Source organism: Streptomyces sp. S063 (genome assembly GCF_002832675.1).
Lineage (GTDB): Bacteria > Actinomycetota > Actinomycetes > Streptomycetales > Streptomycetaceae > Streptomyces > Streptomyces sindenensis.
On sequence record NZ_CP021707.1, the window covers coordinates 3,922,104 to 3,978,097 of the forward strand.

Annotated in this window: 52 protein-coding genes and 2 pseudogenes (2 of these 54 cut by a window edge); 18 read left to right on the forward strand and 36 right to left on the reverse strand. The window is 72.4% G+C overall.

What is annotated here, in order from left to right:
* Positions 1-1,296 carry the 3' portion of a ParB/Srx family N-terminal domain-containing protein gene (locus tag CCZ36_RS18010; protein WP_128818111.1) on the forward strand. The gene continues 57 nt to the left of window position 1, outside the view, so the window shows 1,296 of its 1,353 coding nt (coding positions 58-1,353); its start codon lies off the left edge, out of view; its stop codon occupies positions 1,294-1,296.
* A gap of 5 nt (positions 1,297-1,301) precedes the next feature.
* On the opposite strand, the gene CCZ36_RS18015 is transcribed toward CCZ36_RS18010, so the two are convergent.
* The 4 genes from CCZ36_RS18015 to CCZ36_RS18030 all read right to left on the reverse strand — a co-directional run bounded on the left by CCZ36_RS18015 (position 1,302) and on the right by CCZ36_RS18030 (position 4,467).
* Complete coding sequence (locus CCZ36_RS18015; protein ID WP_128818112.1) at positions 1,302-1,931, reverse strand: hypothetical protein; 630 nt, start codon at positions 1,929-1,931, stop codon at positions 1,302-1,304.
* Complete coding sequence (locus tag CCZ36_RS18020) at positions 1,928-3,196, reverse strand: MAB_1171c family putative transporter (protein ID WP_069737672.1); 1,269 nt, start codon at positions 3,194-3,196, stop codon at positions 1,928-1,930. The genes CCZ36_RS18015 and CCZ36_RS18020 overlap by 4 nt, the downstream gene beginning before the upstream one ends.
* A gap of 77 nt (positions 3,197-3,273) precedes the next feature.
* The gene (locus CCZ36_RS18025) at positions 3,274-3,861 is read right to left on the reverse strand and encodes a toxin (protein ID WP_069737671.1); all 588 of its coding nucleotides are present in this window, start codon (positions 3,859-3,861) and stop codon (positions 3,274-3,276) included.
* Positions 3,862-3,900: 39 nt separating this feature from the next.
* A complete protein-coding gene (locus CCZ36_RS18030; RefSeq protein WP_237302687.1) occupies positions 3,901-4,467 on the reverse strand; it encodes a hypothetical protein in 567 nt (188 codons plus the stop codon).
* 441 nt (positions 4,468-4,908) lie between these two features.
* On the opposite strand from CCZ36_RS18030, the gene CCZ36_RS18035 reads away from it, so the two are divergent.
* The 3 genes from CCZ36_RS18035 to CCZ36_RS18045 all read left to right on the forward strand — a co-directional run bounded on the left by CCZ36_RS18035 (position 4,909) and on the right by CCZ36_RS18045 (position 7,499).
* Entirely contained in the window at positions 4,909-5,232 is a 324-nt protein-coding gene (locus CCZ36_RS18035; RefSeq protein WP_069737670.1) for a MerR family transcriptional regulator, read from the forward strand.
* Positions 5,233-5,524: 292 nt separating this feature from the next.
* On the forward strand, positions 5,525-5,728 hold the full coding sequence (locus tag CCZ36_RS18040) for a cold-shock protein (RefSeq protein ID WP_006126182.1): 204 nt from the start codon (positions 5,525-5,527) through the stop codon (positions 5,726-5,728).
* Between the two features lie 190 nt (positions 5,729-5,918).
* Positions 5,919-7,499, forward strand: a complete 1,581-nt coding sequence (locus CCZ36_RS18045) for a DEAD/DEAH box helicase (protein WP_069737669.1) — start codon at positions 5,919-5,921, stop codon at positions 7,497-7,499.
* 54 nt (positions 7,500-7,553) lie between these two features.
* Here the strand turns inward: CCZ36_RS18045 and CCZ36_RS18050 are convergent, their stop codons facing one another.
* Positions 7,554-8,642 carry an acyltransferase family protein gene (locus CCZ36_RS18050; RefSeq protein ID WP_128818113.1) on the reverse strand — a complete coding sequence of 363 codons (1,089 nt, stop codon included), beginning with the start codon at positions 8,640-8,642 and terminating at the stop codon, positions 7,554-7,556.
* A 177-nt stretch (positions 8,643-8,819) separates the two neighbouring features.
* Between CCZ36_RS18050 and CCZ36_RS18055 the strand changes: the two genes are divergently transcribed.
* A complete protein-coding gene (locus tag CCZ36_RS18055) occupies positions 8,820-10,049 on the forward strand; it encodes a cation:proton antiporter (protein ID WP_128818114.1) in 1,230 nt (409 codons plus the stop codon).
* Between the two features lie 107 nt (positions 10,050-10,156).
* On the opposite strand, the gene CCZ36_RS18060 is transcribed toward CCZ36_RS18055, so the two are convergent.
* The gene (locus CCZ36_RS18060; protein ID WP_069737666.1) at positions 10,157-10,612 is read right to left on the reverse strand and encodes a universal stress protein; all 456 of its coding nucleotides are present in this window, start codon (positions 10,610-10,612) and stop codon (positions 10,157-10,159) included.
* Position 10,613: 1 nt separating this feature from the next.
* Positions 10,614-12,116, reverse strand: coding sequence for an APC family permease (locus CCZ36_RS18065; protein ID WP_069737665.1), 1,503 nt, complete (start codon positions 12,114-12,116; stop codon positions 10,614-10,616).
* 181 nt (positions 12,117-12,297) lie between these two features.
* On the opposite strand from CCZ36_RS18065, the gene CCZ36_RS18070 reads away from it, so the two are divergent.
* Complete coding sequence (locus CCZ36_RS18070) at positions 12,298-13,068, forward strand: peptidoglycan recognition protein family protein (RefSeq protein WP_069737723.1); 771 nt, start codon at positions 12,298-12,300, stop codon at positions 13,066-13,068.
* A gap of 18 nt (positions 13,069-13,086) precedes the next feature.
* Here the strand turns inward: CCZ36_RS18070 and CCZ36_RS18075 are convergent, their stop codons facing one another.
* The 13 genes and pseudogenes from CCZ36_RS18075 to CCZ36_RS18140 all read right to left on the reverse strand — a co-directional run bounded on the left by CCZ36_RS18075 (position 13,087) and on the right by CCZ36_RS18140 (position 25,415).
* A complete protein-coding gene (locus CCZ36_RS18075) occupies positions 13,087-13,452 on the reverse strand; it encodes a PH domain-containing protein (RefSeq protein WP_069740743.1) in 366 nt (121 codons plus the stop codon).
* A 67-nt stretch (positions 13,453-13,519) separates the two neighbouring features.
* Entirely contained in the window at positions 13,520-15,472 is a 1,953-nt protein-coding gene (locus tag CCZ36_RS18080; RefSeq protein ID WP_128818115.1) for an ABC transporter permease, read from the reverse strand.
* Positions 15,473-15,607: 135 nt separating this feature from the next.
* A complete protein-coding gene (gene modA / locus CCZ36_RS18085) occupies positions 15,608-16,429 on the reverse strand; it encodes a molybdate ABC transporter substrate-binding protein (protein WP_128818116.1) in 822 nt (273 codons plus the stop codon).
* 84 nt (positions 16,430-16,513) lie between these two features.
* Positions 16,514-16,909 (reverse strand): TOBE domain-containing protein, encoded by a 396-nt coding sequence (locus tag CCZ36_RS18090; RefSeq protein ID WP_069737661.1) that lies wholly within the window; start codon positions 16,907-16,909, stop codon positions 16,514-16,516.
* 196 nt (positions 16,910-17,105) lie between these two features.
* Positions 17,106-17,732 (reverse strand): annotated as a pseudogene (locus CCZ36_RS18095) (VOC family protein); the annotation flags it as partial.
* A gap of 331 nt (positions 17,733-18,063) precedes the next feature.
* The gene (locus CCZ36_RS18105; protein ID WP_069737660.1) at positions 18,064-19,038 is read right to left on the reverse strand and encodes a TerC family protein; all 975 of its coding nucleotides are present in this window, start codon (positions 19,036-19,038) and stop codon (positions 18,064-18,066) included.
* A gap of 24 nt (positions 19,039-19,062) precedes the next feature.
* A complete protein-coding gene (locus tag CCZ36_RS18110; protein WP_069737659.1) occupies positions 19,063-19,878 on the reverse strand; it encodes an enoyl-CoA hydratase/isomerase family protein in 816 nt (271 codons plus the stop codon).
* A complete protein-coding gene (locus CCZ36_RS18115) occupies positions 19,875-21,002 on the reverse strand; it encodes a cytochrome P450 (RefSeq protein ID WP_069737658.1) in 1,128 nt (375 codons plus the stop codon). The genes CCZ36_RS18110 and CCZ36_RS18115 overlap by 4 nt, the downstream gene beginning before the upstream one ends.
* A 269-nt stretch (positions 21,003-21,271) precedes the next feature.
* The gene (locus tag CCZ36_RS18120; protein WP_079149576.1) at positions 21,272-22,681 is read right to left on the reverse strand and encodes a cytochrome P450; all 1,410 of its coding nucleotides are present in this window, start codon (positions 22,679-22,681) and stop codon (positions 21,272-21,274) included.
* A 104-nt stretch (positions 22,682-22,785) separates the two neighbouring features.
* Positions 22,786-23,376 (reverse strand): GTP-binding protein, encoded by a 591-nt coding sequence (locus CCZ36_RS18125; RefSeq protein ID WP_010071483.1) that lies wholly within the window; start codon positions 23,374-23,376, stop codon positions 22,786-22,788.
* Entirely contained in the window at positions 23,351-23,725 is a 375-nt protein-coding gene (locus CCZ36_RS18130; RefSeq protein WP_030707069.1) for a DUF742 domain-containing protein, read from the reverse strand. Before CCZ36_RS18130 ends, CCZ36_RS18125 begins: the two co-directional genes overlap by 26 nt.
* Entirely contained in the window at positions 23,722-24,126 is a 405-nt protein-coding gene (locus tag CCZ36_RS18135) for a roadblock/LC7 domain-containing protein (protein WP_010063113.1), read from the reverse strand. The genes CCZ36_RS18130 and CCZ36_RS18135 overlap by 4 nt, the downstream gene beginning before the upstream one ends.
* Complete coding sequence (locus CCZ36_RS18140) at positions 24,123-25,415, reverse strand: ATP-binding protein (protein WP_069737657.1); 1,293 nt, start codon at positions 25,413-25,415, stop codon at positions 24,123-24,125. Before CCZ36_RS18140 ends, CCZ36_RS18135 begins: the two co-directional genes overlap by 4 nt.
* Positions 25,416-25,856: 441 nt before the next feature.
* Between CCZ36_RS18140 and CCZ36_RS18145 the strand changes: the two genes are divergently transcribed.
* From CCZ36_RS18145 to CCZ36_RS18160, 4 genes are all read left to right on the forward strand, one after another.
* Complete coding sequence (locus tag CCZ36_RS18145) at positions 25,857-26,507, forward strand: response regulator (protein WP_069737656.1); 651 nt, start codon at positions 25,857-25,859, stop codon at positions 26,505-26,507.
* A 68-nt stretch (positions 26,508-26,575) separates the two neighbouring features.
* Positions 26,576-27,712 (forward strand): sensor histidine kinase, encoded by a 1,137-nt coding sequence (locus CCZ36_RS18150; RefSeq protein WP_237302689.1) that lies wholly within the window; start codon positions 26,576-26,578, stop codon positions 27,710-27,712.
* A gap of 262 nt (positions 27,713-27,974) precedes the next feature.
* Positions 27,975-28,658 carry a helix-turn-helix transcriptional regulator gene (locus CCZ36_RS18155; RefSeq protein ID WP_107474809.1) on the forward strand — a complete coding sequence of 228 codons (684 nt, stop codon included), beginning with the start codon at positions 27,975-27,977 and terminating at the stop codon, positions 28,656-28,658.
* Positions 28,659-28,701: 43 nt separating this feature from the next.
* Positions 28,702-28,887, forward strand: coding sequence for a hypothetical protein (locus CCZ36_RS18160; protein WP_234427873.1), 186 nt, complete (start codon positions 28,702-28,704; stop codon positions 28,885-28,887).
* A gap of 102 nt (positions 28,888-28,989) precedes the next feature.
* On the opposite strand, the gene CCZ36_RS18165 is transcribed toward CCZ36_RS18160, so the two are convergent.
* Genes CCZ36_RS18165 through CCZ36_RS18180 form a run of 4 tightly spaced genes read right to left on the reverse strand, consistent with a single transcriptional unit; the run spans position 28,990 to position 33,302 of the window.
* Positions 28,990-29,874, reverse strand: coding sequence for an ABC transporter permease (locus CCZ36_RS18165; protein WP_107474808.1), 885 nt, complete (start codon positions 29,872-29,874; stop codon positions 28,990-28,992).
* The gene (locus tag CCZ36_RS18170) at positions 29,871-30,647 is read right to left on the reverse strand and encodes an ABC transporter ATP-binding protein (protein WP_079149573.1); all 777 of its coding nucleotides are present in this window, start codon (positions 30,645-30,647) and stop codon (positions 29,871-29,873) included. Before CCZ36_RS18170 ends, CCZ36_RS18165 begins: the two co-directional genes overlap by 4 nt.
* Positions 30,648-30,666: 19 nt before the next feature.
* On the reverse strand, positions 30,667-32,820 hold the full coding sequence (locus CCZ36_RS18175) for a peptidase domain-containing ABC transporter (RefSeq protein WP_128818117.1): 2,154 nt from the start codon (positions 32,818-32,820) through the stop codon (positions 30,667-30,669).
* Positions 32,821-32,831: 11 nt separating this feature from the next.
* Positions 32,832-33,302: a lanthionine synthetase LanC family protein gene (locus CCZ36_RS18180; protein ID WP_128818118.1), complete on the reverse strand. Its 471-nt coding sequence runs from the start codon at positions 33,300-33,302 to the stop codon at positions 32,832-32,834.
* Between the two features lie 113 nt (positions 33,303-33,415).
* Here CCZ36_RS18180 and CCZ36_RS18185 point away from each other — a divergent pair, with 113 nt between their 5' ends.
* Positions 33,416-34,024, forward strand: coding sequence for a hypothetical protein (locus CCZ36_RS18185; RefSeq protein ID WP_128818119.1), 609 nt, complete (start codon positions 33,416-33,418; stop codon positions 34,022-34,024).
* Between the two features lie 273 nt (positions 34,025-34,297).
* On the opposite strand, the pseudogene CCZ36_RS36965 reads toward CCZ36_RS18185, so the two are convergent.
* From CCZ36_RS36965 to CCZ36_RS18210, 5 genes and pseudogenes are all read right to left on the reverse strand, one after another.
* Positions 34,298-35,545, reverse strand: a pseudogene (locus CCZ36_RS36965) (type 2 lanthipeptide synthetase LanM); the annotation flags it as partial.
* 248 nt (positions 35,546-35,793) lie between these two features.
* Positions 35,794-35,994: a class II lanthipeptide, LchA2/BrtA2 family gene (locus tag CCZ36_RS18195; RefSeq protein WP_065486453.1), complete on the reverse strand. Its 201-nt coding sequence runs from the start codon at positions 35,992-35,994 to the stop codon at positions 35,794-35,796.
* A 98-nt stretch (positions 35,995-36,092) separates the two neighbouring features.
* Positions 36,093-39,149, reverse strand: a complete 3,057-nt coding sequence (locus CCZ36_RS18200) for a type 2 lanthipeptide synthetase LanM family protein (protein WP_164873521.1) — start codon at positions 39,147-39,149, stop codon at positions 36,093-36,095.
* A gap of 97 nt (positions 39,150-39,246) precedes the next feature.
* Positions 39,247-39,432, reverse strand: coding sequence for a plantaricin C family lantibiotic (locus tag CCZ36_RS18205; protein ID WP_030075698.1), 186 nt, complete (start codon positions 39,430-39,432; stop codon positions 39,247-39,249).
* Positions 39,433-39,630: 198 nt separating this feature from the next.
* Positions 39,631-40,713, reverse strand: a complete 1,083-nt coding sequence (locus tag CCZ36_RS18210; protein ID WP_069737651.1) for a LacI family DNA-binding transcriptional regulator — start codon at positions 40,711-40,713, stop codon at positions 39,631-39,633.
* Positions 40,714-40,872: 159 nt separating this feature from the next.
* Here CCZ36_RS18210 and CCZ36_RS18215 point away from each other — a divergent pair, with 159 nt between their 5' ends.
* From CCZ36_RS18215 to CCZ36_RS18235, 5 genes are all read left to right on the forward strand, one after another.
* A complete protein-coding gene (locus tag CCZ36_RS18215) occupies positions 40,873-41,817 on the forward strand; it encodes a carbon-nitrogen hydrolase (RefSeq protein WP_128818120.1) in 945 nt (314 codons plus the stop codon).
* A gap of 207 nt (positions 41,818-42,024) precedes the next feature.
* On the forward strand, positions 42,025-43,071 hold the full coding sequence (locus tag CCZ36_RS18220; protein ID WP_335755806.1) for an endonuclease/exonuclease/phosphatase family protein: 1,047 nt from the start codon (positions 42,025-42,027) through the stop codon (positions 43,069-43,071).
* Positions 43,072-43,152: 81 nt separating this feature from the next.
* On the forward strand, positions 43,153-43,923 hold the full coding sequence (cseB, locus tag CCZ36_RS18225) for a two-component system response regulator CseB (RefSeq protein WP_069740756.1): 771 nt from the start codon (positions 43,153-43,155) through the stop codon (positions 43,921-43,923).
* Between the two features lie 16 nt (positions 43,924-43,939).
* Positions 43,940-45,220 carry a sensor histidine kinase gene (locus CCZ36_RS18230; RefSeq protein ID WP_128818121.1) on the forward strand — a complete coding sequence of 427 codons (1,281 nt, stop codon included), beginning with the start codon at positions 43,940-43,942 and terminating at the stop codon, positions 45,218-45,220.
* A gap of 265 nt (positions 45,221-45,485) precedes the next feature.
* Entirely contained in the window at positions 45,486-46,406 is a 921-nt protein-coding gene (locus CCZ36_RS18235; protein ID WP_079133907.1) for a D-alanyl-D-alanine carboxypeptidase family protein, read from the forward strand.
* A gap of 18 nt (positions 46,407-46,424) precedes the next feature.
* Here CCZ36_RS18235 and CCZ36_RS18240 read toward each other — a convergent pair whose 3' ends face one another.
* The 3 genes from CCZ36_RS18240 to CCZ36_RS18250 form a co-directional block, all read right to left on the reverse strand.
* The gene (locus CCZ36_RS18240; protein ID WP_128819586.1) at positions 46,425-47,537 is read right to left on the reverse strand and encodes an NADH:flavin oxidoreductase; all 1,113 of its coding nucleotides are present in this window, start codon (positions 47,535-47,537) and stop codon (positions 46,425-46,427) included.
* Between the two features lie 196 nt (positions 47,538-47,733).
* Positions 47,734-48,744: a nucleotidyl transferase AbiEii/AbiGii toxin family protein gene (locus tag CCZ36_RS18245; protein WP_128818122.1), complete on the reverse strand. Its 1,011-nt coding sequence runs from the start codon at positions 48,742-48,744 to the stop codon at positions 47,734-47,736.
* On the reverse strand, positions 48,741-49,355 hold the full coding sequence (locus CCZ36_RS18250) for a hypothetical protein (RefSeq protein ID WP_128819588.1): 615 nt from the start codon (positions 49,353-49,355) through the stop codon (positions 48,741-48,743). The genes CCZ36_RS18245 and CCZ36_RS18250 overlap by 4 nt, the downstream gene beginning before the upstream one ends.
* 199 nt (positions 49,356-49,554) lie before the next feature.
* On the opposite strand from CCZ36_RS18250, the gene CCZ36_RS18255 reads away from it, so the two are divergent.
* Together CCZ36_RS18255 and CCZ36_RS18260 are read left to right on the forward strand one after the other, a co-directional pair.
* A complete protein-coding gene (locus CCZ36_RS18255) occupies positions 49,555-49,770 on the forward strand; it encodes a DUF4287 domain-containing protein (protein WP_128818123.1) in 216 nt (71 codons plus the stop codon).
* A 157-nt stretch (positions 49,771-49,927) separates the two neighbouring features.
* Positions 49,928-50,356: a hypothetical protein gene (locus CCZ36_RS18260; protein WP_128819590.1), complete on the forward strand. Its 429-nt coding sequence runs from the start codon at positions 49,928-49,930 to the stop codon at positions 50,354-50,356.
* A 52-nt stretch (positions 50,357-50,408) separates the two neighbouring features.
* On the opposite strand, the gene CCZ36_RS18265 is transcribed toward CCZ36_RS18260, so the two are convergent.
* The 4 genes in view from CCZ36_RS18265 to CCZ36_RS36525 are tightly spaced (at most 39 nt apart) and all read right to left on the reverse strand, a layout consistent with a single transcriptional unit that may run on beyond the window.
* The gene (locus CCZ36_RS18265; protein WP_128818124.1) at positions 50,409-50,840 is read right to left on the reverse strand and encodes a hypothetical protein; all 432 of its coding nucleotides are present in this window, start codon (positions 50,838-50,840) and stop codon (positions 50,409-50,411) included.
* A gap of 7 nt (positions 50,841-50,847) precedes the next feature.
* Positions 50,848-51,111, reverse strand: coding sequence for a DUF6243 family protein (locus tag CCZ36_RS18270; RefSeq protein WP_069740763.1), 264 nt, complete (start codon positions 51,109-51,111; stop codon positions 50,848-50,850).
* Between the two features lie 39 nt (positions 51,112-51,150).
* Positions 51,151-51,720, reverse strand: coding sequence for a hypothetical protein (locus CCZ36_RS18275; protein WP_128818125.1), 570 nt, complete (start codon positions 51,718-51,720; stop codon positions 51,151-51,153).
* Between the two features lie 10 nt (positions 51,721-51,730).
* Positions 51,731-55,994 carry the 3' portion of a putative T7SS-secreted protein gene (locus tag CCZ36_RS36525; protein WP_128818126.1) on the reverse strand. The gene runs 512 nt beyond the window's last position, so the window shows 4,264 of its 4,776 coding nt (coding positions 513-4,776); the start codon falls outside the window, past its right edge — the gene reads right to left on this strand; its stop codon occupies positions 51,731-51,733.

The following is a 55,994-nucleotide window of genomic DNA, read 5'->3' on the forward strand; positions in this document are numbered from 1 at the left end:
GCCGGGGCGGGCACCGGGGCGGCCGCGGCCGACCCGTGCACCGGGGGCGGGCCGCTGCCGCGCCTCTGCGCGCAGCCGGGTGACCTGATCGACGTCACGCTCGGCGAACTGCGCCCCACCCAGGCGGTCCTCGGCTTCGACCAGGTCTTCTACAAGCTCGGCCGGTACGGCGGCGACCGCGACGAGGCGGCGGGCGACGCCAACAAGCGCTTCGACGACTGGTGCGAGACCAACGGCCAGGGGGAGGCGGCCTCGGCCGGTCCCGGGGCCCGGCTGGACGACCCGGCGAGCTTCTCCTGCACCGTGCCCGTCGGGCGGGAGACCGCCGAGACGGTCGCCCCGATGAAGACCGCCGTGATCGGTCCCGGCGGGAAGCCGTACCTCACCGACGGGCACCACACGCTCACGTCCTTCCTGGAGGGCCCCGACGGCTCCCCGCGGATGCGCATCCGGCTCCGCGTCACCGACAACTTCAGCGCGCTGTCCCCGGCCGCCTTCTGGCAGCGGATGACCGCCGAGAAGAAGGTGTGGCTGCGCGACGAGAACAACCGGCCCCTCGGTGTGGAGCAGCTCCCGGACCGGCTCGGCATCACGCACTTCCGTGACGACCCGTACCGCAGCCTCGTCTACTTCACCCGGAACATCGGGTACGAAGTCCCGGACGGGGCTACGGAGTTCCTGGAGTTCTCCTGGGGGGCGTGGCTGCGCGGCGAGCACGACACGGGCGCGTACGACCTGACCGCCCCGGGCCCGTACCTCGACCTGGTGAAGCGCGCCTCGAAGTCGATGGCCGCGCTCGCCCCCGACGCGGTCGTCGACGACGGGAAGACCGCCGCCCAGCTCGGCCGGATCGACGAGTGGAACGGCGGCAAGAAGGAGACGGGCGGCGAGTTCGCCAAGCTGGGCAGGCCGCTGAGCGACCCCAAGCCGGGCAAGCTCGCCGAGTCCCTCGCCTACAAGGCCCGCGTCCTGCCGCTGCCCGCCTGCACCACCACGGTCACCGGGCCGCGCAACGGACCCCTGGTCGTGACGGGCGGCGTCACCTGCCTGGAACGGGCCGCCCAGCGCGGGCCCGTCGTCGTCCGCCCGGGGGCCGCCCTCGTCGTCACCGGCTCCACGGTGGACGGCCCGGTCCACGCCGACCGGGCGACGGAGGTCCACCTGTGCGGTTCACGCTTCGGCGGGCCCGTCGTGGTGAGCCGCAGCACCGGCCCCGTACGGATCGGCGGGCCGGGCTGCACCGCCAACACCGTCGCAGGGCCCGTCGTGCTCACGGGCAACGCCGCACTCCGGTAACCCTCTCAGGCGCATACGTACGCCACCGTCGTCGCCGCCCCCAGGCCCGCGCCCGCCAGGGTCTGGGCGACGGTGTGGTAGCCGAGGGCGACCCGGGACCAGCAGACCGCCGCGGTCAGCGCGTACGCGGCGGTCCACCAGGGGGAGTGCACGACGGCGAGGAGCGAGACGGCCGCCGAGGCCACCGCCGAGTCGACCGAGATCTTCCAGACCGTGTTGACGGCCAGCAGGCCGATCGTCATCACCCACAGCGCGAGCATCGCGACGAGGATCCCGGTCGGCGCGTTCCCGAGCACCATCACCACCGAACCGGCGCCGATCGAGCCCAGGATCACGAAGAAGATCGGCGCCCGCTTCGTACGGTCCACCACATGGCGGTCGCCCCAGGTGCCGCGCCCGCGCTCCCACTCGATGTACCCCGCCGGGATCAGCCCGGCGCAGAGCGCCCCGAGGAAGCCCCAGAGCAGCCCGGTCCAGTCGCCGCCCGCCGCCGCGAGGCCGAGGCCGAGCATGCCCGCCAGCAGGACGTTGCGCGGCTGGAGGACGTCGGTGACGGTCCGGGCCGCCGATGCCGTGGCAGCGGCGTCGGCCGTGGCCGTGGCCGTGCTCGTGGTGTCGTCGGCGGTGGTGCTCATGCGGTCTTCTCCGTCGTACGGGTCGGGGCGGCCGGATCGGCCGTGGCGGCGGCGAGCACGGCGCGGGCGCGGTCCTCGTCGAGCGTGCGGTACGCGGCGGCCACCCGGACCAGCCGGGCCACCTCGCCGTCCTGGTCCGTGGCCTGCTGGGCGGCGACCGGCGAGGCGGGGCCGGCAGGGGCGCCGGAGGCCTTCGCGAGCAGGGCGGCCCCGATCCAGTACGCGTCGGTGAGGCCCTCCCGGCTCCGGGGGCCGGAGGCGGCCCGTTCGGCGGCGGCGAGCAGTCCGTCGGGGGCGTAGTGGCGCAGCTTCTCCACCGCGTCCGCGATGTCGGCGGCCCAGCGGTCCACCCGCAGGTCGGCCGGGACGTTGAACCGGGTCAGCTCGCGGGCCAGCGAGGCGGGCGGGTCGAAGGGCTGCTCCGGGAACGCAGTCATCAACTCGTACCAGAGGGCGTGCAGCCGGACCTGGGCCCGCCACAGCCTGGCCCGGCGCGCCCCGGCCGCGAACGCCGGGACGGAGGCGCCCAAGGCGAAGAAGGCGAACAGCACCAGCTGCGCGGCCTCGGTGATCCGGTCGAAGCGCAGGGCGAACGCCTCGGTCGGCTCGTCGGCCACGCTGATCCACAGGAAGAGCGTGCGGCTGACGGTGTAGCCGACGCCGATGAACATCGCGAACGTCATCATGCCGAGCCCGATGCGCAGATGGCGGCGGCGGGCGTCGAGGGTGGCCAGCGCCCACTGGAAGGCGCACACGGCGGACGCGGCCCCGAGGTAGAGGTAGAAGACGCTCATGTAGAGCGTGGCGCCCCACTCCCCGGCGTGGTCGGAGACGAAGCGGTCCGAGGGCTCGGAGCGGTCGACGACGGTGAAGAACAGGACGGTCAGCAGGATCAGCGTGGCGACGGAGGCCTTGGCCGCGAGCTTCTGGACGAGCCGCGCGAACCGTACGTGGCGGGGGACCGCGCCCTCTTCGGGGTAGCTGCCGTAGATGGCCACGATGTAGCTGAGGATGGCCAGAATTGCCACCGTGGCGGTGTAGTGCTTGATGAGGACGGCGAGGTCGGTGACGGCGCTGTTGTTGAGACCGATGCGGACCGCCTCGGTCTTCGTCCACAGGGCGATGGCGAATCCGGCGTAGCAGCCCCACAGCGCCCGGCGTCTGCGGTCCTCCTCGTCGCCCCACAGGGCAGCGGGCATTCGCCACAGGGCAACGGCCGTCATCAGGCCCGCTATGAGGTAGCCGGCGAGATCGAGGGGGGTCACGGCGGTGTTCGTCCTCGGATCGGGGTTCGGGATCGGGGGGCGGGGTGAGGCCCGCGGGCGGAGAGCGGTGGCACGTGTCAGGTGCCGTCGGACCGTCTTCGGGGGAAGAGGCCGCGCCGCCGGTGGGCCACCGGGCGGGACAGGGAGTTGTCCAGCCGCCCCACCATGTCATCGGTGGTGAGGTCCCGCGCCATCCGGGGGATCAGGGAGGCACCGAATTCGGCCATGCGTTCGTCATGGGTGTCGTACTGGGCGCGGGCCTGGACGGTGCCGCCGCCGGAGGCGAAGGACTCGGCGGCGGCCGGGGAGATCAGCCGGGCGATCAGCGAGGTGTCGAAGACCGGGAGGAGCGTGCGCAGCCGCTCCGCGTCGAGGGTCGTGCCGTGGTCGAACCACTCGTGGCACAGCTCGTGCAGGATCACGTGCTGGGTCTGGTACGCGGTCGGCCTGCGGCGGTAGAGGACGAGGCTGGTGGAGCCCGCCTTCAGGCGCAGCCCGCAGGCGGTGTTGACGCGGGCGAGACGGTCCGGCATCTCGTGCAGCCGGATCGTGCGCCCGCCGGCCTCCTCCATGTTCGCGACGAGCCCGTCCAGCGTGAAGGGAACCGGGAGGGGAAGGTCGGCGAGCCCGGCCTCGCACTCTTTCCGCAGTTTCCGCAGGGACATGACGAAGACGCTACGCTGCCGGGCCCGCGGGGCGGGGCCTCACCGCGGAATCTCTCCCACCGCTCCCGTCGCTCCGCCCGCTTCCCCGCCGCCGGGGCCGTCCTTCTCCCGGGCGGCGTCCTCCAGCAGGGACAGGGCGAACCGCAGCAGTTCCGGGGGGAGACCGTCGTCGTCCAGGCCCCGGCCGGCCACGCCGCTGATCTCCCCGGTGCGCCGCTTGGCCAGGAACTGGAGCCCGGCGACGACGTCGTCGACGACATCGGACTCCTCCTTGAAGAAGCGCCAGTCCACGCCGAACCCCAGCCCGAGGGCCTTGAGGATGTCCTCGGAGGGCTGGGTGACCTTGCCGGCCAGGATGTTGGAGAAGTAGCTGTGCGACAGCGAGCCGCCGCGGTCGCGGACCAGTTCGGCGAAGACCCGGCCCGAGATCTTCCGGCCTGGGAAGGTCTTCTCGACCATGTACTCGACCTTTTCCCGCAGCGAGTCGAGGTGGGGCAGCTCGTCCGGGCCGGGGGCGCCGACGGGTTCCGGACCGCGTTCGTCGCCGTCGTCCATGGCCATCCGGGCCTCCACGATCACCTCGGAGTCGGAACTGAGCTTGCGCAAACACTCTACGTCACTGTTAACTCGAAAAAACACGGGCAGGGGACCACGAGGGGAGTCCCTTGCCCGTGAATGAGCCCGCGCCGCCCGGACAGGGGTGTAGCCCTTCACGACGGGGGATGCGTGAAGGGCTACGCGTGCATTATGGCCCCGCGGCACTCCTGACGACAACTGACCGGTCGGTCAGTGATCGGCCGCTATCGGCCGGGGGCACGGTCGGGCATCGCCCGGTGGCCGGCCGGTGATCCGTGGAAGGGCCGCGAAGGGCAGACCCGCCCTGCCCTTCGCGGGCACCCGAATCTGTTCCGGCCGCGATAGACATGGCCTGGCGGGGCGATTAGGGTTTCTTGTGCAGTCACGTGAAACAGCGGTACGCGGCCGAGGTGCAACCCGCAGGCGTACGGCGCCCGGCTCCTCCGGGCGAGCGTGACGGAAGAGGTGCAGATGCCCCCGAAGACCCCCTCGCACGCCACCGACCGGCTCGACGACGACGATTACCCCGCTTACACGATGGGGCGGGCCGCGGAGATGATCGGTGCGACGCCGGGGTTCCTCCGGGCGATCGGCGAGGCCCGTCTGATCACCCCGCTGCGGTCCGAGGGCGGCCATCGCCGCTACTCCCGCTACCAGTTGCGCATCGCCGCCCGCGCCCGCGAGCTGGTCGACGGCGGCACGCCCGTCGAGGCGGCCTGCCGCATCGTCATCCTGGAGGACCAGCTGGAGGAGGCCCTGCGCCTCAACGAGGAGCTGCGCGGCCACTCCGGATGAATATCTGCATTCGGCAGCACAGAATTTCGCGCAATGTGCGATGAGGCTTTTTATGTTCCCGTACGGCCGGTTATATGAGGCACTACCTCTCCCTGGATATCGTGCTAGTGTTGATCTCAGTTGCAGTTGTGGTTCCCAAAAAACTTCAAGTGCTCCTGCCGACCGGATGTCGGCGGGCGCACTTTTGTCTTTCCGGTGTTCTTGTGTTCTTCCGGACGGGGTAATCATCGCGGCGACGTGGGGTCCGCACAGTGTGGACCCGCGGGCTCTGCCCCTAAGAAGGAGATATGACATGGCTACTGGCACCGTGAAGTGGTTCAACTCGGAAAAGGGCTTCGGCTTCATCGAGCAGGACGGCGGCGGCGCCGACGTCTTCGCCCACTACAGCAACATCGCCTCCAGCGGCTTCCGTGAGCTGCAGGAAGGCCAGAAGGTGAGCTTCGACGTCACGCAGGGCCAGAAGGGCCCGCAGGCCGAGAACATCGTCCCCGCCTGATCACTCGGGCAGCACGGCGCAGCTGGGGCCCGCACCATGGGTGCGGGCCCCGGCTCGTTGTCGTTTCCGGGCCCCGCGCCCTGTTTTCTTTTGTCATTTCATCGGCTCGTTCTTGCGATTCCGGGCGCCGTTCACGGTCGCTTCCCGAAAAAGAATCCCTCGATACGTGCCCATCGAGGAAAGGTTCTGCATGAATCGCGAACGCACCCCCCGCTCGAACGACCGGTTCTCCCGGACGCGTTCCGGCGGCGCCCCCCGCTTCTCCGGCGGTGGCGGCGGTGAGCGCCGCGCCGCGGGCTTCGGCGGCGGCCCCCGCCGGTCCGGTGGCTCGGGCGGATCCGGCCGGTCCGGTGGCTACGGCCGTCGTTCCGCCTCCGGCGCCAAGGGCGAGTTCGCCCTGCCGGTGACGCTGACCCCGGCCCTCCCCGCCGTCGAGACCTTCGGCGAGCTGGAGATGCCCGCACCCCTGAAAGAGGCGCTGGCCGCCGAGGGCGTGACCGTGCCCTTCCCGATCCAGGCGGCCACCCTGCCGAACTCGCTGGCCGGCCGGGACGTCCTGGGCCGCGGCCGCACCGGATCCGGCAAGACCCTCGCGTTCGGCCTCGCGCTGCTGGCCCGCACGGCCGGCCGCCGCGCCGACGCCAAGCGCCCGCTCGCCCTGGTCCTCGTCCCCACCCGGGAGCTGGCCCAGCAGGTCACCGACGCGCTCACCCCGTACGCCCGGTCGCTGAGGCTGCGCCTCGCCACCGTGGTCGGCGGCATGTCCATCGGCCGTCAGGCGAGCGCGCTGCGCGGCGGGGCCGAGGTCGTCGTCGCCACGCCCGGCCGCCTCAAGGACCTCATCGAGCGCGGCGACTGCAAGCTGGACCGGGTCACCGTCACGGTGCTCGACGAGGCCGACCAGATGGCCGACATGGGCTTCATGCCGCAGGTCACCGAGCTGCTCGACCAGGTGAACCCGGACGGGCAGCGGATGCTCTTCTCGGCCACCCTGGACCGCAACGTCGACCTGCTGGTGCGTACGTACCTGAAGGACCCGGTCGTGCACTCCGTCGACCCGGCCGCCGGCGCGGTCACGACGATGGAGCACCACGTGCTGTACGTCCAGGGCACCGACAAGTACGCCACCACGACGGAGATCGCGGCCCGCGACGGCCGCGTGATCATGTTCCTGGACACCAAGCACGCGGTGGACAAGCTCACCGACCACCTGCTGCACAGCGGGGTCCGGGCGGCGGCGCTGCACGGCGGCAAGTCCCAGCCGCAGCGCACCCGCACCCTGGACCGGTTCAAGACCGGGCACGTCACGGTCCTGGTCGCCACCAACGTCGCGGCGCGCGGCATCCACGTCGACAACCTCGACCTGGTCGTCAACGTGGACCCGCCGACCGACCACAAGGACTACCTGCACCGCGGTGGCCGTACCGCCCGGGCGGGGGAGTCCGGCAGTGTCGTCACCCTGGTGCTGCCGAACCAGCGCCGGGAGATGACCCGGCTGATGGCGGACGCCGGGATCACCCCGCAGGTGACCCAGGTCCGCTCCGGCGAGGCCGAGCTGAGCCGGATCACGGGTGCGCAGACGCCCTCCGGCGTCCCGGTCGTCGTCACCGCCCCGCCCAAGGAGCGCTCCGGCCGTGGTGGCGGCGGCGCGTTCATGGGGCGCGGCACCCGGCGCGCCGGCGGGGCCCCGGCCCGGCGCGGCCGCCCCGGAGTGCCGACGCCCGAGGAGCGGGCGGCCGCGGCGCAGCGCCGGAAGAACCGCGCCGCCTGATCCGTACCGCCGGATCACTGAAACCCTTGCCCGCCCCCGGCCGCTCGGTGCGTCTCAGGACGCCCGGGCGGCCGGTGGTTTCTGCCGGGCCCACGCCATACGCGGTTCCAGCAGCGGGCGCAGCAGCCGCCGGACCGGGGGTGTGCAGAGCAGGGTGATGACGGCGATCGCGCCCAGGGTGACCGTGACCGTGCCCAGCGTGGTGGCGAAGAACGGGTCGTCGTAGAAGCCGCCGTACTTCAGGCCCCGGACGACGAAGCCGTGGAGCAGATACCCGTACAGCGTGCAGGTGCCGAGTGCGGTCATCCAGCTTCTGCCCTTGGGCACCCAGGCGAGGAAGCAGGCGCCCAGCACGATCGCGGCCCCGAACAGCAGCACGGTGACGGTCGGTCCGGTCCACTCGGCCATGTCCAGCCGGTCGGTGCTGCTCTTGCGGTAGAACCACCCGGTGGATGTCCGGGGCACCAGCCAGTACGCCACGAGCAGCCCGACGGCGAACACCGGCACCGACACGATCCGCACCCAGGTGGAGCGCAGCAGCTGGAAGTGTTCCGGGCGCAGCCGCAGGCCGAGTACGTAGAACGGCAGGAACTGGAGGATGCGCTGGATCTGGAGAGACCCGTCGGCGGCCGGTGACAGCGTCGCGAGGGCGGCGATCGCCAGGGAGACCAGCACCGGGAAGCGCACGGACTGCCAGAGGGGGGTGGACAGCCGCCAGAGGAACAGGGCGGGCAGGAACCACAGCAGCCAGTAGGGCGACAGCAGCGAGAGCGCGTGGTCCGGCCGGTTCGCCGCCCGCTCGAAGAGCGTGTAGAGCGCCTCGAACAGGAGGTAGGGCACCAGGAGGCTGGTGACCAGCTTCCACACCCGGTCCGGCCGCAGCTCGAAGTTCCGCGAGAAGTAGCCCGCTATGAGGATGAACACGGGCATGTGGAACGTGTAGACGAAGGTGTACGCGGTTTCCACGAGGCGGCCCGACGGCAGCGGCTCCCACGCGTGTCCGATCGCGACCAGCACGATCGCCAGGTACTTCGCGTTGTCGAAGAAGTGGTCCCGGCCGTCGGAAGGCGGCTTTCCGGTCTCCGGGGCGCCGGCAGCGGCGGTGGGACGCGGCTGCTCGGAGGTGAGGGGCAGCTGAGGCATCCTGACACCCTAGAACGCGGAGAGGTTCCCTCCGCCCACTGTGCCTTGTCTCACTTCAGGGTGGTCCGTGCTGCGGCCGCCCGGCTCGGGTGCGTGCTTCACCGGTGCGGGGGCCCGGGCCCGGGCAGAGGGTGTCATAACAGGTGATTTACGGGCTCTCCTTGCTATACACGAGCGATGGAGCACCCGGGCACCCTCGTTCTGATCATGGCCCTGGCGGTTCTCGCCCCGCTGCTCGGCTATGCGACCGGGCGGTGGCTGCCGGTTCCCGTCGTCATCTTCGAGATCGTGCTCGGGATCCTGGTCGGGCCCGATGTGCTCGGCTGGGCCCATCACGACCAGGTCATCGACACCCTGTCCGACCTCGGGCTCTCGATGCTGATCTTCCTGGCGGGGTACGAGATCCGGTTCGCCGAGGTCCGCGGCGACACGTTGCGCCGGGCCGGCGGGGCCTGGGTGCTGGCGTTCGCCGCCGGGCTCGGTGTCGCGCTGCTGCTGAGCGGGGCGGACCTGGCGAAGAGCCTCGTCATCGGCACCGCGCTGACCAGTACCGCGCTGGGCGCCGTGCTGCCGATCCTGCGGGACTCGGGGCGGCTGGAGGGGCGGTTCGGGTCGGTGGTGATGGCGTTCGGGTCGGTGGGGGAGTTCGGGCCGATCATCGCGATGGCCCTGCTGTTCAGCGGGCGCAGCCCGGGGGCGGCGAGCGCGGTGCTGGCCGTGTTCGCGGTCGTCACGGCGGGCGCGGTGTTCTGGGCGTTGCGGCCCCGGCCGCCGTGGTTCGCCCGCATCGTCGCCGTGACCCTGCATTCCAGCGGCCAGTTCGCCGTGCGCTTCGTGATGCTGCTGCTGGCCGGGATGCTGGGGCTCGCCCACGTCTTCGGCCTGGACACTTTGCTGGGCGCGTTCGCGGCGGGGATGCTGACCCGGCTCGTCCTCCAGGGGTCGGTGCCCGAGCGCAGCGACGCGGTCCTGGAGCGGGTCGAGGCGATGGGCTTCGGCTTCCTCGTGCCGTTCTTCTACATCGTCACGGGCATCGACTTCGACCTCGCGGCGCTCCTGGACGGTGGCCGCCCGCTGGTGCTCCTGCCGGCCTTCCTGCTGCTGTTCCTGCTGGTGCGGGGGGTTCCGGCGTATCTGCTGGCCCCGCGCGACCTGTCCGGGCGCCCCTCGCGGGCCGCGCTCGGGCTCTTCTCGTCCACCTGTCTGCCGCTGGTGGTCGCGATCACCGCGATCGGCCTGGACGAGAAGGTGATCGGGGCGGGGGAGGCCGCCGCCCTGGTCGCTGCCGCCATGGTGTCGGTGCTGGTCTTCCCGTTGCTGGCGTTCCGGCTGCTGCGCGGGGAGGAGGGCGGGAGCGGGGGCGGGGCCGTTCCGGGGCGTGCGGCGGAGAGCGGGGAGGCGTGGTGACCGGCTCGCCCGTGTCCGCGGCTGTTCCGGGCCCGGCGGCCGCCCGGGTCCGCGGCTGTTCCGGGCCCAGTGGCCGCCCACGTCCGCGGCTGCTCCCGTACGGCCGACTAAGGCTGTGGCTGCGGCTGTGACTGTTCCGGGCCCTCCTCCTCCGTCGGTACGCACAGCACCGGGACCGTCGACATGTGCAGCAGCTTGTGCGGCGTCGAACCCAGCAGGGCCCCGCGCATCGGGCTCTCGCCCCAGGTGCCGACCACGATGACCCGGGCCCCGTGCCGTTCGGCGGCGTCCAGCAGGGCCTGTGCGGGCTTCTCGTCCAGCACCTCCACCGAGGCCGGTACGCCCGCCTCCTCGGCGGACGTGAGCGCGTGCTCCAGGCCGGTGCGCCCGGCCTGCCGGATCGCGTCGTAGTGGCTGCGGTACTCCGCGCCGTCGCGCAGCCCGGGGGCGGCGGCTCCGTAGACCATCACCAGCTCCTCCCCGTACGCGGCCGCCACCTCGATGGCGATGCGCAGGGCGCGGGCGGCGCCGGGGGATTCGTCGTAACCGAGGACGACCGACATCTCACGGGCCCTTCCGGGTCGGGGCGTGTACCAGGTCCGGGTCCGCGACCCCCGGCCGCTCCTGCCAGAACGCCGCGTCGCGCAGCCGCCGGACCACCATGAGGACCACGCCGGCCAGGGCGATCGCGATGCCGATGACGAGCGGCGGGCCGAGCCCGAACCAGGAGGTGCCGCTGTAGGAGTTGGCCGGGTCGGACATGTCGATGACCGAGCGCACCAGCAGCCAGGTCAGCAGTCCGGCTCCGACCACCGGGCCGAGCCCGATGAGCAGGAAGTTGCGCAGGCTCTCGGTGAGATGGCGCCGGTAGTAGACGGCGCAGGCCACCCCGGTGAGCGCGTAGTAGAAGGCGATCAGCAGGGAGAGCGCGGTCAGCGAGTCGAAGAGGGCGTTGGCGGAGATCTGGTTGACGATCAGATACCAGGCGATGGCGATCCCGGCGACCCACCACGTACTCACGTCCGGGGTGCGGAACCGGGGGCTGATGTGCCCGAAGTGCCGCGGCAGCGCCTGGCGGCGGGCCATGGACAGGGCGGTCCGGGACGCCGGGATGATCGTCGTCTGGGTGGAGGCGATCGCGGAGGTGGCCACCGCCAGCAGCAGGATCCAGTCCCAGCCGCCCAGGACGTCCCCGGCGAGCTGGGCGAAGACGAACTCCTCCTCGCCCGCGTTCTCCGCCAGGAACGCCGTCCCGGCGAAGGCGACGACCGCGACGGCGACCGACAGGTAGGTCACCAGGAGCACGACGGTGGACCACAGGCCCGCCTTGCCGGGGGCGCTGGCGGAGTCCTCGGTCTCCTCGGTGAGGTTGACCGCGGACTCCCAGCCCCAGTAGATGAACACCCCGAGCAGCAGCCCGCCGGTCAGCGCGGCACCACCCGCGCCGAACGGGTCGAGCCAGCCGATGGACGGTTCGATCGAGTCGAAGCCGGTCGTGCCCGCGTACACCCGGTAGAGCGCCACCGCGACGAAGACCAGCAGGAACGCGATCTGGAGGAGGATCAGCACGTTCTGCACCTTGGCGGAGAGCTCGGTGCCGATGACGCAGAGCCCGGTCATGACGATGATCAGCAGCACGGTCAGGGCCTGGCGTGCGAAGTCGTTCTCGACCCAGCCGTCCAGACCCACCGCCAGCAGGGTGAAGCTCACCGCCACATCGGCCAGCGAGCCCACCACCAGGACACCGGTCATGGTGATCGCCCAGCCGCCCAGCCAGCCCGCCCAGGGGCCCATCGCCCGGGTCACCCAGGAGAACGTCGTACCGCAGTCCTGGTCGACCTTGTTCAGGTAGTAGAACGCGGAGGCGATCAGCAGCATCGGCACGAACGAGGCGAACATGACGCCCGGGGCGTAGATCCCCACCAGGGCGACGATCGGGCCGATGACGGCGGCCAGCGAGTACGCCGGAGAGGTCGCGTTCAGACCGATGACAAGGGCGTCGACGAACCCGATCGCATTCGGCTTGAGGCCGACATCCGGTTCGTCCCGCACACGGTCGTGGGCCATGGTTCCTCGCTCCGCCGGGCACCCCCGCCGGGAGCGGGCGATGAGCCGGATCTCATCGTAAGAAAAGCCGATGAAACGCGCATTTCCGCACGGAACGCCCGGGCTGTGGGGGCCCGGGGCCCTGTCACCCGAACGGCCCGCTCCTCTGCGAACCCGGAGGCCGGGGCGCAGGGTGGAGTCCATGTGGTCCCGCCGACTCGTCCTGGGCGTTCTGGTCCTGCCCCTGGCCCTCCTGGTGTTCGGGGACGGGCCGGCGTTCCGCGCGCCGGGGGCGGAGCTGGCCACCGGGCCCCGCCCGCCGCGCGGCCTCCCGCAGCCGGCCATGGTCAGCCGCCGGGACTGGCACGCGGACGAGAAGCTGGTCCGGGAGGGCCCGCACTACACGGGCGCGGCGCGGGCGGTCTTCGTCCACCACACCGGAAACCCCAACGACTACGACTGCGCGGACGCCCCCGGGCTGATCCGGGCCGTCCAGCGCGACCACATCCGGCAGGACGGCTGGGACGACATCGGCTACAACTTCCTCGTCGACCGCTGCGGCACCATCTACGAGGGCCGGGCCGGGGGCGTCGGCCGCTCGGTGCTCGGCGCGCACACCAAGGGGTTCAACGCCGACACGGTCGGCATCGCGGCGATCGGGAACTTCGGCCCGGGGGCGGAGGTGCCGAAGCCGATGATGGACGCGCTGGTGAGGCTCGCCGCGTGGAAGCTGCGGCCCGGGGCGGATCCGCTGGGCGGGGTCGACCTGGTCTCGACGAACGACGAGAGCCGCTTCGACGAGGGCCAGGTGGCCCACCTGCACGTCATCTCCGGGCACCGCGACAGCTTCGAGACCCGCTGCCCGGGCGACGCGCTCTACGCGCTGCTGCCCGAACTGCGGGAGCGCGCCGCGAAGCTGCGCGCCACCGTCCCCGGCCACTCGGCGGCGGCCCGGCTGCGCCCGTCGCTCTGACCCTCGTGCGGCGAAGGGCTACCGGGCGACGGACTGCGCGAGGATGGCCTGGACCTCGTAGATGTCGACGCCCTTGGTGAAGGTCTTCTGGATCGGCACCGCGTTGCCCGAGACCCAGATGTTCAGCTCGGCCTCAAGATCGAACGTACCGGCCGTCTCCACGGAGAACTGCGTGATGCTGCGGTACGGGATGGAGCGGTACTCCACCTTCTTGCCGGTGATGCCCTGCTTGTCGACGAGGATCAGCCGCCGGTCCGTGAACAGGATGCTGTCGCGGACCAGCAGGAACGCGGCGTGCACCTGTTCGCCCTGTCCCAGCAGCCGCGCGTAGTCCTGCTGGGCGGCGGCCGGGTCGATCGTGTGGGCGTTGCCGAACAGTGCCATGGGTCCCCGATCCTCGTGGTGATGTACGTACAGGAGTACGTGCGGGGAGGGCAGGTGGTTCCCGGGGCTACAGCGGTACGACCGTCACCTCCGTCGCCTTCACGCTGGTCCAGACGGCGCTCCCGTCGGCGATGCCCAGCTCGGCGGCGGCTGCCGGGGTGATCTCCGCGACCAGGTCCGGTGCCTCGGCCGAGGTGATCAGCAGCCGCAGTCGGCTGCCGCCCGAGGTGATCTCGCGGACCGTGCCCGGCCAGACGTTGCGCGGCGATCCGGTGGGCCGCTCCCGGTGTACGGAGACGGCTTCCGGCGCGATGACCGCGAGGGCGTCCGTGCCCGCCGGGAGGGGTTCGGCGACCACGAGGTGGCCGCCGCCCTCCAGGGCGAGCCCGTCGGCGGTGGCGGCGCCGGGCCAGGCGTTGCGGCCCAGCATCCGGGCCACCCAGGGCGAGCGCGGGTGCCGGGTGACCTGGGCGGGCGGCTCGTCCTGGAGGGCCCGGCCGTCCTCCAGCACCAGAACCCGGTCGGCCAGCGAGACCGCCTCGACCGGGTCGTGGGTGACGATCAGACAGACCCCGCCGAACTCCGCGAGGTGCCCGCGCAGGGTGTGCCGTACCCGGGCCCGGGTGGTCTGGTCGAGGGCGGCGAGCGGTTCGTCCAGCAGCAGGAGGCGCGGGCGGGCGGCGAGCGCGCGGGCCAGGGCGACCCGCTGGGCCTGGCCCCCGGAGAGCTGGGCGGGCTTGCGGTGGGCGAGGTGGCCGACCCCGAGCCGGTCCAGCCAGCCCTGGGCATCGCGACGCGCCTCGGCCCGCGGCACACCGTGGGCGCGGAGCCCGTACGCCGTGTTGGTGAGGGCGCTCAGGTGCGGGAAGAGCGCCCCGTCCTGGGGGACCCAGGCCACGCCCCGGCGGTGCGGGGGGAGGCCGGTGACGTCGTCGTCGCCGAGGCGGAGTTCGGCGCGGGCGCGGGGGGTGAGGCCGAGGAGGGCCCGCAGGAGCGTCGTCTTGCCCGCGCCGTTGGGGCCGACCACCGCGATGGTGGTGCCGGGACCGGCGTCCAGGGTGAGGCGGGTGAAACCGGTGACGTCGGCGTGCAGCGGCCAGGGCTCGGGCGGGTTCTTCTCGAGCAGGTCGGCGGAGGGTTCGGGGAACGGGTCCGGGGCCGTGGCGGCCGGGCCGGCCGCCACGGCACGGCTCGCGGGGTCCCGGTGGTCGCCGGGTGCGCCGGTCCAGCGGCCCCGCAGGGCGACGAGCACGACCATCGCGATGGCCAGGAGCAGCAGCGACACGGAGGTGGCGGCCTCCGGCGAGTCCTGGAGCAGCAGGTAGACCTGGAGCGGCAGGGTCTGCGTGGTGCCGGGGAGGTTCCCGGCGAACGTGATGGTCGCGCCGAACTCGCCGAGCGCCCGTGCCCAGGTCAGGGCGGCTCCGGCGATCAGCCCGGGCGCGACCATCGGCAGCGTCACGGTGAGGAACACCCGGATCGGGGACGCCCCCAGGGACGCGGCGGTCTCCTCGTACCGGGGGCGCAGTCCGCCGAGCGCGCCCTCCAGCGAGATGACGAGGAACGGCATGGCGACGAACGTCGCGGCGAGCACGGCCCCCGAGGTGTGGAAGGGGAGCGTGACGCCGAAGGTGTCCTCCAGCCAGGGGCCGAGCAGCCCGCGCCGTCCGAACGCCAGCAGCAGCGCGACACCGCCGACCGTGGGCGGCAGCACCATCGGCAGCAGCACCAGCGAGCGGACGAACGCCTTGCCGGGGAACGGCACCCGGGCCAGCAACCAGGCCAGCGGCACCCCGAACAGCAGCGAGAGACCCAGCGACCAGAGCGAGACGAGCAGCGAGAGCCGCAGCGCCTCGGTGGTGGCCTCGGCGGTGAGGTGGTCGCCCAGCCCGCCCCAGGAGGTGCGGGCCAGGACCCCGACGAGCGGCAGCATCAAGAACGCCACGGCCAGCAGCGCGGGCACCGTCAGCAGCAGGGGTGCGCGGCTCCCGGGCGTACGGCGGAGCGCCGGTCGTTTCATGGTGACCTCGTCGGGCGGCGGCGGGGGGCGGGCTGTGCCCGGCGGGCCCGTAGGACGGTACGGGCCCGCCGGGACGAGCGGGGTCGTCGGGCGGTGAGCGGGTGTCGGGACGTACGGGGTGCCGGGCGGGCGCGGTTACGGCTGCTGGAAGCCCGCGCCCCGGAGGATCTTCCGCGCCTCGGGCGTGGAGAGCCAGGCGACGAACGCGGTGGCCGCCTCGCCGTGCTTCGACGCCTTCAGTGTGGCGGCCGGGTAGGAGGCGATGGCGTTCTGCGCGTCCGGGATCTCGATCGCGTCGACCCTGTCGGTGGCGGACGCGGCGTCGGTCCTGTAGACGAGCCCGGCGTCCGCCTCGCCCAGCTCGACCTTGCTGAGGACCGCGCGGACGTTGGGCTCCTGGGAGACCGGCTTCACCTCGATCCTCTGCGCGTCGAGGACCTGCTCGCCGTAGCGGCCCACCGGCACCTCGGGGGCGGCCAGGACGACCTTCAGCTTCGGGTCGGCGAGGTCCTCGATGTTCTCGACCTTCTCCGGGTTGCCCTCGCCGACGGCGATGACCAGGCGGTTCTTGGCGATGACGGTGGGCTTGCCGGTGTCGGCGGAGAGGCCGTCCATCGTCGTGGTGTCGGCGGTGACCAGGGCGTCGGCGGGTGCGCCCTGCTTGACCTGGGCGGCCAGCTCCTGGGAGCCCGCGAAGGAGAACGTCACCCTGGTGCCGGGGTTCTTCGCCTCGTACGCGGCCCCCGCCTCCTTGAAGACGTCCGTCAGGGAGGACGCGGCCAGCACGGTCAGATCGGCCTGCGGGGCGCCCGGATCGGACCCCGAGCCGTCGGCCGTGCCCCGGTCCCTGCCCTTCGCGGTGCCGGAGTCGTCGGCGCCGCAGGCGGCGAGCGGCACGAGGAGCGCGGCGGTCAGGACGGCGGCGGCCGCGCGGCGGCGGGTGGGCAGGAGAGACATGAGGGTGAGGCTCCTTGGACGCATGGGCGTGAGGCGCAGGACCCGGGCGTACGCGCGGGTGCGGTACGGGAGTGCGGGGCGGGCTCAGGTGCGGTCGATGTGCACGTTGGTCGACTTCACACGGGCGGTCGCCCGCATGCCGACCTCCAGGCCCAGCTCCTCCACCGCTTCCCGGGTCAGGAGCGAGACGAGCCGGTGAGGCCCGGCCTGGATCTCGACCTGGGCCGCGACGTCGCCGAGTTTCACCGCGGTGACGATGCCGGGGAACGCGTTGCGGGCCGAGGTGTAGGGGGCCTCGTCCTCGCCGCCCGCTCCCTGGCCGACCTCGATCGAGAAGGCGGCCAGCGCGCGGCCGTCGATGACACGGCGGCCGGCCTCGTCGCGATGGGTCGCGACCCGGCCGGCGTCCGCCCAGCGGCGGGCGGTGTCGGGGCTGACCCCGAGAAGTCGTGCTGCCTGGCCGATTGTGTAGGACTGCATGTGCGACACGCTAGGCCAGTTCTGGTGGCATGTGCGATTCTCTGGACGATGTTCCATCGCAGATGCGAGGAGTATCGGAGGAAGCTACGGATGTTCCGGAGCCTGCGGAGGTGCGTGCGTCGGCGCGCCGGGCGGGCGAACGGGCCGCGCCGGTGCTCCGGTCGCGGCCCGTGGGTGGCCGACAGCCGGCGTCAGGTCACGTCGCCGGACTCATCGCCGGCATCTCGCCCTGGGTGGTGGTCACGTCGATCACGGAGAACGCGACGCCCTGAGGGTCGCCGAGCACCGCGAACCGGCCGAACGGGCTGTCCATCGGTCCGTAATGCAGCACCCCGCCGCGCTCGGTCGCCCTCGCCACCGCCGCGTCGCAGTCCGGGACGGCGAAGTACACGTTGACGTAGGAGGGCACCTCGGGCGGGAAGCCGCTGTCCATCGCCATCCGGCCGAGCACCGGCTGCGCCTGGACCTCGAAGACGGCGAAGTCCATCGTCGCGTCGTCCATCTTCCGTTCCGTGTACGGGAAGACCGCAAGGTAGAACGTGTCCACCGCCTTCGCGTCCCGGGTGAAGACCTCGGCCCAGCAGTACCCGCCGGGCGCGCCCATCTCCGTCTCGAAGCCCTCATGAACGTTGCCCTGCCAGATGCCGAACACGGCTCCGCCGGGGTCGCGGGCCAGCGCCATCGTGCCGAAAGCGCCGACCTCCATCGGCTCCACCAGGATCTCGCCGCCGTTCTCGCGGACCCTCGCGGCGGTCGCGGCGGTGTCCCGCGAGGCGAGGTAGAGGCACCAGGACCGAGCTCTGCCTTCGGCCCCCACCCGTGGGGTCCAGGCCAGTCAGCCGGGGGCCGGCCCGCGCGTCGGGCGGACCGGGCCGGGCCGGCCGGGGCGTCAGTGGTGTGAGCGGTGCCGGGCGCGCCACTCCCGGGCGGTGGTGTATTCCGGGCAGTCGGGGTTCTCGCAGGGGCCCGCGCGCCATACCGGGACGAAGATCCCCAGGGACTTGTGGCGGTGGATTTCGGCGGGGACGGACTGTTTGCAGGTGGGGCACATGAAAGCGGCCCGCTGATGAAGGTCACGCTTTTTGCTGTCCATTCACTCACGATAGGCCCGGCAGAGGATTTGGGAAAGTCTTTCCCTTTGCTTTGCCTTCGCCCTATTTGCCCGTATCGGTGCCGGAGGCGTCCGTGCTGTTCCGGTCCGGCGGCGGGCGGCGCATGCTCAGGGTCACCGACACCGCCAGGATGACGACGATCACCGCGAGGCTCACCGGCGACGGAATCTCCGGGATCGAGGTGCTGATCATCTTGTGGCAGGCCTGGAGGACGAGCTTGACCGCGATGAAGGCGAGGATGATCGCCAGGCCGTGGCTCAGGTAGTGGAACCGGTCCAGCAGTCCCGCCAGCAGGAAGTACAGGGCCCGCAGCCCCAGGATCGCGAAGGCGTTGCTGGTGTAGACGATGAACAGGTCGTCGCTGACCGCGAGCACCGCGGGCACGCTGTCGACCGCGAAGATGAGGTCGGCCGCCTCGATCGCGGCGACCACCGCGAGCAACGGCGTGGCGATGCGCCGCCCCTCCTCGCGGACGATGAAATGCGTGCCGGAATACTCGTCCTGGACCGGCATGACCTTGCGCAGCAGCCGTACCGCGTAGCTCTTGCCCGGGTCGAAATTCTCCTCCTGGCCGCTGAGGATTTTATAGCTGCTGTAGAAGAGGATCGCGGCGAAGAGGAACAGGACGAACGTGAAGCGGTTCACCACCGCGACACCGGCGGTCAGGAAGAGCGCCCGGAACACCAGGGCGCCGATGACGCCGAAGAAGAGCACCCGGTGCTGATACTCCCGGGGCACTTTGAAGTACGCGAAGATCAGCGCGAAGACGAAGAGGTTGTCGACCGAAAGGCTCTTCTCCAGCAGCCACGCGGTCGTGTACTCCGTCCCGGCGGTCGTCCCGAGGGTCAGGAAGACGACTCCGCCGAAGACCAGCGCGAGACCGACCCACAGGGCGCTCCACAACCCGGCCTCCTTGAAGCCGATGACGTGCGCCTTGCGGTGCGCCAGGAGGTCGACCGCCAGCGAGACGACGACGGTCACGGCGAACACGATCCACAGCCACACCGGTACGTCCACGCCGGAGACCTCCCACTCGGGTTTTTACGAGTGTGACCCGCCCGTCCCGTCGCCGCCCGCCGGAGAGCGCCGGGTGGCGGCCGCGACCGAGGCCATCAGCTCCGCGTCGAGGAACGAGGGGTCGGCCAGCCGGGTGGCGGCGGCGTAGGAGTTCAGCAGCGCCTTGGTGACCCGCAGCGCGGCCTCCGGGCGGCGGACCACCGGCTTAGCCCAGGCGGCGACCGCGTCGTCCAGTTCCGCCTCGGGCACCACCCGCTGGAGCACCGACAGCTCGCGGGCCTCGGCGGCGCCGAACGCCCGGCCGGTCAGGATCAGCTCGCGGACGCGGGCCGCGCCCACCTCGTGGATCAGCCGGGGCAGCAGCCCGCCCCAGGCGGTCGGCAGCCCGAGCGCCAGCTCCGGCAGCCGGAAGGAGGCGTTCTCCGCGCCGACCCGGAGATCGCAGGCGAGGGCCAGCGCGAACCCCGCGCCGACCGCCTTGCCCTGGACCCGGGCGATCGTCACCGCCCGGCCGCCGGAGAGCGCCTCGCAGACCCGGCGGGCCTTCTCCCCGGCGACCCGGATGCCCCGGCCCGTCGGGTCCTCCTCCAGCCACTGGCCGAACTCGGTGCGGTCCCCGCCCAGGCAGAAGTCGTCCCCCGCCGCGCCGAGCACCAGCACCCGCACCTCCGGGTCCGGGGCGGCGACGACGTCCAGCAGTTCGTCGAGCATCGCCTCGGTCACCGCGTTCCCGCTCGCGGGCGCGTTCAGCTCCACGTGCAGGACGGCGCCCTCGCGCCGGGTGCGTACCGTCGTGGAGCGGTCGTTCGAGGTCAGGAAGTCGGGCAGCGAGAGCTTCACAGCGCCACGCCCAGCGAGGTGATCCGGCGGAAGACCATCCGGGAGGCGTACTGCGGCGGCGCGACCGTCCGCAGGGTGGGGAAACGCTCCAGCATCCGCGCCAGCAGGGTCCGCGCCTCCAGCTTGGCCAGCGCCGCGCCCAGGCAGTAGTGCACCCCGCCGCCGAAGGTGAGGTGGCTGCCGCCGCGCAGGATGTCGAAGCCGTCCGGGTCGGGATTCCGCCGCGGATCGTGGTTGGCCGCTCCGTACAGGACGTGGATCATGCTGTCCTTCTTGATGGAAACGCCGGCCAGGACGGTGTCCTCGGCGGCGATCCGGGTGTTGATGTGAATGGGCGGGTCGTAGCGCAGCACCTCGTCCACGGCCGCGTCGATGTGCTCCGGGTACTGCCGCAGCCACGCCCACCGGGTGGGCTCGGTCAGCAGGTGGGTCATCGAGGTGAGCAGCGTCGCGGTGGTCTCCAGCGAGGCGATGGTGACGAACATGGTGAGCCGGTAGAGGATCTCGTCCGCCTTCTCCCGGTCCGGCTCCATCGCGTCCCAGGTGTGGATCCAGCCGGTGAGCACGTCGTGGCGGGGCTCGGCCCGGCGGCGGGCGACCAGTTCGGTGAAGTACGCGCGCAGCGCCAGGGTCGCCTCGGCGGAGACGGCCAACTGCGACTTGGTGGGGAGCAGTTCCTGGGCGTACACCTGGTTGTGGGTGATCTCCAGAATGTGCGGGTAGTCCTCGGGCGGTATCCCCAGCCAGGAGCCGACGGTGCTGACCGGCAGCTGTTCGCTGACCGTGGAGACGAAATCGGCCTCGCCCCAGCGGAGCTTCTCCGCCAGCTCGTCCAGCAGCCGGTCGGCGTCGCGCTCGACGTCGGGGGCGAGGCGTTCGATGGTGGAACGGTCGAAGAGGTTGCCGAGCGAGCGGCGCTGGCAGGTGTGCTCGGGGGCGTTGAGCCGGGCGAGGGTGGTGGTCATCTCCCGGGTCGCGATCGCGTCCCACTGCTTGGAGTCGTCCTGCCGCTCCTGCCAGGCGAGGTCCGGTGCGAGCCAGTTACGGCCCCTGAGCACCGTGCTGCAGGTGTCGAACCCGGTGACGAAGTATCCGTTCCACGGAGCTCGGACGACGTCACCCATCGTCCGCAGCTCCGCGAGTATTCCGTACGGTTCGGCCTGGCCTCCGGGTGAATTGAGTCTGCGGAGCAGATTGATGACCGCGCGCCGGCCGTCCGGGGTCCTGCTTGTACCACCAGTGATGCTCACGCAGAGTTCCTTGACCTAGGCCCGTGGTTACCGAACTGAACCTACCCCTCCGGATATCTGCGCCAAGCATCGATCTTTGTTGCCCCCGTCACATGCAATCGTCACGAATGCCCGTTCTCACCCGCGAATTGTCGGGCTGTGAGTCATACGCGGAACACGTCCAGGAACGAACTCCACCAGCCCTTCTGCTTCTTGGCCGGCTCCGGTGCGTGACGGGGTGTCACCGGCGGGGAGGCGGGGGCGTTCCGGTACGGGTCGGGAAGCTGGGCCGAGGTCTGGGCCGGCGGCTGCACCCCGGCCGACGCCCGCCGCGCAGCCGTCGGCGTGAACCGTACGGGCAGCGCGATCAGGGCCCGGTGGAACGGGCCCGGACGCCAGGCCACCCCCGAGGCGGGCACGGCCAGCGAGAGGTCCGGGACGGTGTTGAGGATCTTCTCGATCGCGGTCAGCGCGATCAGCGTCGCGGGCGATTTGGCCGGGCACACGTGCGGGCCAGCGCCCCAGGCCAGATGGGCGCCCTTGCTGAGGGTCTGGCGGGCGTCGGTGAGCCCCGGGTCGCTGTTCGCTGCGGCGAAGCTGATCAGGACCGGGGTGTCCGCCTTCAGGACCACCCCGTCCAGCTCGATGTCCCGTACCGGGTAGTGCGTGGCGTAGTTGGCGATCGGCGGGTTGTTCCACAGGACGTCGTCCAGCGCGTCCTCGACGAGCATCCCCGAACCGCGCCGCTCGGGCGCGCCCGGCTGCTCGCCCGCGAGCATCAGCAGCAGCGCGTTGCCGATCAGATTGCGCTCCGGTTCCACACCCGCGCCCATCAGCATCACCAGCTGGTCCTTCAGCTCCTCGTCCCGCAGCCCCGCCGGGTGCTGGATGAGCCAGGAGGTGATGTCGTCGCCGGGCTGGCGGCGCTTGATCGAGACCAGCTCCATCAGGCACTCGGTCAGCTCGGCGTTGGCGCGCAGCACGTCCTCGCCGTCGAAGATCGCCGACATCGAGCGGGTCAGCCGGTCGCCGATGTCACCGGGGCAGCCGAAGAGCTGGTTGAACAGGAGCAGCGGCAGGAGCTTGGCGTACTCGTTGAGCAGGTCGGCCGTGCCGCGCTCGATGAACTGGTCGATCAGGTAGTCGGCGATCCGCTCGACGTCCCGGCTCAGCCGGCTGCTGTTGAGCCGGGCCAGCGACTCGGTGACCGCCTTGCGCAGCCGCAGGTGCTCCGCGCCGTCGGTGAACAGGCAGTTGGGCCGGTAGATCATCATCGGCAGCACCGGGCTGTCCATGGGGACGGCGCCCTCGCGCAGCGCGGCCCAGCGCCGTGAGTCCCGGGCGAACAGCGCCGGGTTCTGGAGGACCCGCAGCGCCGCCTCGTGCTGCACGATCAGCGTGGCGTCCACTCCCGGGGCCAGCTCGATGGGCGCGGCCGGGCCGTGGGTGCGTGCCGCCTCGTAGAAGCGGTGCGGATCGGCGGCGAACTCCGGTCCGTACAGCGACGTCTGCTGCTGGTGCATGGGGCACCCGGCGGGGGCGCTGTACGGGGTGGCTCCCGGCTGCGGATCCATGTCGGCTTCCTCGGTGTGATCGCGGGGCGGTCGGGCCCCGGCTTCGGGTACGTCTACGTCGTGGGGTGCGCGTCGGACCGCGTACGGGCCGGGCCGTGCGCGCGTCAGGTCGCGTGCGTCAGGAGGTGGCGGACCAGGGTGATCAGGGCGTGCGCGGAGGACTTCTGGTCCCGGGCGTCGCAGAAGACGACCGGGGTGTCCGGCAGGAGGTCGAGCGCCTCGCGCAGTTCGTCCTCGGCGTGCTGCGAGTACGGGTCGAAGCTGTTGACGGCGACCGCGTACTCCAGCCCGTACGTCTCCACCAGGTCGATGACGGGGAACGTGTCGGCGAGCCGCGCCGGATCGACCAGGAGCAGCGCGCCCAGCGAACCGCGCGCCATGTCCTCCCACAGCTCCACGAACCGCTGCTGCCCCGGCGTACCGAACAGGTAGAGGACCAGCTCGTCGCTGAGGGTGAGCCGCCCGAAGTCCAGGGCGACCGTCGTCGTCTTCTTGTCGGGCGCGCCGCGCAGGTCGTCGACCTGGGCCGCGGCCTGGGTCATCCGCTCCTCGGTGCGCAGCGGCGTGATCTCGGACAGGGTGCCGATCAGCGTCGTCTTGCCCACCGCGAAGTGCCCGACGACGAGGATCTTCGCCGCGCGCTGGACCGCTTCCGGCACATAGATGCTCTCAGCCGAACCGGACTTGGAGTCCATGCAACACCTCTTCGAGGATCTTCCTGTCAACGAGCTGGGCCGGCGGCGGCGCCTTCCGGCGCAGCAGGTGTCCCTGCTGGTGTAAATCCTGGAGCAGGAGACGGGCCACCCCGACCGGCAGGCCGAGGTGGCCGGCGACCTCGGCCACCGAGAGATAGCCGCCGGAGCACAGCTCCCAGATCGCCTTGACCTCGGGGCTCGGGTTCGGCGGCGGCTGGCTCTCGGGGGCGAGGGTGACCAGCGTGACGAGGGAGAGATCCTCCGCGTCGGGCAGCCCGCGCCCGCCGGTGATGACATAGGACCGGACGAACCCGCTGCTGACCTGCTGCTCCTCGCCCGGCGCCGTCATATCTCGCTGTCCGCGGTTCGGCGGGGCGGTGTGGTCATCGCCTTGCCCAGTGCGGTGACCTGCTGCTGCATCCGGAAGGACATCGCCTCCATGTCCACATCGGCGGCGGCGGTGGCGGCGAGGTAGGCGCCGGTGCCCGCGGCGATCAGGAAGATCCAGCCGTCCTCGTACTCCAGGAGCGTCTGGCGCCATCTGCCCGGGTCACGGGTGCCGATGAAGGGGGCGACGGCCCGGCTGAGGGACTGCATGGAGCTCATGGCCGCGGCGACGGTCTCCGCGTCGTCCCGGCCGATCTCGCTGGAGTTGGCGAGCAGCAGGCCGTCGGCGGACACCAGGATCGCGTGGCGGGCGCCGGGTACCTGGAGCAGGTCGTTGAGTACCCAGGACAGATCGGGGTTCACTGGAACTCGGGTCCTTCCGTCGTCGTCGTGTCGCGCCCGGACCGGGTGCCGCGCTGGAACGCGCCGAGTCGTGACGCGGTCTCCTCGTTGCTGCGCACGGGCCCGGGTTCGGCCGATGGCACCGCGGAGACCGGGCTTTTGCGACGACGCTTCGGCAGCCCCCCGGCGGTGGTGGTGATCTGGGCGAGCGGCTGGGTGGCGGTGTCCGGCTGGGCGCCGGGCGGGAAGAGCGGGGTCGGCGCGGGGGCCGGGCTCGGCGCCTGCGCCTGGGGCTGGGGCTGAGCCGGGGACTGGGCCCTGGCCTGCCACTGGTCGGGCTGCCGGACCTGCGGCGCCGGGGAGAGCGCCGCTTCGGGCGCCTCGGCCGGTGCGGCGGCGGGCGGCGCCTCGGTGGTGAGCAGTTCGTCGGGGATGAGGACCACCGCGCGTACGCCTCCATAGGGGGAAACGGAGTCCACCGAGACCCGGAAGCCGTAGCGGGCGGCGAGCATCCCGGAGACGGCGAACCCGAACTGCGGCGGAATACCGAGGCTGGAGACGCTGATCGCGGCCTGGGGGGAGAGGAGGGCCGCCGCGCGGTCCTTCTCCTCCTGGCCCATGCCGAGACCGGCGTCGTCGACGATGAGGCAGACGCCCGTCGGGACGGCCTGGATGTTGATCTCGACCGGGGTGCCGGGGGCGGAGTAGTTCGTGGCGTTGGCGAGCAGCTCGGCGAGGACCACGGCGACCGGTTCGACCGCGCGGCTGACGACGGAGAAGTTCACCTGGCCGTTGACCCGGACCCGGTCGAAGTGCCGGATACGGCCCTGGGCGCTGCGGGCCACGTCGAAGACGGAGGCCACGGTCTCGCGCCGGCCGAGCCAGCCGCCGCAGAGCACGGCGATGCCCTGGGCGCGCCGGCCGAACTGGCTGTTGGCGTGGTCCACGGCCATCAGATCGGCGAGGATCCCGGGGTCGTCCCCGTACTTGCGCTGGGCCTTCTCGATCACGACCTGCTGCTCGTCGGCGAGGCCCTGGAGGGTACGGACGGCTGCCTTGAGGACGGCCTTGGTCTCCTCCTCGGCGTCCTTGCGGACCTCCGCGAGTTCGGCGGACTGCCGCTGGAGCAGGGTGTTGTGGACGACGTGGAGTTCGTCCCGCTGGTGGAGGAGGGCGTCGCGCTCCTGGCGCAGCTCGGCGTGGTTCCTGCGCAGTTTGACGTTGATCGCGCGAGCGCGCAGAACGGCACCCACGGCGACCAGGGCTACGACAACCAGCGCCCAGACGACAGGGCCCTGTGCAAATGTCATGAGACTCACTTCAAGTGCCATGGCGGAAACGGCTTGACACCCCGTCATGCGGCACGCAGTCAGGGCTCGTTCGCCACGACCGTGCGCCGCTTCGGGAGGTGCCCCTCCGAAGGTGGGGCCGAGGAATCCATTCCTCCCGGAATGCCCCCATACGCCATCAGCCCACTGGAAGTAAGATGATCTTATCATCGGCCACGCGACGGAATGTCAAGGCCGCCACGCCCATGGCTACTTGACGCACAACGTTCACGTTGCGGAGATCTGGGGGAGGGGCTCCCGATGCCGCCGGTGCGACGGCCGGCCCGCCCGGGAGGTGCGGCGGGCGCGGCCGCCGACGGGAGCGGGAAGGTCTGGAATTCAACATTCCGCTTCCCCTGGAGTGCTCCCCGCTCCTGCCGTACCCTTCGGTGATTCCTGGTCGGCCGGGCGGAGGGGAGCGTCGTGATTCGGGTTGCCGTCGTGGACGACGAGCAGCTGGTCCGGTCCGGGCTGAAATTGATCTTGGGAGCGGCCCCGGACATCGAGGTGGTCGCCTGCTGCGACGGGACCGACGCCGTCGATCGTGTACGGGAGCTGCGCCCCGATGTCCTGCTGCTGGACATCCGGATGCCCGAGGTCGACGGGCTGACCGTGCTGCGGCAGGTGGGCGCGCTGACGGCGCCGCCCGCCGTGGCGATGCTGACCACCTTCGACGCGGGCCGGCACATCGAGGACGCGCTGCGCTCGGGGGCGGTCGGTTTACTGATGAAGAACACGGCCCCGGAACAGCTCGTCCACGCGGTCCGCGTGCTGGCCGCCGGCGGCCGGATTCTGGCGCCCGAGGCGGTCGGCCCCGTGATCGAGGGCTACCTCGCCGCGGGCCGGGGCAAGGGTGCGGCCGACCGCACCGGGGCCCTGACCGACCGCGAGGGCCAGGTGCTGGCCCTGGTCGGCGCGGGCCTGTCCAACCGGGAGATCGCCCGTGAGCTGCGGCTCTCCCACGGCACGGTGAAGGACCACGTCAGCTCGGTGCTGTCCAAGCTGGGCGGGGTTAACCGGGTCCAGGCGGCGGTGCTCGCGGACCGGGCGGGCCTGATCGACGGGGCGTTGTGAGCCGGTCCGATCGGCGGGGCGCGGGGGGCCGATCCGGCCGGCGGGGTGTCATGACGTACGTCCGCCGCATGTCTCTCACCTGCCGTACGTCTCTCACCTCCCGCCGGACGCGGGCCGTCGGCCGTGCCGCCGTGCCGGTCGGGATCGCCGTGGGCGACGGTCTCCTCGTCAACGGCTTCGGGACCGGACCCGGCCTCTGGGTCGCGCTCGCCGCGGCGGGCGCGCTGGTGCTGCGGCGGCGGTGGCCCGAGGTGGTGCTGCTCGTCGGCCTGCCCGGCATGTACGTCGGCCACCTGGCCTTCGCCCCGCTGATCGCGCTCTACTGCCTCGCCGACCGCCGCCGCAACGTGGCCGTCGGAGCCGTGGGCGCCGTCGCGGTCGCCCTGGCGCAGTTCCTGCCGTACCCGGTCACGGACCTGCCGGAGCTCGCGGTCGACCGGGAGACCCTGATCATGGCGATGGACTCCTGCGTCCTGGCCGTCGGGGCGCTGGTCCTGGGGCGTACGGCCCGGGTGCGCCGCGAGCGGCAGCGGGAGCTGGCGGAGGGCCGGGAGCGCGAGCACCGGCTCCTCGCCGAGCGGACCCTGTCCACCGAACGGGCCTGGCTGGCGCGGGAGATGCACGACGTCGTCGCCCACCAGGTCAGCCTCATCAGCCTCCAGGTCGGGGCGCTCCAGGTCGGCGAACCGGACGCGGCCACCGTACGGTCGACCGCCGGGACCGTCCGCGAGCTCTCCGTGAAGACCCTCACCGAGCTCCAGCACATGGTGGGCGTCCTGCGGGCGGCCGGCGGTCCCGCGCCCGGCCTCGACCCGCAGCCCCGGCTCACGGACCTGCCCGCCCTGGTCCGCGACTGCGGTCTGCGCGTCACCCTCGCCGCCCCGGACACCCCCGGCCACTGGTCGCAGGCGGTGGAGCGGGCCGCCTACCGGACGGTCCAGGAAGCCCTCACCAACGTGACCAAGCACGCCCCCGGCGCCGAGGTGGACATACGGGTCCAGCCTCTGGACGGCGGTCTGCGGGTCGACGTCCGCAACACCGCCGACGACGGTTCCGCCGCCCCCCTCGGCCTGCCCGCCGGCGGCCACGGTCTCATCGGTCTGCGCGAACGGGCCCTGCTGCTCGGCGGCACCTTCGAAGCCGGGCCCGAGCCGGGCGGCGGATTCCGGATCCAGGCCGTGTTTCCTTCCCGGCAGACTTTCTGAGGGTGTGTCCACCGGCACGGAATCCGTCTTTCCGGTCCTTCTCCGGGAGGAGATCGAAGATCCCGGACCCCGCCGACCGGCGGGGGGTGCCCCCGTCAATTGACCGGATAATTCGGACCCCGCTCCCTTAAGTGTATGGCTGCTTGCTGTCATTTCCCTGGGAAAGATAGGATCGCTGCGCGCCTTGACCAGCGCACGCCGTGCGGGGGCCGTCGTGACGGATCCGCCCTGCCGGCGGCCGTACGGGGGAAGTAGGGCAGAAATGGCAGATGACTGTATAGCCGTGGGGCTGATGGTCGCCAGATTGTCGTTGCGGCGGAGACTCACCCGGCTCTTCGCCCATCGTGGCTGGAACGCCGTCGCGTGCGAGGGGGCCGGGGGGCTCCTGTCGTCCGGCGACCGGTCCGGCGTCTCGTCGGGGGTTTCGCCCGGGCTTCCGTCCGGGGTTTCGTCCGACGTTCTGGTCGTCGACATCGACCGGCTCGACGAGATACGGGGCACCACGCCGGTCGTGGCGCTGACCTACGGCTCGGAGATCGACCGTCTCGGAGCGGTGAAAGCCGACGTCCGCGCGGTCGTGGACCGGGACGACCTGGACGAGGCCTTCCTGGAGGCCGTGCAGGAGGTCGCCGCCGGGCACGGGTGGATATCGCCCACGCTCGTCCGTCCGCTGCTGCGCGGGCAGCCGTCGGCACCGGCGGGGGCCGTCCGGCCGACCGTCGTTCCCGCACAGGTGCACCGGCCGGGCCGGCCGCACGATCCGGCCCTGACGGCACGGGAGTACGAAGTGGTCTCCCTGGTGTCGAAGGGAATGAACAACAGTGAGATCGCCGGCGCCCTCTATATCGCGGAGAGCACCGTGAAGTTCCATATGTCGAACATTCTGCAGAAGACCGGATTCCGTAACCGCGGTCAGCTCGTGGCGCGTATGCCGGTGGCCGGCTGAACCGGCCGCACACAACATGGAGGAGACCGTCATGGGAAATGTCGTGGGGAAGAAGAAGGAAGCCCTTCGCTGGGCGCCGGTGGTCATTCTGCTGGTGTTCGCGCTGATCGCGCCGCTCTTCGGGGACAGCCCGACCGGCGTGGTGATTCCGCTTCTGCTCGCGGTGATGCTCGCGGGTGTCAATGTCACGGTGCAGAAGAAGGAGCGTTCGGCCGGCGGAACGGAGTGATCCGGGCGGGGGAATGACGACGCGTGCCGGGGCCGCCGCACCTGACCAGTGCGGCGGCCCCGGCATGGCATCGGTCATGAAGCCCCGGTCACGGCGTTCCCGTCACGAGGCCTCGTACCGGGTGAAGCGCGTCGCGCCCACCGCCCCGATCACCACCGCGTAGAGGAACAGGACCAGGAAGCCGAGGCCCTGCGAACCGCCGTCCGCCTCCGCCGCGGCCGTCATGATCGTGCCGCCGCCCGCCAGGTCGCCCGCCCCGCCGGGAAGCAGGTTGCCCAGCTCCGCGTTGCCGAGCGAGGAGGCGAGGATCCGCAGGGTCGGCTCCACGAACTGCGTCACCAGCAGGATGCCGACGATCGCCGCCACCTGGTTGCGCACCAGCGCACCCACGCCGACGCCGATCGCGCCCCACAGGGTCATCACCAGCACGCTGCCGCCCAGCGCGCCGAGCACCGTGCCGTCCGTGAGGTACGTCGGCTTCCCGTGCCCCGCCAGCAGCGCCGCTGCCACCAGGGCGCCGGAGAGCACCGCCACCGCTCCGTAGACGAACGCCGTGCCCAGCCCGACGACGAGTTTGGCCCCGTACACACGGGCCCGGCGCGGCTCGGCCAGCAGCGTCGCCGAGATCGTGCGCGCGTGGTACTCCTGCGTCACCGTGATCACACCGATGGCCAGCGGGAAGACGTACGCGAGCGCCACCGGCAGGTTGTACGCCGGTACGGCGTCGCCCGCCGCGCCGAAACTCAAGGGGCTGCGCGGGGCGTTGAGGCCGCCGAAGACGATCAGCGCGGTGAATCCGGCACCGCACGCGACGACCGCGAGCAGCAGGATCCACCACAGCCGGGTCGTGGTCAGCTTCAGCACCTCGGACCGCAGGAGATCGGCCGTGGAGACCGCGCCGGAGCCGGGTGCGGAGTCCGTGGCCGGGCTCGCGCCCCGGCCCGTCCGCGCCACCGCAGCCGTGCTCGTACCCGTACCCGTGCTCATGCCCGTACTCCGTTCCCGGCCCGTGTCAGCCGCAGGAAGGCCGACTCCAGGCGTTCGCCCGGCTCCAGCAGACCGTCGAGAGGGCCGCTGATCAGCAGCCGCCCGTGATGCATCAGCAGGACGTCGTCCACCGTCTGCTCCATCTCGCCGAGCAGATGGCTGGAGAGCAGCACCGTCCGGCCCGAGGCCGCGAAGTCCCGCAGGAACTCCCGTAGCCACAGCATCCCTTCGGGGTCCAGGCCGTTGGCCGGCTCGTCCAGGATCAGCAGCTCCGGATCGCCCAGCAGCGCCGAGGCGAGGGAGAGGCGCTGCTTCATGCCCGTCGAGTACCCGGCGACCGGCCGGTCCGCCGCACCCGACAGGCCCACGTCCGCCAGCAGCCGGTCGACCCGTTCGGGACCGCAGCCGGCGGCCGGTGCGTAGCAGCGCAGATGGCCCCGTCCGGTACGGCGGCCGACGAACGCCCCGCCGTCCAGGCCGACCCCGATCCGCCGCGTGGGGGCGGCGAGCCCGGCGTACGGGCTGCCCCACAGCAGTGCGCTGCCCCCGGTCGGGCGGATCAGCCCGAGGATCATGCGCAGAGTCGTCGTCTTGCCCGCGCCGTTGGGGCCGAGGAAGCCGGTGACACGGCCCGGCCGTACGTCGAAGGAGACCCCGTCGACGGCTCTCGTGCCCCGGAACTCCTTCTGGAGATCCCGGACCGTGATCACCTGCTGCCGCGCGTCCTGTCGGTTCTGCGTGTGGTCCTGCGTGGTGTGCGCGTCCTGTGCCATGCGGCGGTTCCTCCTTCTCTTATCGGACCGTGTTGAGGTCGACCTGGGAGCGGACCAGGTCCCGGTACGGGCCGGGTTCGGTGATCAGCTCCTCGTGGCGGCCGGTCTGGACGACCCGGCCGTGCTCCAGCACCACCACGAGATCGGCGTTCACGATGGTCGACAGCCGGTGGGCGATGATGATCCGCGTGCACTCCAGCCGGTCCAGCGCGGCGGCGATCCGGGACTCCGTGACGGTGTCCAGCGCGCTCGTCGCCTCGTCGAGCACGAGGACGCGGGGGCGGCGGGCGAGCGCGCGGGCGAGCGCGATCCGCTGGCGCTGGCCGCCGGAGAGGCTGCCGCCCATCTCGCGGACCGGGGTGTGGTAGCCCAGCGGCATCGCCGCGATGTCGTCGTGCACATGCGCCTGGCGCGCGGCGTCGACGACCGCCTCCATCGTGGCGTCGGGGACCCCGAAGCGGATGTTGTCCGCGATGCTGCGGTTGCTGAGGACGATGTCCTGCGGGACGTACGCGGCGTTCCGGTAGAACGTGTCGGCGTCGATCTCGCCGATCGACACCCCGTCGTAGAGGACGTCGCCGGACCGGATCGGGTACAGACCCATGAGGAGTTTGCCCAGCGTGCTCTTGCCCGAGCCGGAACTGCCCACGATCGCGACCCGTTCGCCGGGCCGGATGTCGAACGTGACGTCCGCGAGGGCCGGGGTGCGGGAGCCGGGGTAGGAGAACCCGACGTTCCGCAGTCGCACCGCGCCCCGCACGGCGACCGGCCGGTCGCCGAACGCCCCCGGGTCCTCCGGCTGGTGGAGGATGTCGCCGACCCGCGCGACCTGCGCGTTCGCCGTGATCAGCTGGGTGAACGCGCCGGACAGCGACATCACCATGCCGAGGCTCGTCGCGGTCAGGGTCTGCGCCGCCACGGCCGAACCGAGGTCCAGCGAACCGTTCAGCACGAGCCACAGCCCCACCGCCAGCACCAGCAGCGGACCGAACACCTGGAACACCGCGTAACCGCTGGTCGCCACGCCCTGGAGGACGATCCGCCGCCGGGTCTGTTCCATCCCCGCCGCGTAGACCCGCTGCCAGTCCCGGAAGAAGGTGCCGGTCATCCCGGAGACCTTCAGCGTCTCGATCGAGGACAGCGCCTCCATCTGGAGCGAGGAGGACTTCGTCGTCTCGCTGATCTCCCGCTCGGTGATCCGCCGGATCGGCCGGTACGTCCCCACGGCCACGGCCAGCATGGTCAGGAAGACCGCGAACGCCGTCGCCCCGAGGGTGAACGAGCGGTAGAACATGTAGCTGAAGATCGCGATCAGGCTGCCGAGATCGAGGAGTACCACCGACAGCTGGCTGGAGATCATGTCCCGTACGGACGTGATGCTGGAGAGCCGGTAGAACAGCTCCCCCTGCGAGCGGTTGGCGAAGTACTTGTAGGGCAGTTCCAGCAGCCGCCGGAACGTCTTCCCCATCATCGCCTCGCCCAGGCTCCGGATCACGGACGCCAGCGCCACCGTTCTGAGCAGCGAGAGCAGGAAGAACACCGTCATCGGGGCGAGGAACGCCACCAGGACCAGGGCGATCGGGGCCCTCTCCAGATAGCCCGCGTAGTCGTTGACCGCGTACTGGGTGGCGATCGGCATGAAGATGGTGAAGGAGTACAGCACCAGGGACATCAGGAACGCCTGGAGCAGCGGCTTCCGGGCGCCGGTCAGAGAGCGCAGGAACTCCCGCCAGACACTGGGCTCCCGGTGCCGCTCGGGCCGGTGGTCCGGCGTCGGTACGGCTTCGAGCGCGAGGCCGGAGTAGTGCTCGGCGAACTCCTCCGCCGAGTACCTCCGCCGCCCGCCGCCCGGGTCGACGACGGTCACCCGGTGCTCGTCGATCTCCTCGACGACCACGACATGGCTGTCGTCCCAGTACGCGATGAGCGGCAGCTCCAGCTGATCGAGCCGCTCCACCCCGGCCCGGAACGCCCGCACCTCGAAGCCCCGGCCGCGCAGGATGGCCGCGATCTGCTTGATGGTGAGGCCGTCGCGCCCCACCTCGTGGTCCCGGCGCAGCCCGGCCACCGAATCGCGGGAGCCGTACGCCGAGAGGATCATCGCGATGCAGCACAGACCGCATTCGGCCTGGGCGAACTGCTGGACCTCGCGGACCCGTCGGACTCTGCGCATACGCCATGCCATCAGCGGCCTCCGAGGCAGCGGGGAAGGCCGGTTCCGGGGTGGTCGAGCATCGCCTGGGCGGCGAACCAGCCGGAGAGGCCGAGGAAGTAGGACGGCAGGAGGGGTTCGGTGCCGATCCCGCAGGACCAGCCGCCGTTCCCGTACCGGTCGAGGAAGGCGGTGTGCAGCGCGGCGGCCGCGTCGCGCAGGTCGGGCCGGGCGAGCAGGTCCGCCAGGTGGCACAGGACCGCGATCCGGCCGGCGAGCCCGTGGCAGAGGCTGAGGTCGGGGGCGATCGCGGTGCTCCGTCCGGCCCCGGCGGGCTCCGTGACGCGGGCGATCTCCGGGGCCACGGCTTCCGCGATCCGGCCGGCCGGTTCGCCGAGGGCGGTGAGCAGAGCGGCGTGCGCGTACGCGATGCCCGCGTACCCCTTGCACCAGCCGCCGTTGCCGCCTCCGTCCCCCGGTCGCGCAGGCCCGCGTCCTGCCAGCGGTGGCGACCGTACGCCTCGGCGAACCGCTCCAGATGGGCGCGGGCGCCGCTGTCCTCGTCGAGGCCCGCCGCGACCATCGCTGACAGGGCGGTGATCCGGCCGAACCTGCCGTGGGCCAGGCCGAGTTCATCCCCCTCGGGGTGCTCGGCCGGGTCGCCGTCCACCGTGACGAGGCGGCGCAGCAGCCGTTCGGCCCCGGCCCCGGTGACCTCGGTCGCGCCGTGCTCGGTGTGGGCGGCGAGGTGGACGAGGTAGCCGCCGTAGCCGTTGAGGTGGTCGAAGTCGGCGGCGGAGAGGCCGTCGACGTCGAACGCGCCCTGGCCCGGGTGGAACCGGACGTGCTCCTCGCCCGCCCGGAACCGGGCGTCGGGCGAGGTCAGCCGCCGGATCTCCCAGTCGGTCACCAGGTCGGAGAGCGCGCCGGTGAACGGCGACATCGACAGCGGCGTCCCGTCGAGCACGGCCGGCCGGGAGCGCACGGCCGAGGCGCAGACCCGCTCCGGGTCCACACCCACGGGGGACACGCCGGTGCGGGCCGCGCTCTGCGCGAGGTGCAGCAGCAGCCCGCCGCCGTCGTACAGCGTCGCGTCGATGCCGCCGAGGCGGAGCCCGTCGCCCCGGAGGCGGGGCGTCAGCCAGGTCGGGGCGTCCGCCCCGCCGACGACGAGGTCGCCGAGCAGGGCGTGCCAGCCGGCCGGGTCGGCGAGGTGGACGGGTGAGGTGGTCGGGGCGGGCCCGGTGGCGGGCTCCCGTCGCTCCCACACGTCGTCGGCGGAACCGGCGAGTGCGTAGCGGAGGTAGAGCGGGTCGCGGTCGGCGGGCCGGGCGAAGAACGATCGTACGGCGGCGAGCGCGGACTCACGGGGTGTGAGCCGGGCGGCGCTGCGGATCTCCTCGTCGAAGTCGCCGCGCAGCAGCCCGGAGTCGCAGTCCACGGTGAAGAACGGCACATCGAGGTCGAGGAGGGCGGCGACCTCCTCCCGGTGGACCGCGTCGGCCGATGCGGCGGCGGTGCCCCGGTAGTGGCGCGGAAGTTTCCCGAGCAGCTCGGCCCGGTCCTGCCGGCTGCCCAGGTGCACGGGGTGCGTGGAGGCCTCCAGGAACCGGGCGTAGACGTAGGTCGGGCGGACGACCTGGCGCACGGCCCACCCGGCGGATTCCCGTACGGTCGCTTCCACGGCGTCGCGGTGGGCGGCGAGCAGGGTGCGGGCCTCGCGGAATCCGGCGACGAGCTCGTCCGTCCAGCGGCGCGGGTCCAGCGGCTCGCCCGCCACGGTGGCCATGTTGGAGCCGTGCTCGACGACGACCTGGCTGCGGTCGAAGCGGATGTCGTCCGTGCCCGCGTCCACGACCAGGTACGACTGGAGGTGCTCGGAGGCCCCGGGCCGCACGCAGCCGATCCCGGAGATGTCCACGTCCAGCTTGGATGCGGCGTAACGGGCGGGAAAGAGCAGGGTGTTGAGCACCGAGTGCTCGATGTCGCGGTTGAGGGCGGCCGCGGCCGGCATCGAACCGCCCTGCTCCGGTGCGGTGTTGGGCAGCGACACCAGGGTCTCGGTGTCGATGACGACCGGGCCGGCCGGGGTGGCGATGATGTTCTCGTGGTGCAGGTCGGTGGCGCCCAGCATCGACAGGAGCGCGGCGGACCGGCCGAAACGGCGGAAGTAGCGGGCGCTGTGCTCCGCCGTACCGTCGAGGTCGGCGTGGACCACGAACTCCTGCCAGACGTGCGCGGGCCGAACGAGGGTGCGGGGGTGCAGCGGACCGAAGAACGAGCCGTCCGCGTCGAGGAGCGTACGCAGCGAGGTCAGGAGCTGCTGGCAGTTGTCCTGCTGCGGCTTGTACACGGCCCGCGTGCCGTCGTCCCGGACCACCAGGCAGACGGTCCGCCCGCCCCGGTGGGCGTCGCCGAGGCCCGGGGTGACCGAGACGATCCGGCCGGGCCCGCCGAGGAGCGCGTCCAGCTCCGCCCGGTCCGCGACGGCGGCGTGCAGCACGTCGGCCACCGTGCGTGCGGTACGGGCGGTGGCGAGGCGCAGCAGCCGGTCCAGCTCGGGGAAGCGGTCGAGCACCGCCTGGCGGCCGGTGGCCCGGGCGAGGCGGGCGTGGAACGCCTCGTACCCGGTGTCCTGGGCGCGGAAGGAGGCGATGAGGGTGCGGACGCCGGTCTCGACGCAGAGGCCCATGAGCGAGCGGAGCGCGGACTCGGCGACCCCGGCGAGGTCGGCTGTGTCCTCCATCGTGTCCGGGCCCGGGAGGGCGGCGGCGAGCCCGGCGACGCGCTGGGCGCCGTCCCGCAGATACGGCGTGTAGAACGCGCCGAAGACGTCTGACCTCTCGTCGGTGATGCGCCGCACCAGGTCGTCGAGGAACGCGTCGCTCAGTTGCACTCGGGGACTCTCTTGCCGTCGTCGAAGGTGGGAGGGTGGGGACGGGCGCCCCGGAAGTACCAGTTCCGGGGCGCCCGCACCGCACCGGCTCAGCGGGTTCAGCAGCGCTTGGTGCAGCCGCTCGTCGGGCAGCCGCCCTGCATCGCGGCGCTGGCGCCGACGATCACGGTGGTGACGGCGGTGGCCGGGACGATGGTGGGCGTGATGCCCGCGGCCAGCGAGTCCGGCGCGTCCGCGAGCTCGACGAGCTCGTCGGCGCTGACGTATCCGGTGGCGTCGTTCATGGCGATGTCGCCCATGACGGTTCCTCTCTGTTCTTCCTGCGTGGATGGGTGGTGCAGGGCCCGGCAGGATGCGGGCCCGGTTCGTGGGTGCGCCGTCGTGTCCCGGCCGTGGCCTAGGCGAAGCGCAGCAGGGAGGGGTGGCCCTCCGGGTCCAGGTGGCGGAGGACGGACCAGGCGAGTCCGGCCTCCCCGACCATGAGGCTGTTGGTGTAGGCGTACTTGGTGTCCGAGCGCTGCCCGTACCGCTCCACGACCTCGTCGAAGAGCCGCGGATACAGGTCGTCGAGGCCGTCGCCGTGGCTTCCCGCCCGGCTGCCCTCGCCGGTCCGGTCCACGGCCGCGCCGAACAGCCCGGGGACCAGCTGCTGCCCGAGACCGACGATCTCCGCGCAGGCCAGGTCGCCGTGGCAGTAGGTCGGGTTGTTGCCGAAGCCGCGGGCCAGGGTCAGCCCGGCCAGCCGGTCCAGGACCGGGCGGGACACGGCGCCGGGCGCGTGCTCGTTGCTCATCAGCGCTCCCAGCAGCATGCCGGGGGCCCCGTGGCACCAGCCGTACGAGCGCTCCGGCTCGCCCCAGACGCGCGGCCAGTCGCGGTCGCCGTCCTCCTGGGCGTCGAGGACCGCGCCGAGGATCCGCAGCCCGAGCCCGTGCACGTCCCGGTCGTTGAACTCGGCCCCGTAGCGCAGCAGTACGGGTGCGATGCCCATCGCCCCGTGTGCGTAACCGGTGTACGGGGTGACCCGGGGGTCCTCCAGGCCGGGGCCGCCGAGCGCCTCGGTCTCCCGGGCGGCGATCGTGCGGACCGCCTCGGCGACGACCGCGCGCTCCGCCGGGTCGGTGGCGCGCTCGTGCAGGGCGAGGCCGACGGCCATCGCGCCCGCCATACCGCTGAGGAAGTCGGTGCCGGCCTCGGCCCCCGAGCACCGGGCCAGCTCCCGCGCCAGCTCGCCGAGGCGCCCGGCGTCCGGCTCGTCCAGCAGCCCGCGGGCCACGACGAGCGCGTACGCGGTACCGGCCATCCCGGTCATCCCGCCCACGGACACCCCCTGCTCGGCGAGCCGCCCGCCGCGCAGTTGCTCCTCGACGGGGTCCAGCACGCTGCGCGCGGCCGCCGCGAAGTCGGCCCGGCCCGTCTCGCGGGCGAGTGCGGCGAGGACGAGGGCGGGGCCGGGGCTGCCGCCGTACAGGTCGTAGCCGAGGGTGCCGGGGCTCCACTGGCTCTGCGAGTCGGTGGTGACCTGCGGGGCGATCCAGGTCGCCGGGTGGCGGGGCTCGGTGCTCGCCACCCGGGTCGCGAGCAGCCGCTCCCCGATCCGTACGGCCTCACCGACGAACCGGCCCCGGTCCACGGTGACGGCGGGCTTTCCCGCCGGGCGCACGGGGACGAACCCGGTCTCCTCCTGGTCGGTGGGCAGTTTGTTGACGAACGAGAAGTCGATCAGGCGCAGTTCGCGTTCGATGACGGTCTCGTCCAGCCCGTGGATCCGCTCGCGCACGGTGGTCAGCGGCGGCTCCGCCAGGGCGTCGGCCCGTACGGTCCCGTCCGTCGAGCCCAGCGCGCGCGACCTGGCGGTGTACGAGAAGTACGGCACGTCGCCCCGGGCCATCTGCCGGACCTCGGCGTCGGCGATCGCGGGGGAGTCGCCGGTGCGCAGGACGACCCGGTTCAGGACGGCGGAGCGGACGACCGGGTCCGCCATGGCGTGCGGGTGGGTCGCCATGCGGAGCAACTGCGTGTAGAAGATCGTCGCCTGGTTGACGTGCCGGAACTGCACATCGCCGAGGAACTCCTCCACGGCGTGGACGACCGCGTCCGGGTGGTCCGCCGCATACCGCAGTACCCGGCCGAACTCCCGCTTGACGAGGTCCCGCTGGTCGTTGACGGGCAGCTGGGTGGCGCGCTGTACGGCGAGGTTGGCGTTGGCGGCCGTGGTCGTCGTGGTCACCATCCCGACGAACATGTCGTCGCGCCCCGGGTTCTGGAGGCTCAGCGACTTGTACGGGGAACGCTGCCCGGTGTCGTAGCCGATCGCGCCGATGTCCATGCCCTCGTCGTCGTCGCCCGAGCGCACGACGAGCGGCAGCAGCCCCGACCCGATGATCGACTCCCGGAGCGTGAGCGCCCCGATCGTGGAGGCCGCGCCGTCGTCGTACGCCTCGGGGAGGTTCAGCCGGGGCGACAGCAGGGTCTCGGTGTCGATGACGACGGGCCCGGCGGCGCAGGACACCATGTTCTCGAAGTGGATGTCGGTGGCCCGCAGGAGGAAGAGGATGCCCGCGAGGGTGCCGATCCGGGCGAAGTAGTCCTTCTGCTCGCCCGCGTACTCCTCGGTGGGGATGAACTCCACGAACCCGCCGTGCTCGGTGGGGACCACGGCGACGGTCGGCAGATCGGTGCCGATCCGGCCGTTCATCCAGGAGACGAAGGCGCTGTAGCCGGCCTCCGCGCCGATGGGGTGCGGCTTGTAGAGCACCCGGGCGCCGTCGGTGAACAGGACCTGCGCGACGGAGCGTCCGCCGTTGTGGGTGTCGCCCTCGCCGAGGACGAGACGCTCGACGCGGGGCAGTTCCGGACCGCCGGCCGGCAGGAGCGCGCCCAACCGCGTCGCGGAGGAGTCGAGTTCCTCGATGATCTCGACGACGTACCGCGCGGACGCCTCGACCTGGCGGCTCACCGTCGAGAAGAGGTACGGATAGCGCGCGGTCAACTCGCGGTGTCCGCCCGGACTGTTGGTCCACCGCCGGAAGGCGGCGTACCGCTCCTCGGGGGTGTCGCCGTCCAGCAGGCCTGCCGTGCGCCGCCGGTGGAGCTCCTCGACCAGGGTCCGGATCATCAGCCGGGAGACGAGTCCCGTCTGGTGCGTGACGAAGTCGTCGACGATCCGCCGCGGCGCGGCGATCACGGGCGACTGCGCGGCGGCATGGCGTACGAGGCCGGTCCGGGGCGCGACGAAGTGGCGGAAGTAGTCGTGGAAGAGCCCGTCGGGGTCGACGGAGGGGTCGTAGGCGGGGGGCGCGTCGGGCAGTTCCTGGTTCTGCTCGCCCTCGTCCGCTGTCGCCGCCGCCCGCAGCCGTTCCTCGACGTGCGCGATCAGCTCGGGGTCGGTGAGCTCCGGCAGATACGTCCGCAGCGCTTCGGCGGTGCCGGGGGAGACGTCGTGACTGTTCATGAACACCGGATCCAGGACGGGGCGGGGCAGGGCGGGGGGGTCCCCCTCGGGAGGGGAGGGGGGGTGACGCCGGGAGGTGGGTCCCGGCGTCATACGGTCACTTGCAGTTGTTCTGGCACTCGGCGGTGGCCGTGCAGAAGTTCCCGTTGTTCCCCAGGACGTAGCTGGCGCCGTAGCAGCTGAGGGAGGACACGATGGTTCCCCAGCCCTGACCGGCGGCGCTGACGGCGTCGAGGTTCTGGTCGTCGATCTCTTCGAGGATGCCGACGTTGGGGTTCGCCATGAGGCTCACACCTTTCACGCGAGGAAGCGGCGCGGCTGTGCGGCCGGGCCGTTCCGAATGGATCTTGACCCCATGAACGCTAGGGATCCGATCCGCGATGCACCCCCGCCCGGGGACGGGTTCCGCCCCCGCCCTGGGGCGTGTTGTTCCCCTACCGGATCCTCGCCGGGCGGGGTGGTGGGGGGCGTGGTGTGTTGCTCAGGCGGGGCCGGTGGAGGCGCGGGTCTCCAGGGACCAGGCGTGGCGGCGGACGGTGTCGGGGGCGGCCCGGTCCGCGAGGATGTCGCAGAGCAGCTCGGCGCAGGCGCGGCCGTAGGCGGCGGGGCGCAGGTCGACGGCGGTGACGGGCGGCTCGGCGTTGCGCGTGGCGGGGCCGTCGACGCAGGACGCGACGAGCAGGCCGGCACCGGTCGTACCGCTTCCGCCGGTCCGCCCGACTTCGAGACCAGCTTCGAGGCCGACTCCGTGGCCGGCCCCGTCGCCGACCTGGCCGGCATCCCGGCCGAGAGCGGCCGCCGCGCGCAGGACGCCCGGGGCCGATCCGTCGGGAGCGCAGATCACGGCGTCGACGGCGGGGTCCGCGGTGAGCAGGGCCCGGGTCGTCTCCTCGGCCTCCGCCGGCGTCGCCGCGAACGGCACGGTGCGCAGCGCCACCTCCACCCCGTGGGCCCGCCCCCATGACCGGGCCGTCGCGCGCAGGGCGGTCGCCCAGGCGGAGGAGCCGGACGGGGCGAGGACGGCGGGGCGGCGGGCGCCGCGCTCGGTGACATGGTCGAGGAGGGCGGTCAGCGAGGCGGCGTTGTCGCAGACCACGGCGGCGCTGGGGCCGGCGGCCGGGCCGAGGTAGCGCTCACCGGTGACCACCGGGACGCCCGCGTCGAGCAGCCCCGGCACCGCGCTGTCGCCCGCCTCGGGGTCGATCACCAGCAGCCCGTCGACGCGCGAGGCGATCCGCCCGCCCGCCGCCCCCGACGGCGCGAGCAGCACCATGTCGAGCCCGTCCTCCTGGGCGCGCTCCACCGCCCCGAAAGCGAGGTTCATGTAGTAGTCCAGCCGGGTCGCGGTGGCCGGCAGATGCAGGCCGACGGCCCCGGTGCTGGCGCGGCGCAGCCGCCGGGCGGCGCTGTTGGGGCGGTAGCCCAGCTCCTCCGCCACCGCGCGGACCCGGTCCCGGGTGGCGTCGGCGACCCGCCCCGAGCCCTGGAGCGCGTCCGAGACGGTGCTCTTGGAGACCCCGGCGGCACGGGCTACGTCGAGCAGGGTCACGGTGCGGGAGGTCACGGGGGTGAAGTCTAGACGTCGGCGGCCGTACGGCCCGGAGGGTTGCCGGAACGTTCCGGCAGGGTTAGATTCGATCCGTTGCCGGAACGTTCCGGCAGGCTTCGCCGCCCCAGTCCTCCCCTCAGCCCTCCCCCCGTCCCCTCGCCCCTGGAACCGGTCATGCGTCTGATCACCGCGTACAACCCGCCCGCCTCCCCGACCCGGACCCGCCCCGCCGAGCGCGCGCCCCTGCGCGTCGCGGCGGTCCAGCAGCGCTGGCACCGCGACCCGGCCGAGCACCGCGCCGCCCTGCTGGAGGGCATCCGGCTCGCCGCGGGGGAGGGCGCCCGGGTGGTCTGCCTCCAGGAGCTGACGCTCTCGCCGTACTTCGCGGTCGTCCGCCGCGCCGACCACCCCGAGCCCGCCGCCCCGGAGGAGCTGCTGACGGGCCCCACCTTCACGTTCGCCGCCGAGGCCGCCCGGGAGCACGGGGTGTACGTCCACGCCTCGCTGTACGAGAAGGCCCCGGCGCCCGGCGGCGAGGACGACGGCCTCGGCTACAACACCGCGATCCTGGTCGCCCCTGACGGCACCCTCGCCCAGCGCACCCGCAAGACCCACATCCCGGTGACCGAGGGCTACTACGAGGACGACTGGTTCCGGGCCGGCCCGGCGGGCGACGACGCCTTCCCGCTGGTCGAGGTCGACGGGGCCCGCTTCGGCCTGCCGACCTGCTGGGACCAGTGGTTCCCCGAGCTGGCCCGCGCCTACTCGCTGGCCGGCGCCGACGTCCTCGTCTACCCGACCGCCATCGGCTCCGAGCCCGGCTTCCCCGGCTTCGACTCCCAGCCGCTCTGGCAGAAGGTGATCACCGGCAACGCCATCGCCAACGCCACCTTCATGGTCGTCCCGAACCGCATCGGCGCCGAGAACGGCCTCACCTTCTACGGCAGCTCGTTCATCGTGGACCCGTACGGCCGCGTCCTGGCCCAGGCCCCCCGCGACGAGCCCGCCGTCCTCGTCGCCGACCTCGACCTGGATGCCCGGCGCGACTGGCTGGAGCTGTTCCCGTTCCTCACCACCCGTCGCCCCGACGCGTACGGCCCGCTCACCGAGACCCGCTGATCCGCCGGGCCGGGAAAAGAGCGCCGCAGGCGTACAGGTCTCGGTGCGGCCGGTGAGCGCCGCTTCGTCGCCGCACTGCACCGATACGCACCTGAAACAGAGCCGCGCGGTGCTCGAAGCACGCCCCTGACCGGCCGGAAGCGGCGTTCCCGGAGGCTGTCGGCGTACCCGATCCCCGGTGTACGCGACCGTCAGGAGACCTGTGCCGTGCTGAGCCCAACGGAATCCGCAGCGGCTTCCACGGACGGGACGCCCGCTCCCAACGGTCCCGAACCGACCGCGTCGGATTCCACCGGCTCCGATCCCGCAGGGCCCTCTCCCGCCCGGTCCGCCGCCCGCCGGCGCGGGGCCTGTCGGGTCCTCGCCGGGGCGGCGGTCGTCTGGGCGGCGGCGATGGCGCTCCACGCCTCGATCCCGAACGCGGGCGTCAACGCGGGCAGCCTCTTCCAGACGCTGCTGCCCTGGACGGGCCTCGGCGTGCCGTTCCTGCTCGTGCTCGCCGCCGTACTCCGGTCCCGGCTCGCCGCCGTCGCGGTCCTCGCGCCGGCCGTCGTATGGGTCACGCTCTTCGGCGGAGCCCTGGCCGACAAGCGTTCCGGCGGCGGCGATCTGACGGTGGTCAGCCACAACGTGGACGAGGGGAACCCCGATCCTGCCGGGACCGCGCGCGTGCTCGCCGCCGCCGGCGCGGACGTACTGGCGCTGGAGGAGCTGTCCGACGCGTCGGCCGCCGTCTACTCCCGCGAGCTGGCCGCCGCCTACCCGCACCACGCGGTGATCGGCGGGGTCGGCATCTGGAGCAGGCACCCGCTGGCGGACGTGAAGGAGGTCCCGATCATGCCGTGGACCCGTGCGATGCGGGCCACGGTGCGGGCCCCCGAGGGACCGCCCGTCGCCGTGTACGCGGTCCATCTGGCGTCGGTACGGGTCTCGGCGGCGGGCTTCACGACGGGCCGCCGCAACGAGGCCGCCCGGGAGCTGGCGGCCGCGCTCCGGGCTGAGCCCGCGCCCCGGGTCGTGGTGCTGGGCGACCTCAACGGGACGTACCGGGACCGCGCGCTGGCCCCGGTGACCTCGCGGCTGCGGTCCGCGCAGGGAGAGGCGGGCGCCGGCCTCGGGTTCACCTGGCCCGCGGCGTTCCCGGCGGTCCGCATCGACGACGTGCTGGTACGGGGGATGACCCCGCGCGCGGCCTGGACCCTGCCCGCCACCGGCAGCGACCACCTCCCGGTGGCGGCCAGGCTGAGTCAGTGAGTCGCTGAGCCGGTGAGCCGGTCCTCGGCCCTCCCCCCGACTACGATGCGAGCGACCGCCTCCGCATTGCCCCGTCGACCGATGACCTCGAAAGCCCAGGTAGGCAGCGTGTCAGAAGCACGAGGACCGGCCCCCGGCCCCGGCCCCGCCCCCGTCGGCGTGCTCGTGGTCGAGGACGACGCCACCATCCGCCGCGCCGTCCAACTGGCCCTGGAGCGCTACGGCTACCGGGTCGATGTCGCCGCCGACGGGCTCAGCGGTCTTGAGGCCTTCCGCGCGGGCGGGCACGATCTGCTGATCCTCGACGTGATGCTGCCCGAGCTGGACGGCATCGGCCTCTGCCACCGGATCCGTGAGGAGAGCCCCGTCCCGGTCCTGATGATGTCCGCGCGAGGCGACGCCCTCGACGTGGTCGCGGGCCTGGAAGCGGGGGCGGACGACTATGTGATCAAGCCGGTCGACACCGCCGTCATGGTCGCCCGCATCCGCGCCCTGCTGCGGCGCGCCACCTTCGGCCCGGACCCGGAGAACCCCGCGTCCAAGAGGCCCGACCGGGCCCCCGACCACATCCTGACCTTCGGCGACCTGACCGTCGACACCCTCGGCATGGAGGTCCGCCGGGCCGGCGCGACCGTGTCGCTGACCCCCACCGAACTGCGGCTGCTGCTGGAATTCGCCGCCGCGCCCGGCTCGGTCCTCGACCGCCGGCGGCTGCTGCGCGAGGTGTGGGACTACGGCTGGGAGGGCGACACCCGGGTCGTTGACCTGTGCGTGCTGCGGCTGCGCAAGAAGATCGGCAGCGGGCGGATCGAGACCGTACGCGGCTTCGGCTACAAGCTCGTGCGCGGCTGAGCGGCCGCCGATCGCCGTGGACCTCCTCAATCCCCGCGCCCTGCGCTGGAAGATCGCCGCACTCGCCGCCGCCGCGTGCTGCGCGGTCGCCGCCGTGGTCGGCTTCCTGGTGCACGACGCGACCCGGGAACGCGGTCTGAGCGTCGGCACCGACCGGACGCTGACCCGGCTGATCGCCGCCGAGCGGGAGTACGGCCGTACGGGGAAGGCGCCGGCCGACATCGACGTACGGAGCAGGGACGAACTGCCGGAACCGCTGGCGCGCGACCTCGCGACCCTCGCGGAGAAGGAGACCGGCCCGCCGGACACCGGCGCCTACGCCACCTGGTACGACGCCGATCCCCCCAACTGGTTCTGGATGTGGGGCGCCGTGGCCGTCGACGAGGACCGGTTCCTCGTCGTCCGGGACGACATGAGCACCGAGGTCCGCAGCCTGCAGCTCCTGGACCGCAGCATCGTCAAGTCCGTCCTCGCGGCCCTCCTGTTCGTCGTCCCCCTCGCCGCCCTCGCCACGGAACCGATCAACCGGCGGCTGCGCCACGGGGCCCGTACCGCCCGCCGTATCGCCGACGGCGACCTGGACGCCCGGATCGGCACGACCGGGCGGGCCCGCGACGAGATCACCGAGATGGCGTCGGCCGTCGACGACATGGCCGCCGCTCTCCAGCGCAAGCTGGAGAACGAGCGACGCTTCACCGCCGACGTCGCACACGAACTGCGCACCCCGCTGATGGGTCTGGTCACCGCCGCCGGGCTGCTGCCCGAGGACGACGAGGCGGCCGGCCTCGTACGGGACCGGCTGCGGTCCCTGAACGCGCTGGTCGAGGACCTGTTGGAGATCTCCCGCCTGGACGCGGGCGCCGAGCGGGCCCGCCTCGACCCGGTGCCGCTCGGCGAACTGGTCACCGACGTGGTGCGGCGTACGGGCACGGACACCCGCGTCACCGTGGCGGAGGCCGCAGTGGTGGAGACGGACCCGCGCCGGGTGGAGCGGATCGTGGTCAACCTCGTCACCAACGCCCACCGGCACGGTGCGGCCCCCGTCGAGGTGGCGGTGGCCGGGGCGCGGATCACCGTACGCGACCGGGGCCCCGGCTTCCCGCCCGACCTGCTGGAGCGCGGCCCCCAGCGGTTCCGCACCGGGGCGAGCGAACGCGGCCGGGGCCACGGTCTCGGCCTGACCGTCGCCCAGGGCCAGTCCGAGGTGCTCGGAGCCCGGCTGACCTTCGCGAACGCCCCGGACGGGGGAGCGGTCGCGACCCTCGACCTGGCTCCGCTCCCACCCGCCGCCGCCTGATACGGAACCGAAACGCACTTTCACGGCCGTCGAAACGGTGCTGTACGGGTCCGGAAGAACGACTCCTCGAAGGTGGCACCGGTACGGGAAACCGCACCGGTGCCACCTGGAGGAACCCATGCCCGCCGTCCCCGCCGTCCCCGCAGTTTCCGCTGTTCCCCCTCCCACCGGAAGGGAGGTCCTGCCCACCGGAGATGGCGTCCGCCTCCGTGCCCGGCTTCGCCGCCTCCGCCACCGCTCGGTCCTCGTACCCCTGACCGCCGCCGTGGTGCTCGTGGCCGGCACGGGAGGGTGGTACGCGGCCGGGGGCGGCGGCCGGTCCACGACCGCGCCGGGCGGCGACGGCAGCCCGGGGGAGGGGGTGGCGCCGCTCGCCCGGTCGCTGCACCTGCCGTGGCCGCGCGAGGGGCAGGCGAGCGTGGCGGTGGAGGGGATCGGCAGCCTCGGCACCCGGGGCGAGCAGAAGCCGGTCCCGATCGCCAGCGTCACCAAGGTCATGACGGCCTACGTGATCCTCCAGGACCACCCGATGCGGGCCGACGCCCCCGGCGCGACCGTGGTCGCCGACCAGCGGGCGGCCGACGAGTCGTACTCCTCCGTCGAGACGACCGCTCCCGTGCTCGCCGGGCGGGAGTACACCCAACGCCGGTTGCTGGAGCTGATGATGGTGCCTTCGGGCAACAACGTGGCCCGGCTGCTGGCCCGTTGGGACGCGGGCGACGAGAAGGCGTTCGTCGCGAAGATGAACCGGACCGCCGCCGGGCTCGGCATGCGCGCCACCACGTACACCGGGGTGAGCGGGATGGAGGCGAGCACGCGGAGCACGTCGGCCGACCAACTGACCCTGGCCCGTGCCGCGATGAAGGACCCGGCCTTCCGGCAGATCGTGGCGACCGCCTCCGTCGCGGCCCCGGGCGCCGGGGTGACCTTCCGCAACACCAACAAACTGCTCGGCCACGACGGGGTCATCGGCCTGAAGACCGGCTCGTCCACCCCGGCGGGCGGCAACCTCGTCTGGGCCACGCGGCAGAAGATCGCCGGGGCCGACCGACTGGTCCTCGGGGTCGTGCTGCACCAGCGCGCCGGCACCACCCCCGCCGAGGGCAGCGCCGCCGCCCACGAGGCGAGCCGCGCCCTGATCGCCGCGCTCCGGGCGGAGCTTCCGGCAGCGGCGAACAGGGCTTAGGAACAGCTCCGTTGCCGGTCAGTGCAGAGTCTTCAGCATCTCCGCGGCGAACGGTGTGATGTCCTCGGTGCGCCCGCGCAGGGTCTTCGCCGCCCACTCGGGGTCGGCGATCAGCGCCCGTCCGACGGCGACCATGTCGAACTCGTCGCGCTCCATCCGGTCCAGCAGCTGCTCGATGCCGGTGACGCTGGAGTCGTTGCCCTGGAAGGCGCTGAAGAAGTCGCCGTCCAGGCCGACCGATCCGACCGTGAGGGTCGGCCGGCCGCTGATCTTCTTCACCCAGCCGGCCAGGTTCAGGTCGGAGTCCTCGAACTCCGGCAGCCAGTAGCGGCGGGTGGACGCGTGGAAGACGTCGACACCGGCCTCGGCCAGCGGTGTGAGCAGGGCGTCCAGCTCCTGCGGGGTCTCGGCGAGCTTCGCCTCGTACGCGTCCGCCTTCCACTGGGACATCCGGAAGAAGAGGGGGAAGGCGTCGGACACGGCGGCGCGGCAGGCGGCCACGATCTCGGCCGCGAACCGGGTGCGGGCGACCAGGTCCCCGCCGTAGGCGTCGGTCCGCCGGTTGCTGCCGGACCACAGGAACTGGTCGATCAAGTAGCCGTGGGCGCCGTGCAGTTCGGCGCCGTCGAAGCCGAGGCGCTCGGCGGCGGCCGCCGCGTCGGCGAAGGCGGCGATGACGTCGTCGAGGTCCTTCTGCGTCATGGCGCGGCCCTTGGGCTCGCCGCTCAGGGAGATGCCCGAGGGCCCGACCGGCTCGGCGTCCGGGACGGGCCCGGCGCCCTCGGTGCGGGTGACGCCCACGTGCCACAGCTGCGGGATGATCGCGCCGCCCGCCCGGTGCACGGAGTCCGCGACGTGTCCCCAGCCCGCGAGCGCGGCTTCGCCGTGGAAACGGGGAACCCGGTCGCTGGTCCCGGCGGACTCGTGGTCGACGTACGTGCCCTCGGTGATGATCAGCCCGACGTCGGCGGCGGCGCGGCGGGTGTAGTAGTCCGCCACGTCCTGCCCCGGAACGCCGTCCGGGGAGAACTGCCGGGTCATGGGCGCCATCGCGATCCGGTTCCGGGCGGTGAGTCCGCGCACCGAGAACGGCCGGGAGAGGGCACTCGCGGCACGGGCGGTGGCGCTCACGCCGCCCGCCGTCGCCGCGCCCGCTGTCGTCGCGTCTTCCGTCGTCGTCTCTGTCACGTCGATGTCCTGTCCGTAGCCGGGGTGTCCACCCGGGGCCAACACGCCCGGGCGGCGTGGACATCCCGGCTCCGGCCGCGACGACGGTAAAGAGTGGGCAAAGAACGGAGTCACCCTCCGGCGGCCGGCCCGGACCGGGTCACCCGGGTTCGTCGGCGAACGTCGGGGCCAGCGCCGCCCGCAACCGCCGGGCGAACTCCTCCCCGCGGCCCTCGAACCGCGGGTACTCCCCGGCGAAGTGATGCCATTCGACGTAGCCCAGCCCCTCGTCCAGATCCTCGCGCCCCACCCACGTCCGCCCGGTCTCCGGCCACTCCCCGCCCAGCCGGAACACCTCCTGGAGCAGGGCGAACGGGAGCGGGTGCCGCTCCGCGAGCAGGGTCGCGTCGTAGAGGTCCTTGCCCTGGGCGTACGCGTCGTTGATCAGCCACATCACCTTCCAGGCCAGGGACAGCGCGGGGGTGGCCCCGTACAGCACCGCGCCGGACGGCAGGACGATCCGCTCGGGCGGCTCGGGCAACTGCTCGCCGAACACGAAGTCCAGCTGCACCCACCCGCCCGGGGTGCCGGGAGCCTCCCAGGGCAGCATCATGCGGCGGCCGGGCACCCGCTCGTACGTCCAGATGTCCTCGCACACGGCCCCGGCGGCGCGGATCCGCACCCCGTGGGCTCCGCGCGCCGCCCGCGCCTCGGCCGCCGCCGCGACACCGGCCAGCAGCTCCGGGGTCCGCTCCTCCTCCATCCGCCACGAGGCGGGAGCGACCACGAAGTCCAGGTCACCGGGCTCGCGCGCCTCCTCGCCGAACCACAGGGCCATGAGCGCACTCCCGCGCACCACCAGCGCCTCGGCCCACGGGGACGCGGCCACGCCGTCCTGTACGGCGGCGAGCGCCGCGGCCCGGGCCCGCTGCCAGGCCCGGGTTGCCGCGGGGGAGGGGAAGACGGGGTCGGTGGCGCGGAAGGCGTTCGGGAACTGCTTGAGCGCGGGGTCGAAGACGGTGCGCTGCACGGCCTCGTCGTCCATCACCCGCAGCATCGTCCCCGGCACGGCGTCCAGGAAGCGGCGCCGTGCGTCCAGCCCGGCGGAGGGGGGCACGGGGCCGGAGGCCGGCACCACCTCGGGAAAGGGCGGGCGCTGTTCGCTGCTCATATCGCTTCCAACCATCCTTCGTCCAGCTCCGGACCGCTGTCCAGGAGCACGTACTCCCGCTCCACGTCGACCACTTCGTAGGCGTGCGCGGCCAGTTCCGCGAGCAGCGCGTCCAGCGCGAGCGCCGCCCGCCGGTCGCCCGTGCGGTGGCAGCGCTGGGTGACGAAGCGTTCCTCCCGGCCGTCCGCCCGTACGCGGCGCGCGTTCCAGGAGACGTGCGCGCCGTGCCGGACGGCCACCGCGACGAGGCCGGCCCGATCGCCGTCGCTCTCTTCGAGCAGGAGCTTCACGTGGTGCTCGAAGTGCCGTCGGCCGTGGGGATGCCCCTCCCCCACGGCATCGGCGTCGTCGCGCGGCACCTCCACCGCCCACGGCGCGCACTCGACCTTCACGCGCGCCACGGCGAACCCGTCCCCGGCCAGCGCCGCCCCGGTCTCGCGGACGGCGGCGAGCTCGTCCTCGTAGGACGGCCGGCTCCCGCGCAGCGTCAGCATCGGCTGGGAGGCGGCCCGGCCCCGGGCCAGCGCGATGTGCGTGAACTTCACGTCGGGCCGGAGGGCGGCCCAGCGTTCCAGCCTGCGCAGTTCGTCGCCCTCGCACAGCACGGTCATATGGCTCTCGTACACCGGGACAGCATGCCGTAGCCGAGGTGAACGGGCGCGCGGATTACGGGCCGCCGACGAGACCGATCCGTGACCTGACCGTCGGCCACAGACCGATGACTTCTCCGCCCGGCGCCGGTCATACATACGCGCGACACCATCGGCACCACCTCCGAACCACACGCACACCGAAGACGGGACAGACACCATGAGCGACAACGCCGTGAAGGGCCCTGCCAGCTACTTCCCCTCGATCGAGAAGAAGTACGGCCGCCCGGTCGCCGAGTGGAAGGACCTCATCCGCACCTCCCCGCTGACCAAGCACATGGAGCTGGTCGGCTGGCTCAAGTCCGAACACGGTCTGGGTCACGGGCACGCCAACGCCCTGGTTGCCCACACGCTCGCCGAGGACAGCGCCCGCTGACCCGGGCGGACACGGCAGAGGTGCGGGCGGCCACCCCCGGACGAACACAGAATCTGCACGCGCCAGTAGAGTGCGATGCTTGTTCGATTCGCCGGGAGGCGGAGGGGGAGGGATCGTGGGGGCACAACTGCGCGACACCGCTACGGAATTGGCGGGCGTGCTGTGGCGCGAGCACACCGTGTACCGGGAGCGGTCCGGGGGGATGGTCATCCGGGGCGAACACGTACGGCGCTGGATCAGCCTGGCCCCGGCGGGCGGCCGGGACGAGATCCTCGTACGCGCCGGGCGCATCCTGGACGGCGGCACCACCGCCCCGGCGCGCTCGGAGGCCGTGGTGCCTCTCTCCGCCGGTACGGACGTACTCGCCGCAGCCTGCCGACGGCTGCTGGCCGATGCGGCGTCCGATGCGGAGCGGGTCCCGCGGGGCGGGGCGGCGCCCGGGTCCGGCCGGGCCCGCCGGCCGGGAAAGACGGCGCGCCGCAAGAGCGGGGGACGGCACACCGGGTTCGGCTCGTGGGTGATCGTCATCTGCGTCGTCGGGGTGATCGGCCTGTACGTCTACAGCAACGCGACGCTGCACGGCTGACGAGACCGGCCGGGCCGCGCTCCGGCCGCAACGGGTTCACCGTACAGAGGCTTCACGGCGGAGCATCGGAGAATGGGCCGGCCGTCCCACCCCAGGAGAAGGCGAACCCGCCCCGTGAAGCGTCGTACGTGACGGCGGCACCTGAGCTCTCCAGATCGAACCGCTCATGGAGCCACCCGTCCATGGCCAACGCCGCCGCCTCGGATCGGTAGTCACTCAGCGGATAGTCGAGTGAGGACGCGAGAACGAGAACGCCGTCGGGTACGAGCTCACTCAAGGTGCCGGCGTTGAGAGACACCCCGAACGCCAGCCAGGCGGCGTCCTTCCAGTGCAGGCCGGATGCCGGTAGACCGAGCCAGATCTTCCTGTGGATCTGCATGCTGTGCGGCGGGGTCCCGCCTCCGAGCGGAGCGACTTCGGCCCGCAGATTCACGGCGAGCCCGCCCGCCGGGCCTCGGAAGCGGAACGCGAACGCGTGGATCACGGATCCTTCAGCCAGTGGGGGTGTCCGTCTGCCCGGCCTCGTCGGCAGCGCCCGCCTGCCCGGAGCTCTCCGCCACGCCCGGCTGCCCGGCACTCCCGCTCGCGCCCGCCTTCTCCCGCATCTTGCGCACCAGCTCCGCCTTCTGCTCGGCCGCGTTCTTGCGGTCGAGGTTGCGGTGCGGACCGTTGTTCTGCCGTTCGGCGCGGGACTGCCGCTTGCGCTGGCCTCCGCCCATCCCCACGGGATTGTTGATGTTCTTGCTGTCGGTCATGAGTTCTCCCGGAATGAGACGGAAATAAGATGCAGCGGTCTACGGATTCGGCTGGGAAGTCCGCTCCGCGGACCACACGGCGGCCTTCTGAACCGTCGGCCCCGCGACGCGGACCGCCCCGGCCGTGAATGCGGCCCAGAGCAGATCCTGGCATCCGAAGAAGGACTCCCCCCAGCTGTCCACCCAGACATGGACACGGGACGGACCGGCCACCGTGGCGTCCCACCACTCCCAGCCCCGGGAGTCCTCGTCCGGGTCGAAGCGGTACAGCCAGTCCTGGAGATCCCAGGGCCGCCCGCCCCCGGTGTGCTCCGCGTACGCCCCGCGGCCCGTCCGGGCGAACTGCGGTACCCGCTCCTCGCCCCCGGAACCCACCGCGGCGAACCACCCCGGCACCTCGTCGACCGGCAGGCTCTCCTGCTCGAAGTCCGCCGTGCAGCCCAGCCGTACGGCGGGCGCGAGCACCGAGCGCAGGCGCTCCACGTAGGCCGCGGCGTCCCCTGGGACATCGATGACGAAGAGGGAGAGAACCGGGGGCGCGGCATCCGTGTCCGGACGCTCCCGGACACGCCGGAACTCGGCGGCCAGGCTGTCGCTGGTGTGCATCATCTGAGGTGGGTCACCCTTCCTGGACCACGCGTCCCGAACCGGGGACGATAGCATCCCGCAAGCCGTCGAGCAGTTTATCGGGAATGCCGTACAGGTGCGGCCCCTTGGTCGGGTCGGATATCTCTGGGTATTCCTTCAGAAGTGCTTTCCATTCCTGTCGGGTGAATGCGTCACCGTCAGGGTGGTCGGCCTTGTTCTGTGGGAGCGCATTCTCGTGAATGGAATCGCGATACGACTTCGGGATTTCGTACGACACGATCTGTCCGCCGTCCGAACGGAATTCGACGGTGTGCTTCATGTCGCCGCTCATATTGAGGTAGAGCTTCCCGTGCCCGGTGATCGTCACCTCGCCGTTCTCGCCGATGTGGACGCGCTGGCTCAGGGGATGATCCGTCTGCTTGCGGTAGACCGTCACCGTCTCGTCCGGGCAGTCGACGGGCGCGAGCCCGAGCGGGTCGGCCGAGGTGTGGGGGTTGGTGACGTACGTCGAGGGGTTCGGGGCGGGCAGGAGCCCGAGCGGGTCCGGCGTCAGATAGCGGGCCGTCTCCGGGTCGTAATGGCGGAAGTAGTTGTAGTGCAGCCCCGTTTCCGGATCGAAGTACTGACCGGGGAAACGCAGCGGGGTGTAGGCGGTGGAGGTGCGCGACCATGTGGTCGTGCCCCACAGCGTGGCGCGCGTGCGCCAGGCGATGTCACCGGACTCGTCGACGAGTTCGGTGGGCGTGCCGACGAGGTCGGTGACGATGGCGAAGAAGCGCCGGTCCACTTCCTTCTGGGAGGAGTCGGCCGTCACGATGCGCTCGGTCTGGGCCAGCGGACGCAAGCCGGCGTGGTCCCAGGTGAGGACGACCGGGTGTGGCAGACCGGTGGAGGTCGTGGTCTGTTCGCAGAGGGTGTTGCCGTCCCAGGTGAAGGCCGTCCGCTCGACGACGGTGACGCCGTCGGGAGCGAGCCGCTGCTTCTCCGTACGGCGTCCGAGCGGGTCGTAGAGGTAGCGCCACCGGGTGCCGTCCGGGGTGACGACGGCCGTCAGGCGGTCCTCGGCGTCCCAGGTGTAGCGCCAGGTGTCGGGCTTGCGCGACAGCCGTGTCCGCTGCCGCAGGACGATGCGGCCCGCGGCGTCGTGCTCGTAACGGACGTCCCCGGCACGGGTGATGCGCGTCCCGGAGTACGCGCGCGGGCCGGTCGCCTCCTGCCCGGGCATGGACGCGGGCCAGGAAGCGGCGGTCTGGTTGCCCGCCTCGTCGTAGGCGTACGTCTCGCTCCAGCCGTCCGCGTGCACCGAGGTGACACGGCCGGCCGGGTCGAGGTCGAAGCGCCGGGGGCCGGACAGCGCGTCGTCGATCCCGGTCAGCATCCCGTCGGAGCGGTAGGCGTACGTGCGGCGGTTGAGGCTGCGTCCACCGGACGCGGTCTCCTGCCCGGCGACGCGTCCCGCCGCGTCCCACTCCGTCGTGAACGTGAGCATCTCGCCGAAGCTGCGCACCAGTTCGCGACCGGCCGCGTCACGGTCGAACGTCACCTCGTGCCCGCCGCTGGTCTGCCGGACGAGCCGCCCCGCCACGTCGTACGCGTACGTGGCGACCTGCCCGGAGGGGGTCACGCGGCGGGTGCGGCGGCCCAGGGCGTCGTAGGCGTACGTGGTGACCCTGCCGTCGGCCAGCTCCGTCTTGACCCGGCCGCTGCGGTCGTACTGGTAGCGGAGTTCCCCGTCCGGGCCTGCGGCGTGCAGCAGTTGGCCGCCGGGGCCGTAGGTGAAGGCGGTGGTCCGGCCGCCCGCGGTCTTGCGGATCACCCGGCCGGCGTGGTCGCGCTCGTAGTCGACGGTCTCGCCCAGGGGCGTGGTGCGGCGGACCACCTGGCCGAGGGGGTCGAGCTCGTAGCGGAGGTCGCGCCCGTCGAAGTCCGTCTCGCCGATCACCCGACCCCCGGCGTCGTACGCGTAGCTCCACTCCAGGCCCTGCGGATTGGTCACCCGGGTCAGGCGCAGCTCCGCGTCGTGGTCGAACGTGTGGCGGCACCCGTCCGGGCCGGTGCGGGCGACGAGGAGGTCGAAGTGGCTGTACTCGTAGCGGGTGGTGCGGCCCAGCGGGTCGGTGTGGGTGAGGCAGTTGCCCTCGCCGTCCCAGGTCCACGACTCGGCGGTGCCGTCGGGCGCGGTGCGGCGGGCGAGCTGTCCGTCGGCGTTCCACTCGAAGCGGGTGACCCCGCCCGAGGCGTCGGCGGACTCCAGGAGGCGGCCGAAGGCGTCGCGCCGGTAGCGGACCGTGGAACCGAGCGGGTCGGTCACCTCCAGCGGCAGGCCCGCGCGGTCGCAGCGTACGGTCGTGACCTCCCCCGCGGCGTCGACGACGGTGTCCGGGCGGCCGTATGCGTCGTAGGTGTAGCGGGTGGTCCGCCCGGCGGGGTCGGTGATGGAGAGCCGGTTGCCCCGGTCGTCGAACTCCTGCCGCCACCGGGCACCGCCGGGCGCGGTGATCCCGGTCGCGTGCCCCGAGGTGTCGCGCTCGGCGCGGATCGTGCTGCCGTCGGCGCGGGTGAGGGCGGAGAGCCGCCCCTCCTCGTCGTAGGAGTAGAGGGTCGTCCGGCCGAGCGGGTCCGTGGTGCCGGTCCGGTTGCCGCGGTCGTCGTAGGTGAAACGGGTGGTGTGGCCGAGCGGGTCGGTGGTCGCGAGGATGCGGGACCCCGGGCCGATGAGGTGGCGTGTGGTGTGGCCCTCGGCGGTGGTGAGGGTGGTGGTGCGGTGCCCCGTCGCGGGATCGGGCTGACCGTGGTCGAGAGTGACGCGGAAGTGGCCCGCCTCGCCGCCCTCGGAGGTCACCCGGTGCTGGTCGTCGTAGGTGTAGGCGTAGCGGCGGCCGTTGGAGTCGGTCCAGCCCGTGACGCGGTGGTGGGCGTCGTACGCGAAGGCGAGAGTGGCGCCGGAGGGCTTGGTGACGGTCGTGAGGTCGCCGTCCGTGTACCCGTAGGCCATGACAGGCCGTTCCGTCCGGCCGCCGGGCCCGTCGTCCGTACCGGTCAGCGTCAGTGCGGTGACGCGCCCGTCGGCGGTGGCCAGGGACAGGTGGTAACCGGCCGAATGGACCAGGGCCAGCGGGGAGCCGTCGTCCGTCCGGTCCACGGTGATGGTGTTGCCGTTGCTGTCGGCGATCTGGACGAGCCAGGCTTCGCCGTCCTCCCCGGGCTCCGTACCGTCGGGGCCGGCGAAGTGCTTGGTCAGCCGGGTCTCGGGGTCGGCGAGCGTGTAGTCGCCGGCGTCGTCGCGGCTCAGGATGGAGCGCGAGGTCCCGCTCTCGGGGCGGGTGGCCAGCCCCGGCACGGGGTGCGGGTAGGTGATGAGCAGGCCGTCGTCGGTGACGTGGATGACACCGTTGGCGTCGATCTCCAGGCGTTCGTCGACGGTGGAGGACCAGGAGGGTCCGAAGAACCGGCCCGCGGTGTAGCCCGACTCCACCCGGCGGGTGAAGGCCAGGGGCAGCACCCCGGGCAGCACCACGTCGGTCTGGGGGAGGAACATGCGCCCGGAGGCGAGGTCGACCGGGTCGGTGCCTTTGCACGTCCGCTCGCCGTCGGGCCGGTTGTGGGTGCCGTCGGGTGCGGCGCGCTCCAGGTTGCGCGCGTCGGAGGCGAGGTCGGCGGCCTCCTTCACCACCCGGGCGCCCTTGACGCCCGCCCCCGCGCCGCCGGTTGCGGCGGTGAGGGCCAGGTCGGGCAGGAGCCGGCCGAACCCCTCGGCGGGGTCCTTCATGAACCCGTCGATCATCTGCTTGCCGGTGCCCCAAGGGTCGTTGGCGACCCGGACGAGCCCGGCGGCGGTGTTGTTGAGCGCGAGCGCGTACTCGGCGGGGTGCGTGATGTTGTACGGGTCCGTCGGGTTGACGCTCCGCGCGAAGTTCACGATGCCCGCCGCGCCCTTGACGACGCCGCCCGCGATATGGGTCTTGATCACCTGGTACTCGGCGAGCCCGTCCATGGCCTGCTCGGCGTAGCGCGGCTTCGGCGGCGCGGCGTCCCGGGCCGCGGTCACGGCCTTGCGCGCGGTCTCTGCCGCCGTGTTGCGCTGCTTGCGCGCCTCCGCGAGCAGTTCCTGCGCCTCCTCCATCCGCCCGGTGCCCGGGTCCTCGAAGGCACCCGGCTTGGGCGGCAGAGTGGAGGGGTCGCGTTCGTCGGCGGGCTTGGCGTTGTAGGCGTCGACGGCCTTGTTGTACGTGTCCGCCTTCGCGTTGTACGCGTCCCTGGCCTCCTCCGACGCCTTGGTCCCCGCCTTCCACTTG

Bases quoted from the DNA above. Each gene is read 5' to 3' on its own strand.
- CCZ36_RS18170 (WP_079149573.1), bottom strand. From the start codon at position 30,647: ATGGCACAGGACGCGCACACCACGCAGGACCACACGCAGAACCGACAG.
- CCZ36_RS18050 (WP_128818113.1), bottom strand. From the start codon at position 8,642: ATGCCTCAGCTGCCCCTCACCTCCGAGCAGCCGCGTCCCACCGCCGCT.
- modA (WP_128818116.1), bottom strand. From the start codon at position 16,429: ATGTCTCTCCTGCCCACCCGCCGCCGCGCGGCCGCCGCCGTCCTGACC.
- CCZ36_RS18035 (WP_069737670.1), top strand. From the start codon at position 4,909: ATGCCCCCGAAGACCCCCTCGCACGCCACCGACCGGCTCGACGACGAC.
- CCZ36_RS18115 (WP_069737658.1), bottom strand. From the start codon at position 21,002: ATGGGTGACGTCGTCCGAGCTCCGTGGAACGGATACTTCGTCACCGGG.
- CCZ36_RS18205 (WP_030075698.1), bottom strand. From the start codon at position 39,432: ATGGCGAACCCCAACGTCGGCATCCTCGAAGAGATCGACGACCAGAAC.
- CCZ36_RS18060 (WP_069737666.1), bottom strand. From the start codon at position 10,612: ATGTCGGTCGTCCTCGGTTACGACGAATCCCCCGGCGCCGCCCGCGCC.
- cseB (WP_069740756.1), top strand. From the start codon at position 43,153: ATGACCTCGAAAGCCCAGGTAGGCAGCGTGTCAGAAGCACGAGGACCG.
- CCZ36_RS18090 (WP_069737661.1), bottom strand. From the start codon at position 16,909: ATGCAGTCCTACACAATCGGCCAGGCAGCACGACTTCTCGGGGTCAGC.
- CCZ36_RS18070 (WP_069737723.1), top strand. From the start codon at position 12,298: ATGTGGTCCCGCCGACTCGTCCTGGGCGTTCTGGTCCTGCCCCTGGCC.
- CCZ36_RS18065 (WP_069737665.1), bottom strand. From the start codon at position 12,116: ATGGCCCACGACCGTGTGCGGGACGAACCGGATGTCGGCCTCAAGCCG.
- CCZ36_RS18150 (WP_237302689.1), top strand. From the start codon at position 26,576: ATGTCTCTCACCTGCCGTACGTCTCTCACCTCCCGCCGGACGCGGGCC.
- CCZ36_RS18040 (WP_006126182.1), top strand. From the start codon at position 5,525: ATGGCTACTGGCACCGTGAAGTGGTTCAACTCGGAAAAGGGCTTCGGC.
- CCZ36_RS18155 (WP_107474809.1), top strand. From the start codon at position 27,975: ATGGCAGATGACTGTATAGCCGTGGGGCTGATGGTCGCCAGATTGTCG.
- CCZ36_RS18015 (WP_128818112.1), bottom strand. From the start codon at position 1,931: ATGAGCACCACCGCCGACGACACCACGAGCACGGCCACGGCCACGGCC.
- CCZ36_RS18215 (WP_128818120.1), top strand. From the start codon at position 40,873: ATGCGTCTGATCACCGCGTACAACCCGCCCGCCTCCCCGACCCGGACC.
- CCZ36_RS18245 (WP_128818122.1), bottom strand. From the start codon at position 48,744: ATGAGCAGCGAACAGCGCCCGCCCTTTCCCGAGGTGGTGCCGGCCTCC.
- CCZ36_RS18120 (WP_079149576.1), bottom strand. From the start codon at position 22,681: ATGGATCCGCAGCCGGGAGCCACCCCGTACAGCGCCCCCGCCGGGTGC.
- CCZ36_RS18080 (WP_128818115.1), bottom strand. From the start codon at position 15,472: ATGAAACGACCGGCGCTCCGCCGTACGCCCGGGAGCCGCGCACCCCTG.
- CCZ36_RS18125 (WP_010071483.1), bottom strand. From the start codon at position 23,376: ATGGACTCCAAGTCCGGTTCGGCTGAGAGCATCTATGTGCCGGAAGCG.
- CCZ36_RS18045 (WP_069737669.1), top strand. From the start codon at position 5,919: ATGAATCGCGAACGCACCCCCCGCTCGAACGACCGGTTCTCCCGGACG.
- CCZ36_RS18255 (WP_128818123.1), top strand. From the start codon at position 49,555: ATGAGCGACAACGCCGTGAAGGGCCCTGCCAGCTACTTCCCCTCGATC.
- CCZ36_RS18175 (WP_128818117.1), bottom strand. From the start codon at position 32,820: ATGCGCAGAGTCCGACGGGTCCGCGAGGTCCAGCAGTTCGCCCAGGCC.
- CCZ36_RS18275 (WP_128818125.1), bottom strand. From the start codon at position 51,720: ATGATGCACACCAGCGACAGCCTGGCCGCCGAGTTCCGGCGTGTCCGG.
- CCZ36_RS18055 (WP_128818114.1), top strand. From the start codon at position 8,820: ATGGAGCACCCGGGCACCCTCGTTCTGATCATGGCCCTGGCGGTTCTC.
- CCZ36_RS18250 (WP_128819588.1), bottom strand. From the start codon at position 49,355: ATGACCGTGCTGTGCGAGGGCGACGAACTGCGCAGGCTGGAACGCTGG.
- CCZ36_RS18270 (WP_069740763.1), bottom strand. From the start codon at position 51,111: ATGACCGACAGCAAGAACATCAACAATCCCGTGGGGATGGGCGGAGGC.
- CCZ36_RS18140 (WP_069737657.1), bottom strand. From the start codon at position 25,415: ATGACATTTGCACAGGGCCCTGTCGTCTGGGCGCTGGTTGTCGTAGCC.
- CCZ36_RS18195 (WP_065486453.1), bottom strand. From the start codon at position 35,994: ATGGGCGACATCGCCATGAACGACGCCACCGGATACGTCAGCGCCGAC.
- CCZ36_RS18025 (WP_069737671.1), bottom strand. From the start codon at position 3,861: ATGTCCCTGCGGAAACTGCGGAAAGAGTGCGAGGCCGGGCTCGCCGAC.
- CCZ36_RS18075 (WP_069740743.1), bottom strand. From the start codon at position 13,452: ATGGCACTGTTCGGCAACGCCCACACGATCGACCCGGCCGCCGCCCAG.
- CCZ36_RS18200 (WP_164873521.1), bottom strand. From the start codon at position 39,149: ATGAACAGTCACGACGTCTCCCCCGGCACCGCCGAAGCGCTGCGGACG.
- CCZ36_RS18165 (WP_107474808.1), bottom strand. From the start codon at position 29,874: ATGAGCACGGGTACGGGTACGAGCACGGCTGCGGTGGCGCGGACGGGC.
- CCZ36_RS18130 (WP_030707069.1), bottom strand. From the start codon at position 23,725: ATGACGGCGCCGGGCGAGGAGCAGCAGGTCAGCAGCGGGTTCGTCCGG.